Genomic DNA, 57,261 nt, shown 5'->3' with positions numbered 1-57,261 from the left:
AACGAAACATTAACGGTTACACAAACCATCCCTCTTGTAGGAGCCCCCAGAAAAATCCAGTTTGAAACTGGGGGAGAATTTGCTTATATTCTCGCAGGAGGCAGCTCCGTTTATGAAATTAATATTTCCTCGCAAACCATTACCAATACGTTCACGGTGTCACCCGCTGCGGACGATTTTGCCCTAGACCCTAACGGACAGTTTTTCTATACGACCAACTCTGTAATTTGGGTCGTTAATAAATATGACTTAAACACCGGACAGCTGATCGAAAGTTTAAGTAACTTTGAAACACCAAATTTAATTGTAACCCCGATAATAGGGAATTTTGCTTATCTGGAAAATGGTGAGCTAGGGCCGAATGCCGTTTCTGTGATAGATTTGACAATATTTAGCGAATCTTCACGAATTAACAGACTGTTTGACGGTTTAATTACAATTGTTTTTTCTGCTGATGGGACTCGTGCGTTTTTCCTTGAGCCCTATTTTGAGGCATCCCCAGAGAATCTCACTGTCGTAGATACAGCGCAGCATACTTTTATAACAACTGCCTCTCTCCCCGGCGTCTCTGATCTCGCCGTAACACCTGATAATCAGTACATTTATGCAGCACAGCCCGACGACAATACCGTGACCGTGTACCGCACGAGCGATTATACAGCTGTGACGGTGATCCCGGTTGGCGCGGGTCCGTCTGCGATTGCAATGTAGCGATTTCATAGATCGAGAGAAGCAGAGCTGGGATAAGACAATCGTTTATAAATAAATGAGCCGATCTGCTGGATGGCAGCCAGGATGATCAAAAACAGCAGTTCACTTATGGTGAAACTGAGCATCCACCAAACCCCGGCTCCTGTCAGCGCTCCCGCAAGCCCTTTTTTGAACAGGCTGTCATGCTGGAAAAGCTGCAGCAAGTTCGTCCGCATAAAATACAATAAATACAAAATCAGTAACACCGCGAGTCCCGTTGATACGGCAAGGGACGGCCTTGACGATTTCGAACACGCAGCCGAATATGATGACTTGGCATAATACAGAAGCCATCACGTGTGTTTGGCGGACGTTTTTATAGCTCCTGCACAATCTATGTTGCTGGAAGTCGCAGCAGCTTCGATGAGACTGTGTGAGTTTCTGAAAAGCTGCTGTCATGTTTTTCACGGATTGGGTGACATAGTGATATGATTTTCTCTTCTCATAAGGAACTGCTTTTTATGAGGTTTATCTTCAAATCTAATGAGCAATGATGGTAAGATAGAAGCAGTTGAAGTTTACAAGCTGAATGATTATACTATTCAAGTCAAAGTGGAATGATGAAAAGGACGTGTCAAAATGAAGCAAGAGACACCGATAACACTCCATGTGAAGTCTGTGATCGAGGATGACGGAAATGAGGAAGTCATCGAATTCCGTACTACCGGATTTTACTATGTAAAACAACAAAAAGTGTATCTATCTTATTATGAAGAACACGACCTAGGCAAAGTAAAAACGATTGTGAAGGTGAGCGAAGGCGAAGTCCTGATCATGAGGTCAGGCGCTGTTAAAATGAATCAGCGTTTCATAACGGGAGCTTCCACAATTACGAAATATAAAATGTCATTTGGTGAGCTTGAGCTGGAAACAAGCACAAAATCGATTCAATCTGATCTCGGTGAAGAAAAAGGCCGAATCAGCATCGCATATGACATGCATGTCGGAGACGAGCAGCAGCATTTACATAATATGACGATCACGTATGAGGGAGGAACTCACGCATGAATATTGCGGAACAAATGAAGGACGTGCTGAAGGAAGAAATCAAAGCGGCCGTTCTGAAAGCGGGCCTGGCGGAAGAAAGCCAGATTCCAAGCGTACTGTTAGAAACGCCGAAAGACAAAACACACGGTGATTATTCCACAAACATGGCGATGCAGCTGGCGAGAATCGCCAAAAAAGCGCCGCGCCAAATTGCCGAGGAGATCGTGGCGGCATTTGATAAAGGCAAGGCTTCCATTGAAAAGATGGATATTGCGGGGCCGGGCTTCATCAACTTTTACATGAACAACGGCTACTTAACAAAACTGATTCCGTCCGTGCTTGAAGCCGGTGAACATTACGGAGAGACAAACGTCGGACAAGGCGAAAAGATTCAGGTGGAATTCGTGTCCGCCAACCCGACGGGAGATCTTCACTTAGGCCATGCGCGCGGCGCGGCAGTAGGTGACGTGCTGTGCAGCGTGCTTTCTAAAGCGGGCTATGATGTGAGCCGCGAATACTATATTAATGATGCGGGCAATCAGATTAACAATCTGGCGCTCTCCGTTGAAGTCCGTTATTTTGAGGCGCTCGGTCTTGAAAAACCGATGCCGGAAGACGGCTACCGGGGCGAAGATATTATCGCTATCGGGAAAAAGCTTGCCGAAGATTTCGGTGACCGCTTCGTACATGAAGAGGAGAGCGAACGTCAGGCGTTTTTCCGTGAATACGGCTTAAAGTACGAGCTTGATAAACTCCGCTCCGACCTGGAGAATTTCCGCGTGCCGTTTGACGTATGGTATTCTGAAACATCACTGTACGAAAACGGAAAAATCGATCAGGCGCTTGAGGCGCTTCGCGAAAAGGGCCATGTATACGAAGAGGACGGCGCGACATGGTTCCGTTCCACAACGTTCGGTGACGACAAAGACCGTGTGCTGATCAAAAAAGACGGCTCATACACTTATCTGCTTCCGGACATCGCATACCATAAAGACAAGCTTGACCGCGGCTTCGACAAGCTCATCAATGTGTGGGGCGCGGATCACCACGGCTATATTCCACGTATGAAAGCGGCAATTGAAGCGCTCGGTTACAAAAAAGGCACATTGGAAGTTGAAATCATTCAGCTCGTTCATTTATATAAAAACGGCGAAAAAATGAAGATGAGCAAACGTACGGGGAAAGCCGTAACGATGCGTGACCTGATTGAAGAGGTCGGCCTTGACGCGGTCCGTTATTTCTTCGCGATGCGCAGCGCCGATACGCATATGGATTTTGACCTGGATCTTGCCGTATCTACATCAAACGAAAACCCTGTGTATTACGCGCAATACGCGCATGCCCGTATTTGCAGCATGCTACGCCAAGGGGAAGAGCAGGGACTTAAACCGGCGGCAGATCTTGATTTCAGCCATATTCAATCAGAAAAAGAATACGATCTGCTGAAAACGATCGGCGGATTCCCTGAAGCTGTGGCGGAGGCGGCGGAAAAACGCATCCCGCACCGGATCACCAACTACATTTATGATTTGGCATCCGCTCTTCACAGCTTCTACAATGCGGAAAAAGTCATCGATCCTGAAAATAAAGAGAAGAGCCGCGCGCGTCTGGCTTTAATGAAAGCGACGCAAATTACGCTGAACAACGCGCTTCAGCTGATCGGCGTATCGGCTCCGGAAAAAATGTAATCATCATGAAAGGACAAAGTCTTCGGGCTTTGTCTTTTTTTTGCATATAAAGCGTGTGATGTAATTCACAATCCTGTACACCGAGTTTTTGTATGATAAGACTGATATTGAATCAGTGAAAGGGGCAAGCCGAATGATCAATCGTCAACATATTCAATTATCATTGCAGTCATTAAGCTTAGTGGCAGGGTTTATGGTGTGGGTGCTGATTTCATCACTCATTTCCCAAATGACATCAGATATTCATTTAAGCAAAGGCGAGATTTCATTGGTGACGGCGATTCCCGTTATTCTCGGATCGCTTCTCCGCATTCCATTAGGGTATTTGACGAACAGGTATGGGGCGCGGCTGATGTTTATGATCAGCTTCATCCTGCTTTTGTTTCCTGTGTTTTGGATCAGTATCGCGGATTCTCTGTTTGATTTAATCGCGGGCGGCTTTTTCTTAGGGATCGGCGGAGCGGTATTCTCCATTGGAGTGACCTCCCTTCCGAAATATTATCCGAAAGAAAAGCACGGTGCCGTCAATGGAATTTACGGTGCCGGAAACATCGGCACCGCCATTACCACATTTGCGGCGCCGGTTATTGCTCAAGCTGCGGGATGGAAAGCAACCGTGCAGATGTATCTGGTTTTGCTGGCTGTATTCGCATTACTGCACGTTTTATTCGGCGACCGGCATGAAAAGAAGGTCAAAGTTTCCGTAAAAACTCAAATGAAAGCCGTTTACCGAAATCATGTGCTTTGGTTTTTGAGCCTGTTTTATTTTATTACGTTTGGCGCCTTTGTCGCCTTTACTATCTATCTTCCGAACTTTTTGGTTGAGCATTTTGGGCTGACCCCGGCGGATGCCGGTCTGCGGACGGCCGGCTTTATTGCGGTCTCTACGCTGCTCAGGCCTGCGGGAGGATTTCTTGCTGATAAAATGAACCCGCTCCGCATTTTGATGTTCGTTTTCGCGGGTCTTACGCTATCAGGCGTTATGCTGTCATTCTCGCCGGCGATCGGCCTTTATGCGTTTGGGTCATTAACGGTGGCGGTCTGCTCAGGTATTGGGAACGGAACGGTATTTAAACTGGTGCCTTTCTATTTTTCAAAGCAGGCGGGAATTGCCAACGGGATTGTGTCTGCTATGGGCGGACTGGGCGGCTTTTTCCCTCCGCTGATTCTGGCAAGTGTATTTCAGGCAACAGGCCAATATGCCATCGGCTTTATGGCGCTTTCGGAGGTTGCGTTGGCGAGCTTTGTCCTTGTGATCTGGATGTATTGGCAGGAAAAAATGAAAACACATACAGAGAGAAGCAGTCAGAGCCTCCATTCATAATGATCCATTCACAAGATTGTTAGTTTTTCCTGGATGAGTGCAAATCAAGTCACGTTACAATAAACATACGCAACGTGACTTTCTTCGAGGTGAGTTCATGAATATTCTCTCTGTCCGAAAATCTGATAAAGAACTTCTTTCCCGCGAACTCCATGAATTGCTGAAATCGATCAGCACGAAAAGGAAAATGAAAAAACACACGTATTTGTTTCAAGAAGGAATGGATGCAGAAGAGCTTTATCTGATCCAATCAGGACTTATTGAAATCGGCAAGCTGACATCTGACGGCAAAGACCTGACGCTTAGAATCTGCCAAAAAAACGATATTGTCGGGGAACTGACATTGTTTACAGAAGAGCCGAGATATATGCTCAGCGCAAAAGTGTTAGAGGGTGGCGAGGTGCTCGTCATTAATAAAAACAAGCTGGAAAAGGAATTAATCCAAAATGGTGATTTGACTTTTGAATTTATGAAATGGATGAGCACCCATCTCCGGAAAATTCAGTCCAAAATCAGGGATCTGCTTCTTCACGGCAAAAAAGGGGCGCTCTATTCTACTCTTATCCGCTTATCAAACAGCTACGGGGTGGAACGAAGCGACGGGATTCTGATCAACATTGTGCTGACAAATCAGGATTTGGCTAAGTTTTGCGCGGCGGCGAGAGAAAGCGTCAACCGCATGCTGGGAGACCTTCGCAAACAAGGGGTTATTTCGATAGACGAAGCCGGGAAAATTATTTTGCACAAGCGGGACTATTTACGATGTGAGATCGAGTGTGAAAACTGTCCGCTGGAGATCTGTAATATTGACTGAAAAAACAAGGACAGCCGCTGTCCTTGTTTTTTATTACGCCATATATGTACACATGACCGCGAAAAAGAAGCCGGCGTTTGCGATTTCAAGAATGCCGATTTTTTTCGCGGACCAATCTCTCCCGTGAAAATACCATGCCCGCAAACTGCTTGGGATAAAAGCAAAAAACGCCCAGCCTGCACCGAGAAGAGCCGATAATAAGGGAAGGAGCAGATGATATCCCCATGACCAGTATGCAAATGTTCTGTTTTTTCTCTCACGGATGACTGATTTCACATAAAAAGAACTTCCGATAAAAAATAAAGCAGATTGCAAGAATAGAAACCAAGCCCAGCCGTCAAGGGCTCCCGTTCCCAGCCAGCAGCTCGCAAGCCCGCCTGAACAAAAGAACAGGACACCCGCAGCATCGTTCGTCAGCGCTCGTTCGTTTTTTCGGCGGGCATAATGCATATGGATAAGAAACAGCGGCAGTAAAGAAACGCCCACCCAGATGAGATGGGGCTTATGAACGGCAGAAACGGTCAGAAAGCAGCAGGCCGGTACACCGTAGTACCATATCCACTTTTGATAGGGTTTGAGCTGTTTCTTTTTCAAGGCAAGTGAAACGGGATAAACCGTCAAATAAAGGAAAAGCCAGCCTAGAAAGAGCGGAATATGCCAGAAAACCGGGCCTCCCTTGACCATGCCGAGTAAAAATGGAATCAGCAGCATCGCCCATGCGCCGTGCTGCTTCGGAATCATCGCCTTCATCAAAATCCTCCTTTTTACTTCATTATAAATGCAGGCATCCTCCTGATAAGTGACATTCATCATACAAGCTGTGAACTATATTCCTGCCGTGCAGGCTCAATCGGGCTACACTAAAGCTATCCTTAGCACGGGAGGCTTTCCTATGAATCAGTGTGACTATTTATTATGTCTGAAACAACTTCCTATGTTTAATGAAGTGCCTCTGTCCATCGTCGCAGCCTTATTGAAAAACGGGACGTTTATCCGCGGCTCGTCTGATCAGTCTCCATCCTTTCTTCATTCACAATCCGTATATATCGTATTAAAAGGCAGTATCCGTTTTAAGGACAGCAGGCTCCCTGAAGGCTCGCAAACCGTTGCGCTGTGGGAAAAAGGCGCTGTGTTTCCGGTTGATGAAAAAGGCGGACTGTCTCTATCGCCTTTTATCTCAGTTAATGCTTCCCCGGACATTCTGGCACTCCATATTCCATATTCTATGTTCAAGCAAATGATGTCTTACCATCCGCGGCTGCAAATGAACTTTTTGGCGATGCTTCAGCAAAATGTCTTTTGTTCCTATCAATTGTTTTTACGGTATCTCCATACATCACAGGATGAAAGCGCAGAGCCCGGTTCTTAAATAGAGCCGGGTTTTTCTTTGAATCTAAGGCGGCTAAATGATTCAGGCGCCCTTCCTTCTTCTGTATGTGGACGTTTTGTGAAAAAAGCAGAGTGTGTGACATAGTTCACAAGGTAACATGATGTCTCTGTTTATAGTGTACATAGCATCACCTGACTCGGAAGGAGTGAACGATCATGAAGAAAAAGAAAATGAGTCCGTTGTTCAGGAGATTAAACTATTTTTCTCCTATCGAACATCATTCAAATAATCATAGCCAAACCACCCAAGAAGATCGTGATTGGGAGAATGTATACAGAAACAGATGGCAGTACGACAAAGTCGTTCGCTCCACCCACGGTGTCAACTGCACGGGGTCTTGCAGCTGGAATATTTACGTGAAAAACGGAATTGTCACGTGGGAAGGACAAAACTTGAATTATCCATCTACAGGTCCGGATATGCCTGATTTCGAGCCGAGAGGCTGTCCGCGGGGGGCCAGTTTTTCGTGGTACATCTACAGCCCGCTGCGTGTGAAATACCCATACGTGCGCGGTGTGCTGATCAATTTGTGGCGGGAAGCATTGCAGGCTCATCAAAATCCATTGGATGCCTGGAAATCAATCGTCGAACACCCTGAAAAAGCGAAGTCTTATAAACAGGCAAGAGGGAAAGGCGGTTTTGTGCGCGCTGAATGGCCGGAGGTGCTGAAGCTGATCTCGGCCTCTCTGCTGTATACAGTGATGAAATACGGGCCTGACCGGAATGTCGGTTTTTCCCCGATTCCGGCGATGTCCATGATCAGCCATGCGTCAGGCTCCCGGTTTATGTCTTTAATGGGCGGCCCAATGCTCAGTTTTTATGACTGGTATGCGGATCTTCCCCCGGCGTCCCCGCAAATTTGGGGTGACCAGACGGACGTTCCGGAAAGCAGTGATTGGTACAATTCCGGCTATATCATCACATGGGGCTCAAACGTTCCTTTGACGAGAACGCCTGATGCGCATTTTTTGGCGGAAGCCCGCTATAAAGGCGCCAAGGTCATTTCAGTCAGCCCGGATTTTGCGGAATCCTCCAAGTTCGCCGATGACTGGCTGAGTATCCGCCAAGGGACTGACGGGGCGCTTGCGATGGCAACGGGTCACGTCATTTTGCAGGAATTTTACGTGAATCAAGAGACAGAGCATTTTATCAAGTATGCAAAGCAATACACGGATTTTCCATTCCTCGTTACCCTGTCAAAAAAAAATGGCGTGTATACAGCGGGGCGGTTTCTGCATGCGAAGGACATCGGGCGGCAGACAAAGCATGATCAGTGGAAGCCCGCGGTCTGGAATGAACAGACAGGCGCGTTTGCCATACCGCAAGGAACAATGGGCTCCCGCTGGGACGGTCAGAAGAAATGGAACCTGCATATGATCGATGAAGACACCGGGGAACAGATCGAGCCCCGTCTCTCTGTACTTGGAATAGAGGACGAAATTGGCACGGTGCGCATTCCGTATTTTTCAAATGACGGAAACAAAGTGCTTGAGCGGGATCTTCCGATTAAAAAAGTAAACCTGAATGGCGAAGAGGTGTACGTCACGACCGTGTTTGACTTGATATTGGCCAACTACGGCGTGAACCGGGGCATCGGCAAACAAGCAGCTGTATCCTATGATGATCCTCGTCCGTTTACACCTGGCTGGCAGGAACGGATCACAGGAATTAAAAGAGAAGCCGTCATTCAGATTGCCAGGGAGTTTGCCCAAAATGCGATCGATACGGACGGCAGATCCATGATTATCGTCGGGGCGGGGATCAACCACTGGTTCAACTCCGACACGATCTACCGTGCGGTGTTAAATCTTGTTTTACTCGTAGGCGCGCAAGGCGTAAACGGCGGAGGCTGGGCTCATTATGTGGGACAGGAAAAGCTCCGTCCCGCTGAAGGATGGCAGACGATTGCAACTGCAAAGGACTGGGAAGGCGTGCCTAAGCAGCAAAACGGCACCTCATTTTTCTACTTTGAGACAGATCAGTGGCGTTATGAGGACCAGCCGATCAGCGATTTGGCTTCACCGATTGCTGCGTCATCCCGCTACAAGCATCACGCTGATTACAATGTGCTGGCTGCCAGATTAGGATGGCTGCCGTCTTATCCGACATTCAATCAAAACGGCATTGATTTGTACAAAGAAGCTGAAAAAGCGGGGGCGGCGGCACCAGAAGACGTCGGTGCGTACGTGGCCTCACAGCTTCAAGAGAAAAAGCTGAAATTCGCGATTGAAGATCCTGACAATGAAGTGAACTTCCCAAGGAATCTCTTCGTATGGCGGGCCAATCTGATCTCCAGCTCAGGAAAAGGGCACGAATATTTTCTCAAGCATCTGCTGGGGACGACAAACGGTTTGATGAATGACGACAGCGACAGCATCCGTCCTGAAGAAATCAAATGGCGGGAGCAGGCGCCGGAAGGAAAGCTTGACTTGTTAATCAATCTTGATTTTCGAATGGCGGGTACGGCGCTGTATTCCGATATCGTGCTGCCGGCGGCGACATGGTATGAAAAACACGATCTCAGCAGTACGGATATGCATCCGTTCATTCACCCTTTTGCTCCGGCCATCTCGGCACCGTGGGAATCGAGGTCAGACTGGGATATTTTCAAAGCCCTCTCAAAAGCGGTTTCCGATCTTGCGGAAGAAGTCGAGATGGAGCCGGTGAAAGAGGTTGTCGCGACGCCGCTCCTTCATGACACCATGCAGGAATTGGCCCAGCCGTTCGGCAAAATCAATGACTGGAGCAAAGGTGAATGTGAAGCGATTCCGGGAAAAACGATGCCGAATATCCAAGTCGTCGAACGGGATTACAAGCATATTTTTCATAAAATGACCGCGCTCGGTCCAAACGCTGCTTTAAAACCGAGCGGAACAAAAGGCATGAGCTGGTCGATAGCCGATGAATATGAATCACTCAAAAAGAGACTGGGAGAAACCGAAACGGACAGTGTTGCAAAGGGATGCCCGAATATAAGTGAAGCAAAGCAGGCGGCGGAAGCGATTTTAACCCTGTCGTCCACTTCAAATGGAAAAGTCGCCGTCAAAGCATGGGAGTCACTTGAAAACATCACAAATCTGAAGCTGAAAGACCTTGCGGAAGAGCGGGAGGAAGAATGCTTTACGTTCGAGCAAATTACAGCCCAGCCGAAAACGGTCATCACCTCTCCGGCCTTTACCGGCTCAGAAAAAGGGGGGCGCAGATACTCGCCGTTTACGACAAATGTGGAAAAATTAATCCCATGGCGGACACTGACGGGCAGACAATCCTACTATGTCGATCATGAACTGATGATGGAATTCGGTGAAACGATGGCGACATTTAAACCGATCCTTCAGCACCGTCCGTTTCTGAGCAAGCGGCCTGATCAGGAGGGGAGAGAAATCGTCCTCAACTATTTGACGCCGCATAATAAATGGTCCGTCCACAGCATGTATTTCGATTCCCTGCCGATGCTGACGCTGTTCCGCGGAGGGCCGACCGTGTGGATGAATAAAGATGACGCAGAGGACACGGATATCAAGGACAATGATTGGATTGAATGTTTCAACCGAAACGGTGTTGTCGTCGCGAGAGCTGTTTTGTCCCACCGGATTCCTAAAGGGATGGCGTTTATGCATCATGCTCAGGACCGCCACATCAACGTGCCCGGCACAAAGCTGACGAATAACCGGGGCGGCACCCATAATAGCCCGACAAGGATTCACGTCAAGCCGACACAGATGATCGGAGGCTACGCCCAGCTCAGCTACGGCTTTAATTATTACGGTCCGACAGGGAACCAGCGTGACCTGAATGTCGTCATCCGCAAGCTGAAGGAGGTCGATTGGCTTGAAGATTAAAGCGCAAATCGGTATGGTCATGAACTTGGATAAATGCATCGGCTGCCACACATGCAGCGTCACCTGCAAAAACACGTGGACAAACCGCTCCGGTGCGGAATATATGTACTTCAATAATGTAGAAACAAAGCCGGGCATCGGCTACCCGAAGCAATGGGAGGATCAGGACAAATATAAAGGCGGCTGGACTTTAAAAAAAGGAAAGCTCGGGCTGAAATCCGGCCCGAAAACGAATCGGCTGGCAGGCCTTTTCTATAATCCGAATCAGCCGACGATTGATGATTACTATGAACCTTGGAATTATGATTATGAAACATTAACAAACAGTCCGCAGAAAAAACACCAGCCGGTGGCGCGCCCGAAATCGTCACTGACGGGGGATTTCATGAATATCGAATGGGGCCCGAACTGGGAGGATGATCTCGCGGGCGGCCACATTACGGGGCTTGAAGATCCAAACGTGCAAAAAATGGAGGAATCGATCAAAACGGAATTCGATGAAGTCTTTATGATGTATCTGCCGCGTATTTGCGAGCACTGCATCAACCCGGCGTGCGTCTCATCCTGCCCGTCCGGCGCCATGTACAAACGCGAGGAAGACGGCATTGTGCTCGTGGATCAAAACGCCTGCCGTTCATGGAGATATTGCGTCTCATCCTGTCCTTATAAAAAAGTCTATTTTAACTGGAAAACAAACAAAGCGGAAAAATGCACACTCTGCTTTCCGCGTTTGGAGGCGGGACTGCCGACCATCTGCTCTGAGACGTGTGTTGGCAGAATCCGCTACCTCGGCGTCATGCTGTACGACGCGGACAAAGTGGAGGAAGCGGCATCTGTTGAAAATGAAAAGGATCTCTATCATTCCCAATTGGACGTTTTTCTCGATCCGAATGATCCTGAGGTTGCCAGACTGGCAAAAGAACAAGGCATCCCGGATGAATGGATAGAGGCCGCGCGAAAATCGCCGATCTATAAAATGATCATCGACTGGAAGATTGCGCTCCCGCTTCATCCTGAGTACCGCACGCTGCCGATGGTTTGGTACATACCGCCGCTCAGCCCGATTATGAATCTCTTTGAAGGAAAAGGCAGCCGGCAAACGGCGGAAGACATTTTTCCGGCTATCGACCAAATGAGAATCCCGATTGACTACTTGGCGCAGCTATTAACGGCGGGAGACACGGACCATATTCGGTCAACGTTAAAGAAAATGTCTGTCATGCGCCAGTATATGAGAGCAGTCCAGACGAATAAATCCATTGACCCGGCACTCATCTCCAGTGTCGGTCTGACAGAACGGCAAATTGAAGACATGTATCGGCTGCTGGCGATCGCCAAATATGACGACCGCTTTGTGATTCCGAGCAGCCATCGGGAAGAAGTGTCAGATTTATACGCTGAACAAGGGAGCTGCGGCTTATCATTTTCAGGCGGCCCCGGGTCTTGTTTCTAATTTTTGAAAAATGAGGTGTAACAAGATGAACACCATAGACCGGCAAATTACGTTCTCCGCTCTTTCCTGTCTTCTCTCTTATCCGGACGAAGACTGGAGAGCTGAGCTTCCTGATTGGAAGACTCTTCTCCTTGACATCAGCAGCCAGGAAATCCGGGAGAAGCTGCTGCGCTTTTTGAAGGCGGCAGCCGGATTTTCTCAGGAAGCGCTGATTGAACACTATGTCTATACGTTCGATTTCGGGAAAAAAACGAACATGTATGTCACCTACTTTAACTCAGGCGAGCAAAGGGAACGCGGCATTGAATTGCTGCATTTAAAGAACACATACCAGCAATCCGGTTTCCTCCCGACAGAGAAAGAACTGCCTGATTATCTGCCGCTTATGCTTGAATTTGCGGCGATTGCGGAAATTGAAGCCGCAAGAAGCGTATTTGAGAAATATCTGTCCAATGTGAGGGAGCTGGCGTCCCGCCTCGAAAAAAATGACAGCATATACGCCGGGCTGCTGCATGTCCTGCTTGCCGCGCTGGAAGATATCGGCGTACATGAAAGCAAAGAAGGGGCTGTTCAGGCATGAACGGGCAGATCCTCTGGGGCGTGATGCCATACATTGTATTGACGATCTTTATCGGCGGACATATTTACCGCTATCAGCATGACCAGTTTGGCTGGACGGCTAAATCAAGCGAGCTGTTGGAAAAGAAAAAACTTGCGGCGGGCAGCACCCTTTTTCATTGGGGCCTGCTGTGCGTCATCGGCGGCCATATCATGGGAATTCTGATTCCGGAAGCCGTGTACTCCGCCATTGACATTTCCGAGCATACGTATCACAAAATGGCGATTGGCGCGGGCCTGCCTGCAGGGGTCGCGGCGTGTATCGGCCTGTTCATCCTGACGTACAGAAGGCTGTTTGACAAAAGAATCCGCAACACCAGCTCGCCGGCGGATTTTCTCACGCTCATTCTGCTGCTGTTTATGATGCTGACGGGCGTTGCGGCCACGTTTCTCAACATTGATTCGAAAGGCTTTGATTACCGGACAACAGTGGGGCCGTGGTTCAGGGAGCTCATTTTGTTCAGGCCTGATGCCTCTTTGATGGAGAGTGTCCCGCTATGGTTTAAGTTTCATATCATCATTGGATACATCGTTTTTATCCTCTGGCCGTTTACGAGATTGGTTCACGTGTTCAGCCTGCCGCTCAAGTACTTGACTCGCAGCTATGTTGTATATCGAAAACGCTAAACACCTCCTTGCAAAAGGGGAATAATTTTTTCAACGGTTGCTGAAAACGCTCTTCTCCTTCATCACAGGAAGCCTCATCATAAGCCTTTCCGCTCGGGCGGGGAGGCTTTTTCATATGTTTACAGGCCGGAGAATAGAGGGTATAAAGAGATATCGGATCAGATTGGAGAGAGTCGGGATGCTGAAAAGGAGACTGGAATTTTGCTTTTTATATATGATGCTGATCGGAGCATATGTCATATGGTTTTTTCCGGTTTCCAGGCTTGAGTTTTACGGCGGATTGCTTTGCTATGCAAGCATTATCCTGTTCAGCATTTATTCGTTAATCTTAGAAAACCGCACCTCGCAGCACACGCTGTTATGGATCCACATTCTTATCTTTTTTCCGATCGCCGGGTACTTATTTTACCTATTCTCCGGCCAGCTTTATGAAAAAGGCAAGCTGTTCAGGTCAAAACGGACGTATAACCGGGAAAAGCTGAGAACGATATTTGATATGGAGCAAACTCCCGACCTGTCCGGATTGAAAGGAAATCAGAAGCGTTTCTTTCAATATTCAATCAAAGCTGCCCACATGAATATCAATACAAAAAGCAGGCTGAAGGTGCTCAAAAACGGGGATGAAACTTTTCCGGAGCTGTTTGAAGCGCTCCGGGGGGCAGCATCATTTATACATATTGAATATTACATGTTCAAATCAGACATGCTCGGGCACAAGATGATGGAGATTATGATGGAGAAAGCGCGTCAAGGCGTGGAAGTGCGGTTTTTGTTCGATGCGGCCGGCAGCCTGAAGCTGTCCGGAAAAGATATTAAAAAACTGAAACGCGCGGGCGTGAACATCGTCCCGTTCCTGCCGCTGAAATACGGCTTTTTCAACCAGAAATTCAATTTCAGAAATCACCGCAAGATCGTCGTCGTTGACGGGGAAATTGGTTTTGTCGGCGGGCTGAATGTCGGCAAGGAATATATCAGCAAAGACAAAAACGTCGGCTTTTGGCGCGACACCCATATGAAAGTCGAAGGAGAAATCGTTCAGACGCTCCACAGCATTTTTATGCTTGATTGGGAATACGTTTCTGATGAGGTGCTTATTGATCAGAAAGCATACAGCCGCCCGGTTCCGGCAGAAAGCGGCGGCGTCTATCAAGTCGTTCCGACAGGCCCCGATATGAAGGAGCGGATGAGCGATCTGTATTATGCCATGATCGCGGCGGCCGAATCGTCTGTATGGATCGCGACGCCTTATTTCGTGCCGAATGAGCCGATCCGCACGGCGTTAAAGGAGGCTGCCGCAAGAGGCGTCCAAGTGCGTGTTGTCATGGTGCCGGAAACCAATGACGGGTTTCTAACCCAGTATGCGACGAGGTCTTATTTCCCCGAGCTTCTTCGGGAAGGAATTGAAGTCTATTCCTATCAAAAGGGCTTTATGCATCAAAAGGTACTCATCACCGACGGAAACCTTGCTTCTGTCGGGACGGCGAATATGGACATGAGAAGCTTTCAGCTGAACTTTGAAGTCAATGTGTTTTTTACAGATCAAGAGGCGGTCAAAGATCTTGAAGCGCATTATCTGGAGGATATGAGAGAGTCTGAGAAAATCAGCCCCGTCCGTTTTTATAAGCGCGCATTATGGGAAAGAACGAAGGAATCCTTCGCACGGCTATTTTCAGGCGTTTTGTAAAAAACGCTTTAAAAACTCCTTGTGTATAGTATAATTGAGAAATATTATCATTGAGTGCGAGGCGCAAGGAGGACAGAATCGTGCTGCGACAATTTTTTTCTTATTATAAACCGTACAAAAAGCTGTTTTTTCTCGACTTCTTTTCTGCCATCGCAGGCGGGTTGATGGAGCTGAGTTTTCCTCTGATTGTCAATTACTTTATCGATACATTGCTCCCGGGGCGGGATTGGAGTCTGATTATTTTGACTTCTATCGCTTTGTTCGGGGTGTACGCTCTCAGCTCGGCACTTCAGTATGTTGTGACGTATTGGGGCCATATGCTCGGTATTAACATTGAAACCGATATGCGGAAAAAGCTTTTTGACCATCTGCAAAAGCTTTCGTTCAAATTTTACGATAACAACAAAACGGGCAGTTTAATGTCTAAGCTCACCAATGATTTGATGTATATCGGAGAAACGGCCCACCACGGACCCGAGGACCTGTTTATCGCGATCATGACGATTTTGGGCGCTTTCGGCGTCATGCTGTTCATTAACTGGCAGCTCGCGCTGTTGACCTTTATCATTATGCCGGTCGTCATTTGGCTTGCTTTGTATTTCAATAAAAAAATGACCTCCGCGTTTACAAAACTGAACAAAGATGTCGGTGATTTCAGCGCGAGGGTCGAAAATAACATCGGCGGCATCCGCCTTGTCCAGGCTTTCAGCAATGAAGCGTTTGAAAAGCAGCGGTTTGACGTGAACAACCAGCGGTTCCGCAAGACAAAACTGACGTCATATAAAATCATGGCCAAAAACGGTTCAATCAGTTACATGCTGACAAGATTCGTCACGCTGTTCGTCCTGTTGTGCGGCACATGGTTCGTCATTCGCGGATCATTATCCTACGGAGAATTCGTTGCTTTTGTGCTGCTGACGAACGTTCTGTTCCGTCCGATTGATAAGATCAACGCAATTATTGAGATGTATCCGAGAGGCATTGCCGGTTTTAAAAGCTTTATGGAAATACTGGAAACGGAGCCTGATATCAAGGATGCCCCGCACGCGAGACATGTACCCGGTTTAAAAGGGAATATCCGCTATGATCATGTGTCATTCGGCTATGAAGAAAACAATCCGGTGCTGTCCGGCATCAATTTATCCATTCATGCGGGGGAGACAGTCGCATTTGTCGGGCCTTCGGGAGCGGGGAAATCAACGCTGACAAGTCTGCTTCCGCGTTTTTATGAGCCGTCTGAAGGCGTCATATCCATCGACGGCATCGACATTAAGGACATGACGCTGTCATCTCTGCGGGGACAAATCGGCGTCGTCCAGCAGGATGTCTTTCTGTTTTCCGGCACATTACGGGAAAACATTGCTTACGGGCGGCTGGACGCGTCTGAGGAAGAGATCTGGCAGGCCGTCCGGCAGGCGCATTTAGAGGATTTGGTAAACGGGTATCCCGACGGTTTGAACACGGTGATCGGCGAGCGCGGCGTGAAGCTGTCAGGCGGGCAGAAACAGCGGCTTTCCATCGCCAGAATGTTTTTGAAAAACCCGTCGATCTTAATTTTGGATGAGGCTACATCAGCTCTCGACACAGAAACGGAAGCCGCCATTCAAAAGTCTCTGCAAAAACTGTCTGAAGGACGCACGACTCTTGTGATCGCCCATCGGCTGGCTACGATTAAGGATGCGGACCGGATCGTCGTCGTTACGAAAGAAGGCATTGCTGAACAAGGACACCATAAGGAACTGCTGGCATCCGGCGGCATGTACCAGAGACTTCATCAGGCGCAATTCGGCGAGCTGATTCATTAATAAAGAAAAAAGGAGAGACGAACGGGGCCGAGCGGCCTCCTGTCTCTCCTTTTTTTATGTATCCGTATTTAATGGGCTTATTTTTGCGCAGGTTCGATCATATGTTTGAAACGGTCAATAAGCTGAACCGCTTTCTTTCCTTCCACTACAATTAAATATTCTTGTTCTTTATGAGCCATTCTGAAAGTTTCCAGTTCGATGATATCTTTGATTTTGCACATCGTTTTTTTAGAGTAGATATACAGCTCGTGGCCTCCTGTGTGGCAAAGCTGATAAAGCTGAAGCATGTTTCTTAAAGTGAATTTCTTAGCGGCTATTTTCAAAGATGTAATGTTTTTCATGTGTTTTCTCCTCCGTCTGATGGTCTGTTATTTCGGAAATTCCCCAGATAATCGGGTGATAAACCTGGTTATGATTTCCACCTCAGCACGCCTCCCGCCAGGCGTTTGACTCCGCGGATGGCGCTTAATTCTTCGACGAGCCGAAGCAGCGCCCGGTCTTTCTCTTTTGCTTCAATCATAAAGTCGATGTCCGTATCCCATTGTCTGAACCGCTCCAGCACCGGCAGGATGAAATTCGCATCCACATAGTCGGCATGACTGCGGATAGCTGCTTCTGATTTTGGTGAGGAGAGGTGGACTTTCGGCCTTAAGCCGATCCGTTGCCATGTTTTAATCATCCGCGGGAGAATGTCATCCAAATCAGCGTCATCGGTCGGATTGGCGTAAAAATGGTGGTAATCAAACACAAATGGAATGCCTTCTTGTTCACATACACTGAGTGTTTCTTCAGACGTATACGTTTTATCATCGTTTTCCAAAGTCATCCGCTGTTTGATAATATCGGGGAGCTCTTTCAAGTTCATGCCGAAACGGCCAAGCGCGCTTTGTTTGTCGCCGTAAGCGCCCCCGACATGAATGTTAATGACGGCACGATCCGCGATGCCCATAGCGTCCAGCATGTCATAATGATAGGCCATATCCTTGACCGCATTTGCGGTAATCTCCTGTTTCGGGCTTGTGAAAAGGGTGAACTGGTTCGGATGAAAACTCGTTCTGAGATCATATTTTCTGACCAGCTCGCCGATCTCGCGGAACTCCTGGCGAAACGGCGTGACAAAATCCCACCGCACATCCGGATGGGTGGCGAGCGGCACAATCGAGCTTGAGAACCTGTACAGCGGGATGCCGTGTCCGATCACATAGTGGATGGTGCGCAGCGTATTGGTAAGATTTGCTTTCGTCACAGAAAGCAGGGCCTCTTTCCGTTCGCTTGCGGAAAGTGTTGTATAGCGCGCATACGTTAAGGTTTTTGCGGGGGATGCGTCCCAAAGACACGTGGCGTTTGAGACGAATCCGAATTTGAACAGCATAGGGTTTCTCCTTTATAAAAAATAAGATATGGCCTTACCCAGCCATTCTGCAGGAAGCTGTCTGACGGAGCGCTGTTTCACTTTTTCTAAGGTGAGGAGCTCGGATTTTTCGATGTCCTGCTTTATGGTTGAGAGCACTTCCTCAGTAAAGGTCTCATCATTAATGATGACATTCACTTCTTCATTCCAGAACAGGCTCCGTTTATCAAAATTCGGCGTGCCGATAATGCTGATACGGTCATCAATAATGAGGGCTTTGACATGATAAAAGCCTTGATAATACCGGTAGATGAGGCAGCCGGCCTTCAGAAGCTCGGGATAATAGGCAAAAGCTGTTTCCCGAACGAGCGGGTGGTCTGACTTCATTGGCACAATCAAAGTCACTTTGACGCCTTTTCGGCAGGCCGAAATAAGCGCTGCCTGAAGCTTTTTGCTCGGTACATAATAAGGCGTGCAGATAATGATGTTTTTCTCCGCTTTAAGGATGCAGCTTTCATAATGCGATTCAAGCGAAAAACCGTCAGACGCATATGTCCTATGAGTGATATTCCCTTCGGATAACGGCGGATAAACCTCGGGTGATTCCAGTGTTTTTCCGGTGCTTCGTTTCAGATCGTTTGCAAAAAGAGTCTGGAGATCCGCAGTGCCTTCGCCGGTCATCCGCAGGTGATAATCCTCCCAGTTTCCGAACTTCGCTTTTTTGCCGAGATACTCTTCCGCGATATTAAATCCGCCGACATAGCCGATTTTGCCGTCAATGACGGTCACTTTCCGGTGATTCCGTTTTTGCAGCCTGAAAAAAAGATACGGAAATCCCGGTTTGTTCAGAAAATGAACGTGAACGCCGGCTTTTTTCATTGTTTGAATGGAAGGTTTTTTCACTTGACGGCTGCCCGCCCAATCGAGCAGCAGATATACGGAGACGCCGGCCTGCGCCTTTTCTTTCAATAAATGAAACATATCATGGCAGACTTGGTCGTTCTTCATAATAAAAAACATCATATGAATAGAAGAGACGGCTTGGCGGATATCATCCGTCATTTGCTGCACAAGCTCGCCGCCGCAGTGAATGAGTCTGATATCACTCTTTTTCGGCGCGAAAACGGGTTCGTACGCCTGTTTTTTGTACGCCGCCCGGCCAAGCAGCATATCAAGCAGCATAAGTGCGATGAATATAATGAAAATGACAAGCAACACAAAAAAGACCTTCATACCGACGCCTCCTTTCCGAAGTATCGGTAGTGTGCCCCGAGAATCCGAATTTAATTATTGACTGAACACTCATTCATTATTTATGATAAAGTAAAGATATGACAATGAAGAGGGGAATCAGAACAAAGGGGGAGACAAGATGAACGCTTTTCTCATGGTAAACGCGCTGCTGTTCTTAGCTGTAACCGCTTACGCCGTTTATTTATTCGTTTACCTGAGCAGAACGAGGATAGCTTATATTAAGCTCGGCCAGAGGGAAGAATTTGATAAACGCCTGAAAGAACGCTTGCAGAAGATATGGGTGAATGTGTTCGGACAGAAAAAATTGCTGAAAGATAAAAAAAGCGGAATCATCCACGTTCTGTTTTTTTACGGTTTTATACTCGTTCAGTTCGGCGCTATTGATTTTATTCTGAAAGGGCTGCTTCCTGACCGGCATTTGCCGTTCGGCCCGCTTTATCCGGCATTTACCTTTTTTCAGGAAATTGTCACGTTTCTTATTTTAGTTGCCGTGGTCTGGGCGTTTTACCGGCGCTACATTGAAAAACTCGTCAGACTGAAACGAGGGTTTAAGGCGGGGCTTGTCCTCCTGTTTATCGGCGGACTGATGGTGACGGTGCTTCTCGGGAACGCCATGAACCTTTTATGGCACGATCATTCTCTGTCTTGGACTGAACCGATCGCTTCCTCGATTGCGTTTGTGCTCGGCGGTCTTTCAGCGCCGGTGGCAGCCGCCGTGTTTTATGTTTCATGGTGGCTTCATCTGTTGTTCCTGCTCAGCTTTTTAGTGTACGTGCCGCAATCAAAGCATGCGCACTTAATTGCGGGTCCGGCGAATGTGTTCCTCAGCAGGCTTGATTCAAAAGGAAAGCTGGAAAAAATCGATTTCACCGATGAGACAAAAGAAAGCTACGGCGTCGGAAAGATTGAAGACTTCCGCCGCTCTCAGCTTGTTGATCTTTATGCCTGCGTCGAGTGCGGACGCTGTACAAATATGTGTCCGGCCTCCGGTACGGGCAAAATGCTATCGCCGATGGATCTCATTTTAAAGCTCAGAGACCACCTGACGGAAAAAGGCGCTGCCGTGACGTCAAAATCTCCGTGGGTGCCCGCGCCCGTTTTTCAGCACACGAAAGCGAATCAGCTCGCAGCTGCTTCCTCAGGGGGAGGATCGCGTGAAGCGGCGGCAGCCATTGACTACAACCCGAGCTTAATCGGCGAGGTTATCACGGAAGAGGAGATCTGGGCGTGCACCACATGCCGCAATTGTGAAGATCAATGCCCGGTCATGAATGAACACGTTGATAAAATTATCGACCTGCGCCGCTATCTCGTGCTTACGGAAGGGAAGATGGACAGCGACGCGCAGCGGGCGATGACAAGCATTGAAAGACAGGGAAACCCGTGGGGCTTAAACCGGAAAGAGCGGGAAAACTGGCGGGAGCAGACCGATACGGAGATTCTGACGGTGAAAGAAATGAAAAAACAAGATAAAGAGTTCGAATACTTGTTTTGGGTCGGTTCAATGGGTTCCTATGACAACAGGAGCCAAAAGATTGCCGTCTCATTTGCAAAGCTGCTCAATGAAGCGGGCGTATCCTTTGCGATTCTCGGCAATAAAGAAAAAAACTCAGGCGATACACCGCGCCGTTTGGGCAATGAGTTTCTGTTCCAAGAGCTGGCGGAACACAACATCGGCGAATTTGAAAAACACGGGATCAAAAAAATCGTCACGATTGATCCGCACGCCTATAATATGTTCAAAAATGAATATCCGGATTTCGGATTCCGGGCCGAAGTCTATCATCATACTGAATTATTAGCCGAGCTAGTGTCGCAGGGGAAATTAAAACCGCTTCACCCGGTGAATGAAACGATTACTTTCCATGACTCATGCTATTTAGGCAGATACAATGAGGTGTATGAGCCGCCGAGAGCGATTTTAAAAGCTATTCCGGGTGTTCAATTGAAAGAAATGGAGCGAAGCCGTGAAAACGGAATGTGCTGCGGCGCCGGGGGAGGACTCATGTGGATGGAAGAAGAAACGGGAGCGAGAATCAACACGGCCCGGACCGAGCAGGCGCTTTCAGTCAGCCCGACGGTCATCAGCTCCGGCTGCCCTTACTGCCTGACCATGCTCGGTGACGGTACGAAAGCGAAAGAAGCCGAAGACGAGATCGGCACTTATGATGTCAGTGAATTGCTCGCCATGTCTGTATTCGGCGCGGAAAAACAAGAGTCTTTATAGAGAAAAGCAGGCCGCCCGCGCATATGCCGGCGGCTTTGTTTTCGCGCATCGGCCGAATTATGAAGGAACGGCTCTAAAATTTCTTAAATTACACTGTTAAGGGTAGCATATTCTGTTTTAATTTGTTTATAATGAGAGGTATGGTTTGTGAACAAAACAATACAAAATCGTTCTTATTATAGGATAGAAACAGATACATATAAGTAATAGAAAGGGAGTGTCCGACCTTGAGTATCAAACAATATTCTCAGGAACAGCTGAAGCAGATGGCTTTAGTTGAAATCGCTCACGAAATTTTCTCAGAACATAAAAAACCGGTTCCGTTCCAGGAGCTGCTGAATGAAATTATCTCCTTGCTCGGTGTTACGAAAGAGGAACTGGGTGACCGTATCGCCCAATTTTATACCGACCTCAACATTGACGGCCGCTTCATTGCTCTGTCAGACCAGACATGGGGGCTTCGCAGCTGGTATCCGTACGATCAGCTGGACGAAGAAACACAGCCGACTGTAAAAGCGAAAAAGAAAAAAGCGAAAAAAGCCGTTGAGGAAGATCTTGATCTTGACGAATTCGAGGAAGTTGATGAAGACGACATCGATCTCGATGAAATGGAAGAAGATATTGACCTTGACGCAGACAGCTTTGACGACGAAGATATCGATGAAGAAGATGACGACGAGCTTGAGATCGAAGACGATATGATTGAAGAAGATGAGGAAGAATATGATGATGAAGACGAGGATCGCAAAGACTGATCCCATATCAGCAAAACGATCTTGACTTTCATTGTCGAACTATGTAGTATGTATTTTGGGCTCTTCAAAAAGAAGAGAATTCATAAGAGTGCTACGCTCCCTTTCAAGAAATTGAAAGGGAGCTTTCTTATTTTCATCTCCCAAATTCTTTTACACATCATTTGTTTTTAGTGAAATGATTTTCTATAAAACGGCACATTTTAAAGAATGTAGCGCAGACCGAAGAGAGGAGCAAACGAAATGACGAAATACATTTTTGTAACCGGGGGAGTTGTATCTTCACTCGGAAAAGGAATTGTGGCAGCATCACTGGGCCGCCTTTTGAAAAACAGAGGCATGAGCGTCACTATCCAAAAATTTGACCCTTATATCAACGTTGACCCGGGAACGATGAGCCCGTATCAGCACGGTGAGGTATTCGTTACCGATGACGGTGCTGAGACTGACCTTGACTTAGGGCATTATGAGCGTTTCATTGACATTAATCTGAACAGATTCAGCAACGTGACGACCGGTAAAATCTACTCTGCCGTCTTGAAAAAAGAACGCCGCGGGGACTACCTCGGGGGAACGGTGCAGGTCATTCCGCATATCACAAATGAACTGAAAGACCGCGTTTACCGTGCCGGCAAAGAAACAAACGCGGATGTTGTCATTACTGAAATCGGCGGAACAGTCGGAGACATCGAATCTCTTCCGTTCCTGGAAGCCATCCGTCAAATGAAAAGCGACATCGGCCACGAAAACGTGATGTACATCCACTGTACGCTTGTGCCGTACATCAAAGCGGCGGGCGAGCTGAAAACAAAACCGACGCAGCACAGCGTAAAAGAGCTGAGAAGCCTAGGCATTCAGCCTAATATCATCGTCGTGCGCACAGAGATGCCGATTTCTCAAGATATGAAAGATAAAATCGCACTGTTCTGCGATATTGACACGAAAGCGGTTATCGAATGTGAAGATGCGGACAACCTTTACTCCATCCCGCTTAACCTTCAGGAGCAGGGACTCGATAAGCTTGTCTGCGATCATATGAAATTAGAGTGCAAAGAACCAGATATGACGGAATGGAAAGACCTTGTCACGAAAGTGAAAAACTTGTCTAAAACCATTACAATCAGTCTCGTCGGAAAATATGTCGAGCTTCAGGACGCTTACATTTCAGTCGTTGAATCACTCCGCCACGCGGGCTATGCGTTTGACGCCGATGTGAAGATCAAATGGATTAACGCTGAAGAAGTGACAGAAAGCAATATTCAAGAGCTGACAAGCGGCACAGACGGAATCATCGTGCCGGGCGGTTTCGGAGACCGCGGCGTAGAAGGAAAAATCATCGCCGCCAAGTATGCGCGTGAACAAAAAATTCCGTTCTTCGGCATCTGCCTCGGTATGCAGATTGCATCCATTGAATATGCCCGAAACGTATTAGGTCTGGAAGGGGCTCACTCTGCGGAGATCGATCCGTCTACTCCTTATCCGATCATCGACCTTCTTCCTGAACAAAAAGATGTCGAGGATCTTGGAGGAACGCTTCGTCTCGGACTGTACCCTTGTAAGCTTCAGGAAGACACGAAAGCTTTCGAAGCCTATGCGGATGAAGTGGTATACGAGCGCCACCGCCACCGTTATGAATTCAACAACGAATACAGACAGCAAATGGAAGAGAACGGTTTTGTGTTCTCAGGCACAAGCCCTGACGGCCGCCTTGTGGAAATCATCGAGCTGAAAGACCATCCTTGGTATGTCGCTTGCCAATTCCACCCTGAGTTCAAATCAAGACCGACAAGACCTCAGCCTTTATTCAAAGACTTTATCGGCGCTTCCGTACAAGCTGCAGAAGAGAAGTAATAAAAAAAAGACTTGCCTCCGTTAAGCGGCAAGTCTTTTTTCTGAATTAGGCATATTCCTGCATCATTTCCTTTAACGTAAAGGACAGTGCGTGATAGATATACAGGCCTGTCATTAATGAAGGAAACCCGTATCTTGTTCCGTCTTCATCGGGCAGAAGCGGCATTTTTAATTTGCTGTCAATATGAACATCGCAAAATTCCTCAATCCCGGTTTGGTCCTTGATGACGGGAGATACGCAGACGAGGCCGACGCCTTTTTCATAAAGCTTTTGAGCCAGCGCCTGTTCCTCAGCCGTGCCCGGACTCGAACAGAACATCAGCACTCTGTCGCTTTCTGTAATCGAATCAGCTGTATCCGGAAACGCTTTGACGGCAGGCATCGGTTCGGAGCCGAGTTCCGCCTCGCACAAAATGCCCTGCATCTCATTTGCGCCGTATAAATAAATGGAATGGCCGCTGACGGCTGCCTGCGCCAGCAGCCGCGCGCCGTCTTCTATTGCTTCGGATTCCTTATCCTGAATGCGGGAAAAAATGCCTGCAAGCTGCGTCGTAAAGATCTTTAACATGAGTGAAACCTCCTTTACACATACAAGAACAGTATACAACAAAAGAGAAAATGCTCAGAAAATGTCGGAAAGTAGACTATTATAATTAAAGGAAATGTGAAAATCAAACAGAATACATAAACAACTGCTTACTTTTGACGAAAATGATAATATTGGGGTGTAAAATGATGAATGAAAAGATTTTAATCGTAGATGACCAATACGGTATACGTATATTGCTCAATGAAGTGTTTCATAAAGAAGGGTACCAGACGTTTCAGGCTGCCAACGGCATTCAGGCGCTGGACATCGTAACGAAGGAACGGCCCGATCTCGTGCTTTTAGATATGAAAATCCCCGGCATGGACGGAATCGAAATTCTCAAACGAATGAAAATGATCGACGAATCCATCCGCGTTATTATTATGACCGCTTACGGAGAACTCGATATGATTAAGGAATCAAAAGAGCTCGGCGCGCTGACCCATTTTGCCAAACCTTTTGACATTGATGAGATCAGAGACGCAGTGAAAAAATATTTACCTCTAAAATCGAATTAATAAAATTAGAAACAATTATGTCATTGTGTTGCCGATTTGTCGAAAAGTTGGTATCCTAGAGATGGAGAAAAAGCGATCTGTTGTTTTACATATGACAGGTTTTTATGGTCATGCTATAGGGTGGAAAGCTTTTTTCGAGAAGAAGCAAATCAGGCTACATAAGGAGGACTTTCGACATGCCTTTAGTTTCAATGACGGAAATGTTGAATACAGCTAAAGAAAAAGGATATGCTGTTGGACAATTTAACTTAAATAACCTTGAGTTCACTCAAGCTATTTTACAAGCAGCACAAGAGGAAAAATCCCCGGTTATTCTTGGTGTTTCAGAAGGCGCGGGACGCTACATGGGCGGCTTCAAAACAGTGGTTGCCATGGTTAAAGCTCTTATGGAAGAATACAAAGTGACAGTACCTGTTGCCATTCACTTAGACCACGGTTCAAGCTTTGAATCTTGTGCGAAAGCGATTCATGCGGGTTTCACTTCTGTAATGATCGACGCATCTCACCATCCGTTTGAGGAAAACGTAGCAACTACAGCTAAAGTGGTTGAGCTTGCTCATTTCCACGGCGTTTCAGTTGAAGCTGAGCTCGGAACTGTCGGCGGACAGGAAGATGACGTTATCGCTGAAGGCGTAATCTATGCTGACCCTAAAGAGTGTCAAGAACTTGTAGAGCGCACTGGCATCGACTGCCTTGCACCTGCATTGGGTTCTGTTCACGGTCCTTACAAAGGCGAACCGAACCTTGGTTTCAAAGAAATGGAAGACATCGGCAAAACAACCGGCCTTCCGTTAGTACTTCATGGCGGTACAGGAATTCCGACTGCCGACATTAAAAAATCAATCTCACTTGGTACGGCTAAAATCAACGTAAACACTGAGAACCAAATTTCTTCTGCAAAAGCTGTCCGCGAAACATTGGCAGCTAAGCCGAACGAATACGATCCTCGTAAATATCTTGGACCTGCTCGTGAAGCGATCAAAGAAACGGTTATCGGCAAAATGCGTGAGTTCGGTTCTTCAAACCAAGCTTAATCCAAATGTAACACCCATAACCGCCTGACAGCTTTGACAGGCGGTTTTATGTCTTACCTTTAGAAAGCGCAATCATGTTTTACAGTTCTGAAAATTTATTACTGGGGAGGCTTTCCTTATGTTATTTTTCATTGATACAGCAAACATTGACGAGATTAAAGAAGCTTATGAACTTGGCGTTCTTGCCGGAGTTACGACAAACCCTAGTTTAGTGGCAAAAGAAGCTGACGTGTCTTTCCATGACAGACTGCGTGAGATTACGGAAGTCGTGAAAGGATCTGTAAGCGCGGAAGTCATTTCCCTGAACGCTGAAGAAATGATTGAAGAAGGTAAAGAACTTGCGAAAATCGCGCCGAATATCACGGTAAAAATTCCGATGACGTCTGAAGGATTAAAAGCCGTAAAAGCGCTGAGCGACCTGAACATTAAAACAAACGTGACGCTCATCTTCAGCGCCAACCAGGCGCTTTTGGCCGCCAGAGCCGGAGCGACTTATGTTTCTCCGTTCTTAGGCCGTCTGGATGATATCGGTCATAACGGTCTTGAACTGATTTCAGAAATAAGACAGATTTTTGACCTTCATGACATTGATACACAAATCATCGCAGCTTCCATCCGTCATGCGCAGCACGTGACTGAAGCCGCTTTACGCGGTGCCCATATCGGTACGATGCCGCTGAAAGTTATTCACCAGCTGACAAAGCACCCGTTAACGGATAAAGGCATCGAGCAATTCTTGGCAGACTGGAATAAATAAGGGCGAAAAGGGCGGCAAACCGGTTGCATCCGTTTGCCGCACCCTTATGTTTTCCTGTTTGACGGCGGGCCTTCAATATCAAAGTTCCCCGGAATGTAAACCCGGCGGGTCTCTGTGCATCCTATGTTAAAAATGCCCCGCAAAGCTTCGCTATTTTCTTCCTGTTATTTTATAATGTCCTTGTATTCTTTCTCTTCGAATTGGCTACATTTTGGACAAGAGCTTTATTTGCAGAGACAGAATAAAATGCCATTTTATTTACGCTCCGCAGCTATCTTCTTATGGAAGGAGACTATCATGGAAAAGTTGAATATTGCCGGCGGCGACCCGTTGAACGGAACCGTACATATCAGCGGCGCGAAAAACAGCGCCGTCGCATTGATACCCGCAACCATTCTGGCAAATTCCGAAGTAACGATTGAAGGGCTTCCGGAGATCTCAGATATTGAAACGCTGCGTGACCTGCTGAAAGAAATCGGCGGAAACGTCCATTTTGAAAAAGGAGAAATGGTCGTTGATCCTTCACCGATGATCAGCATGCCGCTTCCTAACGGCAAAGTGAAAAAACTCCGGGCTTCCTATTATTTAATGGGTGCGATGCTCGGGCGTTTCAAGCAGGCGGTCATCGGACTGCCGGGCGGATGCCATCTCGGGCCGCGGCCGATAGACCAGCACATAAAAGGGTTTGAGGCGCTTGGGGCAGAAGTCACCAATGAACAAGGCGCGATTTATCTGCGAGCCGAAAGGCTGAGAGGCGCACGGATTTATTTAGATGTCGTCAGCGTGGGAGCGACGATCAATATCATGCTTGCCGCTGTACTGGCTGAAGGAAAAACCGTGATAGAAAACGCCGCCAAGGAACCTGAGATTATTGATGTTGCCACATTGCTCACCAGCATGGGCGCAAAGATAAAAGGCGCCGGAACCAATGTGATCAGAATCGATGGCGTGAAAGAGCTGCACGGATGCAGGCATACCATCATCCCGGACAGAATTGAGGCGGGCACCTTTATGATCGCCGGCGCCGCGATGGGGAAAGAAGTCATTATTGATAATGTCATACCGACTCACCTGGAGTCTTTAACGGCAAAGCTCAGGGAAATGGGTTTTCACATTGAGACGAGTGATGATCAGCTGCTCATGCTCGGCGGGCAGAAGCAGATAAAACCGGTCGACGTGAAAACGCTTGTTTACCCGGGATTCCCGACTGACCTTCAGCAGCCGATGACATCTCTGTTAACGAGAGCGAGCGGCACGAGCGTCGTGACTGATACCATCTACTCGGCCAGATTTAAACATATTGATGAACTGAGACGGATGGGCGCCAACATGAAAGTGGAAGGCAGATCGGCTATTATCACCGGTCCGGCCGAGCTTCAGGGCGCAAAAGTAAAGGCGAGCGATCTGCGGGCGGGCGCTTGTCTGGTCGTAGCAGGGCTGATGGCTGACGGCGTAACCGAAATTACCGGTCTTGAGCATTTGGACCGCGGCTACAGCAATCTTGAGAAAAAACTCGAAGGTCTGGGCGCCACAATCTGGCGGCAAGGGCTGACGGACGAAGAAATAGAACAGCTGCAAAATTCATAGAAATGCGGACTTTTGAGAGGAGATCGTGTTGAAATGGAAAGAAGCTTATCAATGGAATTGGTTCGAGTTACTGAAGCGGCGGCTTTAGCATCTGCCAGATGGATGGGCCGCGGGAAAAAGGATGAAGCCGATGATGCGGCGACAAGCGCAATGCGTGACGTGTTTGACACGGTGCCGATGAAAGGCACGGTCGTGATCGGGGAAGGCGAGATGGACGAAGCGCCGATGCTTTACATCGGCGAAAAGCTCGGAAACGGATACGGCCCCCGCGTCGATGTCGCCGTCGATCCTCTTGAAGGCACAAACATCGTAGCCAGCGGCGGCTGGAATGCACTGACGGTGATCGCGGTCGCTGATCATGGAACACTGCTGAATGCTCCTGATATGTATATGGAAAAAATCGCGGTCGGACCTGAAGCGGTAGGCTGCATCGATATCGAAGCTCCTGTCATTGATAACTTAAAAGCTGTTGCGAAAGCGAAAAACAAAGACATTGAAGATGTCGTGGCGACCATTTTAAATCGTGACAGACATGAAAGAATCATCTCTGAATTGCGTGAGGCGGGCGCCAGGATCAAACTGATCAATGACGGTGATGTCGCGGGCGCCATCAATACGGCCTTTGACCATACGGGCGTAGACATTCTTTTCGGTTCAGGCGGGGCTCCTGAAGGCGTGCTGTCTGCCGTTGCGTTAAAAGCGCTCGGCGGAGAAATCATCGGCAGGCTTCGTCCGCAAAGTGCAGAAGAGCAAGCCCGCTGTGAGCGGATGGGCCTTGATGTGTCCAAAGTGCTCCGTTTGGAGGACCTTGTGAGAGGTGACGACGCCATTTTTGCCGCAACGGGCGTAACGGACGGAGAGCTTTTGAAAGGCGTTCAGTTCAAAGGCTCCGTCGGCACGACCGAAAGTCTGGTCATCCGGGCGAAATCAGGAACGGTCCGATTCGTTGACGGAAGGCACAGCCTGAAGAAGAAACCAAATCTTGTCATCCGGCCATAAATAGAGAAAAGCGGGACGGGAAGTCCCGCTTTTCTTTTGCAAAAAAGAGTCAACCCTATCATTTATATGTCAAAGCATTATTTAAGTTGAATAATTTTTTAAAATGAGGTAAAAATAAAGAGTGCTGCGATTTTTCTGTGTAATTCCTTCTTTTGAGTACTGGGAAATTTTCAAATTCTACCGCATACAGACGATATAAATATTGATCTTCTCAAGTTTTTGTCCTCGCTTCCTTCAAAACTCATTAAGACATTCCTTTTTTAAAAAAAGCGCCGATCATGGGTGGAAGTGTTACCGATAGAAGTTCCTGAACGTTTTATAAAAGAATGTGCTTTGGCGGAATCATGCAAAGCAGCCGATTTTGAATGAAAACAGCAATACATTGACTATGAAAAGCGTGGTGTTTTTATGAAAGACGTATCTATTTCCTCTTTGGAAAATATGAAATTAAAAGAACTATACGAACTGGCAAGACATTATAAAATCTCCTACTACAGCAAACTGACCAAAAAAGAATTAATCTTTGCGATACTGAAAGCCAACGCCGAGCAGGAGGATCTTCTGTTTATGGAAGGCGTGCTCGAAATCATCCAATCGGAAGGATTCGGCTTCCTCAGACCGATTAATTACTCGCCAAGCTCAGAAGACATCTACATTTCTGCTTCCCAGATCCGCCGCTTTGATTTAAGAAACGGTGACAAAGTATCCGGCAAGGTGCGCCCGCCGAAAGAAAACGAACGCTATTACGGACTTTTGCACGTTGAAGCGGTAAATGGTGATGATCCGGAATCTGCGAAAGAGCGCGTCCATTTTCCTGCGCTGACTCCGCTTTACCCGGATCGCCAAATGGTGCTCGAGACGAAACCGAATTATCTCTCAACACGAATTCTCGATATGATGGCTCCCGTCGGATTCGGCCAGCGCGGTCTGATCGTAGCGCCGCCGAAAGCCGGTAAAACTATGCTGTTAAAAGAAATCGCTAACAGCATTACGACAAATCAGCCTGACGCTGAATTGATCGTTCTCTTAATTGACGAAAGACCGGAAGAAGTAACGGATATTGAACGTTCCGTAGCGGGCGATGTCGTCAGCTCGACGTTCGATGAAGTGCCGGAAAATCACATCAAGGTAGCTGAGCTTGTGCTGGAACGGGCGATGCGTCTCGTTGAACACAAAAAAGACGTTATCATCCTGATGGACAGCATTACCCGTTTGGCGCGTGCCTACAACCTTGTCATCCCGCCTAGCGGACGTACGCTTTCCGGCGGTATTGACCCGGCTGCATTCCATCGTCCGAAGCGCTTTTTCGGAGCCGCGAGAAACATTGAAGAGGGCGGCAGCCTGACCATTTTGGCGACGGCGCTCGTAGACACGGGCTCCCGGATGGATGACGTCATCTATGAAGAATTTAAAGGAACGGGCAACATGGAGCTTCACCTTGACCGTTCTCTTGCGGAAAGACGGATTTTCCCGGCGATCGATATCCGCCGCTCAGGCACACGGAAGGAAGAACTGCTCGTGCCGAAAGAGCATCTTGACCGTTTATGGGCGATCCGCAAATCGATGTCTGATTCTCCGGACTTCGCAGAGAAGTTTATGAGAAAAATGAAAAAAACGAAAACGAATCAGGAATTCTTCGATCTGATCAACCAAGAATGGAAGCAGGCAAACCTTTCATCATCAGCCCGCCGCTGATAAAAAATGTATTTGCAAATGCAGTAAATGACTGATATAATTCTCTCATATGCGTTCCGGATTCAATCCGGAATAATAACTCTGTTTCCACACGGGATTCAGGGCGGAAGGAGATGGATACAATGAAAGCAGGAATTCATCCTAATTTCAAAAAAGCAACAGTTAAATGCGCTTGCGGAAATGAATTTGAAACAGGCTCAGTAAAAGAAGAGGTACGCGTTGAGATTTGCTCTGAATGCCACCCATTCTACACTGGACGTCAAAAATTCGCTTCTGCTGATGGTCGTGTTGATCGCTTTAACAAAAAATACGGTCTTAAGTAATAATAGATTTTACAGGCAGGCAAGAATTGCTTCTTGCCTGTTTTTTATGTCTATAAACAGGAAAAAAGGGGAGCGGATAGCCTATGTACATAATGAAGCAAAGCGGATGGCTTGAGCTGATATGCGGCAGCATGTTCTCTGGAAAGTCAGAAGAGCTGATCCGCAGAGTGAAAAGGGCGACATATGCGAAGCAGGAAGTCAAGGTGTTCAAACCTGCCATTGATAATCGCTACAGTGAGGAAGCCGTCGTTTCTCACAATGGCACATCCATGACAAGCCACGTCATCTCGTCCTCGGCTGAAATATGGGATCATATCAGTGAAAGCACGGACGTCATCGCGGTAGATGAAGTGCAGTTTTTCGGCGAATCAATCATTGATGATTTATCCATGCTTGCTGATAAAGGCTATCGTGTCATCGCGGCCGGACTTGATATGGATTTCCGGGGAGAGCCGTTCGGCGTTGTGCCGGACCTGATGGCGGTTGCCGAATCGGTAACGAAACTGCAGGCGGTCTGCTCTGTCTGCGGGTCACCGGCAAGCCGTACGCAGCGTTTAATTGACGGGAAGCCCGCTTCCTATGATGATCCGGTCATTTTAGTCGGCGCGTCGGAGTCATACGAAGCGAGATGCAGACATCATCACGAAGTCCCGAAAAAACAGACTGATAAATAACCCTTTTCATGAAAACATCGGAAAAAAATCCGGTGTTTTTTTATCGTTTTTTCAAAAATTGTAGTTAAATAATTTAAAAAAGAGTATGAAAAAATTAAGTAATTTTCATCTCTTGAATTTTCATTTTTACAGGCATAAAATGACTAAGTAATGTAAATAGTTATGAGACATTGTTCGAATAATTGTCAAAAAAAGATATAGCAGATCGCGATCGCACTAGCCAAAACGGGTAATTACTTAACTTTGTTAACTATTTGAAGAAAGAAGGAGATTTTCTTGAATAATATTAAAGTAACGAAGGAAGGCAACTTAGAAACTACTTTAAGAGGAAAAGAAGTTCTATCTATCCCTGCTTTAAATAAAGGTGTTGCGTTTTCAGCAGAGGAAAGAAAAAGCCTTGGATTAGACGGGCTGCTTCCTCCGACAATTCTGTCTCTTGATGAGCAGGCAAAACGCGCATACGAGCAGTTTCAGGCTCAGCCGGACCGCCTTCGCCAAAACGTGTATTTGAACGATTTGCAAAACCGTAACGAAGTTCTTTTCTTTAAATTGCTTCAAAACCATCTTCGTGAAATGCTGCCGGTTGTTTACACACCGACTGTCGGTGAAGCGATTCAAGAATACAGCCATGAGTACAGAAGACCTCAAGGAATTTACCTTTCTATCGACAATGTGGAAGGAATTGAAGAAGCATTTGAAAATCTTCATGCCACTGCGGGCGATATTGATCTGATCGTTGCGACAGATTCAGAAAGCATCCTCGGAATCGGTGACTGGGGCGTAGGCGGTATCAACATCGCCATCGGTAAATTAGCCGTATACACAGCTGCTGCCGGTATTGACCCAAGCCGTGTTATTCCTGTTGTTCTTGACGTCGGTACAAACAACGAGAAACTTCTGAACGATCCTTTATACATCGGTAACCGCCATGAACGTATCCAAGGCGAACGTTACGAAGCTTTCATTGACGCTTATGTAAAAGCTGCGCTTAAATATTTCCCTAAAGCTCTTCTTCACTGGGAAGACCTTGGAAACAAAAACGCGCGCAATATCATGAAGAAATACAATCACGAAATTCTTACATTCAACGATGACATTCAAGGAACTGGTGCGATTACGCTTGCAGGTGTTCTTGCGGCTATGAAGAAAACAGGCGCGTCTATTAAAGATCAGCGTGTGGTTGTCTTCGGTGCGGGATCTGCCGGAATCGGAATCGCTGACCAAATCCGCGACACTATGGTGCTTGCCGGTCTTTCTGAAGAAGAAGCCAACAAAGCGTTCTACACAATGGACTACAGAGGCTTGCTGATTGAAGGCATGGAAAACATTCTTGATTTCCAACAGCCGTACCTGCGTACAGCTGAAGAAATTAAAGATTGGAAACGCGATGAAAATGGACAAATTCCTTTCATTGAAGTCATCCGTCAAGCGAAACCGACTATCTTAATCGGTACATCAGGCCAAAGCGGCGCATTCAGTGAAGAAATCGTGAAAGAAATGGCTAAACACGTTGAGCGTCCGGTCATCATGCCGATGTCTAACCCGACACCGCTTGCTGAAGCCGTTCCTAGCGATCTTTTCAAATGGACTGACGGTAAAGTGCTTGTGGCGACAGGAAGCCCGTTTGACAATGTCGAGTACAATGGCGTTTCTCATGAAATCGGACAATCTAACAACGCATTCGCGTTCCCTGGACTTGGTCTTGGTTCAATCGTTGTAGAAGCGAAAGTGATTACTCCTGCAATGTTTGCGGCAACTGCTGACGCAATCGCAGAAAGCGTTGATTTTGAAACACCGGGTGCAGGCCTTCTGCCGAGCATGAGCGACTTACAAGAAGTTTCAATTAAAGTTGCGATCGCCGTAGCGGAAACTGCAATTAAAGAAGGCGTGGCAAACCGCATTCCTGAAAATGTGGAACAAGCCGTTCTTGATGCAATGTGGAAACCGCAATATAAACAAGTTGTAGCTAAATAATTTGTACGATTAATTTTACAGTCCGAGGGAAAGCTTTTATCTAAAGGCTAAAGTATACGGACATTAAGGATTTGGAGGAGAACATTTTGAGCTTCTTAGATATTCTAATCCTCCTGGCACCGATCTTTTTCGTGATCGTGCTGGGTTGGTTCGCAGGTCGCTTCGGAAGTTATGACGCGAAGTCAGCAAAAGGGGTAAGCACCTTAGTTACGAAGTACGCGCTTCCGGCGCATTTTATCGCCAGCATTTTAACCACTTCAAGAAGTGCGTTTTTAACACAGATTCCTTTGATGATCGCTTTGATCATCGGGATCGTCGGATTCTATATCGTCATTTTGCTGGTATGCAAATTTATCTTTAAGTATGATTTAACGAATTCATCTGTCTTTTCTTTAAACTCAGCACAGCCGACATTTGCGTTTATGGGTATTCCTGTACTCGGAAGCTTGTTCGGCGCAAACGAAGTAGCGATTCCTATCGCCGTTACGGGTATCGTGGTTAACGCCATGCTTGATCCGCTTGCGATCATTATCGCTACTGTCGGTGAGTCATCTAAGAAACAGGACAATGAAAATGAAAGCTTCTGGAAAATGACTGGTAAGTCTATTCTTCACGGTCTTTCCGAACCGCTTGCGGCTGCACCGCTTATCAGTATCATTCTTGTGCTTTTCGGTGTAAGTCTTCCTGAGCTGGGCGACAAAATGCTTGAACAGCTCGGCAGCACAACATCAGGTGTTGCGCTCTTCGCCGTCGGTGTAACTGTCGGTATCCGCAACATTAAGCTCAGTCTGCCGGCTTTCGGTATCGCTTTGTTAAAAGTTGCCGTTCAGCCTGCACTGATGTACCTGATCGCTCTTGCAGTCGGACTTCCGGCTGACCAGATCACAAAAGCGGTATTGCTTGTTGCATTCCCTGGATCTGCGGTAGCGGCGATGATTGCCACACGTTTCGAAAAACAAGAGGAAGAAACTGCGTCTGCGTTCGTAATCAGTGCGATTTTATCTTTGATCTCACTGCCGATCATCATTGCGCTGACCGCATAATAAAAAGCTCCCTGTTTCAGGGAGCTTTTTTGATTAGAATTGAAATTTAAAAGGTGAAAATCTGGTTTTTTTTCTGGATTTCTTATGTTCTGAAGAAGCGGCTGTTTCTGAGAGGGGAGCTGTCTGGGCAAGTTCCTGGATGCGGGAGGCCAATGTCTGCAATTCGGCATTGAGGTCGTCGATTTCCCGCCTGTGCTGAAGAAGCTGATATGAGACCCCTTCATCCGCTTTTTGTTTCAGCTGGCGTTCCAGCTCTTCTATTCTTGAAAGCAGATGGTTCCCGTCCTGTTTCTCTTTCGTGAGAACATCCAGTTTGCGCTCCAGCTCCGCCAGCCTTTGTTCGGTGCCGCCATTGATTTTCGAGCGCTGCAAAATAAAGCCCGTCCGTTTTTTCGGCTGCCGGGGCACTTGAACGTCCAGAAGAGCAGTGCCTTCAGAAATTTGCTGCTTGACCGATTTCAGCACATCAAGATCCTCAGACGTAAAAGAATAATGTCCGAGCTCGTTCCGTTCAGCCGGAAGATTCAGCTGCTTGACCCACCTTTGCACCGTTTTTGCGGAGACGCCGAGTTCTTTCGCGGCCATGTTTGTATTCATGATCACATACCTCCTTTTTTGCTAGGTATTCGACCATGAGGCGGCGTTCCCTTCACATTAGACAAAACAAGAAGGAATTCGCCAAAGAAAGCGGCATTTCTTCAAAAAACGTTACGCTTCATACAATTCAAGCGGAAGCTTGTCGGGATCGAAGAAAAAGGTAAAGCGTTTCCCCGTCAGCGGATCGGTTCTGATCGGTTCTGTTTCGATGCCTTTTTCCTTTAATTCCCGGACTGCTGCTTCAAGATCGTTTACAGTGAAGGCAAGATGCCGGAGACCGGCGGCTTCAGGGCGGGTCGGCCGTTCGGGCGGATCGGGGAAGGAAAACAATTCAATCACATACGCGCCGTCCAGCGCCAGATCGAGTTTATAAGACCCGCGCTCCTTTCGGTATGTTTCTTTCATAATGCCGAAACCGAGTATCTCGGTGTAAAAAGCTTTCGACTTTTCATAATCAGAGCATATGATTGCTATATGGTGGATGGATTTCAGCATATCCGCTCCTCCTTTTTTGCTTCAGTATAACAGAGGCGAATTGCTTTTGACTGGCGATAAACCCTATACTATAATGAGAATGTTACGCACAGGAAAACAGAGGTGAAGACCGTGTTAGACCGTTTACAGTCAATTGAACAACGATACGAAAAATTAAATGAGCTTTTAAGTGATCCGGAAGTGGTCAACGATCCGAAAAAGCTTAGAGAATATTCGAAAGAGCAATCTGATATACAAGAAACCGTTGAAGTCTATAGACAATACAGAGACGCATCAGAACAGCTTGCCGATGCAAAAGCGATGCTTGAGGATAAGCTTGATGCCGATATGAGAGAAATGGTGAAGGAAGAAATCTCCGAATTGCAGAGAGAGACTGAAACCTTATCAGAGCGTTTGAAAGTGCTCCTCATCCCGAAAGACCCGAACGATGACAAAAACGTCATCATGGAGATCCGCGGCGCAGCGGGCGGAGAAGAAGCCGCGCTGTTTGCGGGGAATCTCTACAGAATGTACTCCCGTTATGCCGAAGTCCAAGGCTGGAAGACCGAAGTCATGGAAGCAAGCGTGACCGGAACGGGCGGTTACAAGGAAATTATCTTTATGATTACGGGAAAAGGCGCGTACTCCAAGCTGAAATATGAAAATGGGGCGCACCGCGTGCAGCGTGTGCCGGAAACGGAATCAGGCGGCCGCATTCATACGTCTACGGCGACGGTGGCGTGTCTTCCTGAAGCGGAAGAAGTAGAAGTGGACATCCACGAAAAAGATATCCGCGTTGATACATTCGCATCAAGCGGACCGGGCGGACAAAGCGTAAACACGACAATGTCGGCCGTACGTTTAACGCATTTGCCGACAGGTGTCGTCGTATCCTGCCAGGATGAAAAATCACAAATCAAAAACAAAGAAAAAGCGATGAAGGTGCTCCGCGCCAGAGTCTATGACAAATTCCAGCAGGAAGCTCAGGCTGAATACGATCAAAACCGTAAATCAGCCGTCGGCTCAGGCGACCGTTCCGAACGTATCCGCACATACAATTTCCCGCAAAACCGTGTGACGGATCACCGCATCGGCCTGACGATTCAAAAGCTGGATCAAATCCTGGAAGGCAAGCTTGATGAAGTGGTTGAAGCACTAATCGTAGAAGACCAGTCAAGCAAGCTCCAGCAGGCGGAAAATTAAGATGAAGACCGTTTTTGAAGCCCTAAGCTGGGCTTCTTCTTATTTAACTGAAGCGGGAAGAGAAAAAAACGCGGCCGAGCTGCTGCTGTTAAATGATACCGGAATGGATCGGAGCAAGCTTCTCGCAAATCTGCAGGAGCCAGTCGGCGAGGACGAGCTTTACCGATTCAGACGGCATGTGGAAATGCATAAAGAAGGCGTTCCGATTCAATATATTATCGGGAAAGAACAGTTTTACGGCAGGGAATTTTTTGTGAATGACGATGTTCTCATTCCGCGTCCGGAAACGGAAGAAGTCGTCTTTCATCTGCTGGACAAACAGAAGCGGGTGTTTTCCGAGGGAGAACGCCTGAACGTCATTGATATCGGTACGGGGAGCGGAGCCATTGCGGTGACGCTTGCGCTTGAATGCGGACATTTTTCAGTAGCGGCTTCGGATATTTCAAAAGAAGCGCTTCAGGTGGCGGAAAGAAATGCGCAAAACCTCGGAGCGGACGTGCGCTTTTTGCAGGGAGACCTGTTAACTCCTTTTATTTCGTCAGGAAAAAAAGCAGACATTATTGTTTCCAATCCGCCGTATATTTCTGAAGAAGAGATGGCTGATTTATCGGATATCGTCCGTTTCCATGAGCCGCTTCATGCCCTTACAGACGGCGGTGACGGTTTGAAATTCTACAAGCGGTTTATGGAGGACCTGCCTCTTGTCATGAAGGATAAGGCGCTTGTCGTCTTTGAAATCGGATATAATCAGGGAAAAGCCGTGGAAGACCTGTTCCGTCATTCCTTTCCGAATGCGGAAGTGGAAGTCGTAAAGGACATAAACGGAAAAGACAGAACCGTTTCGGCGGTCATCAAATCATGAAAAAAGCCTGCCGGTGACGCACACGGCGGGCTTTTGTTACAATGGAAAGAAAATGAAAGGGGATCCGCCTTGAAAAAAGCGTTTGCCTTCGGATGTATACTGGCCGCCGCAGCTTATGCGGCAGGATTTGTTCTGCCGTTTGACTTTGATGTCATATTCGGTGCCGTTACGGCCGTTCTTATCATCACAGCGATCATTGTTTCCGGGCTGGCTGTAAGCGGAGCGGAGCAGCGGGCCAACTATCATTCTGAAACAAAAGAAGGACGGCACGCCCGTGTGAAGATGGCCGCCGTTTTCTTTTGCGCCGCTCTGCCTTCAGCCGTCTGTCTGCTGATTACGCTTCTGTAGCCGGGCTTTGTCTTTGCAGCAATACGGAATCCCACACCCAATAGACGATGGCTGTTAAAACCGCAAAGATATAAAAGGCTGAATTAGAAAACAAAGATTGGCCTGACGGCTGCAAAAGGCCGAAGATGAGCCCGTTTGCGACGAATGACGCCCCTAAATAATAAAGAAAATACACCGGGTGAAATCTCTTCGGCTTTTTATTCAGAAAGTATTGAAGCGGCAGCGCGAAAATTAAATAAGGAAACAAAAAATAAAACGCCATCGAAATGAAAGCCGCAATAATGAATTGATGAACGTACAAAATTGAATAAATGACAGACATACATGCCGCCGACAGCAGCACGGTGTAATTATATTTCATCTGAAAACCCTCCTATCAAAATAATATCGTACCATATTCTGAGTCTGTCAATGCAGATTATCAGCTTGCTAGATTTTTTTCTTCCCGCCGGTTTAAACCTTTTCCGTCATGTCCATAATGAGACTAGACAAAAAAGCACGGAGAGGAACGGTGGGGACCGATGAAACAGACAATGATGATTTGCATATATATTTTTCTTTTATTATCAGGAGCGCTTGCGGGTTTGACAAAAGAAGAAACGGCATGGGCATCAGCGAATGAGCCCGTTGTCATACCGGATGAAGCGATCCGGCTTAGGATTTTGGCCAACAGTGATAACGATGAGGATCAAAAGCTCAAGCGCCAGATCAGAGATGCTGTAAACAAGGAAATCACGGGCTGGGTGAAAGATATCACTTCCATTGAAGAAGCGCGCCGCCTCATTCGTTCGAAGCTCCCTGAAATTAAAGAAATCGCCAAACAAACGATGAAAGAAAAGGGTGCACATCAATCCGTATCCGTTGCATTCAATAAAATCTCGTTTCCGACAAAGCTTTACGGCAATATGGTCTATCCGGCCGGAAAATATGAAGCGATTTTAATTACACTCGGTAATGGTGAAGGCGCCAACTGGTGGTGTGTCTTGTTTCCGCCGCTGTGCTTCCTTGATTTCTCAAACGGTGAAGCAGTGAAAGACCAGGAAGACGGCGGACAGAAGCACGAAGAAACGAAGAAACAGACAGAAAAAGTGATGGATGACGTAAAAGCAAAGGCTGATAAAGCGAAGAAAGAAAATAAGGATGACGATAAAACCGAAGTGAAGTTTTTCCTCGTCGATTGGATTTCAGATCTGTTTTCCTGAAGGAAAAAGGCATAAATCCGGATTCGATTCATAGATTGGAAGAAAGAGTTGATCGAAACGGAGGGAAATATATGTTTTATCAGCTGAGAGTGGCAAGAGATCAAGATACGGAAGCGCTGGAGGCTTTTTTGAAAAAGGCCGATACGGCACATGCTGAAATCGATCAGCAGATCAGCCGATTTATCATGCTGGAGGACAGTGAAAAAAAGATTGCCGCCTGTCTCGGGATCGAAAAATTCAGCGGCGGAAAAGGGCTTCTTCGTTCACTCGTCATGTCGGACAGGCTGAACCAAAGCCATATCGTGACGCTGTTTCAAAGTATGGATGTGCTGTGTAAAAAACATGAAATTCAAGATGTCTACTTAGTCGCCAACCAGCCCTCATCTGCTGAATTTCTGACTGTGATGGGATTTGAAACATGCGCCGATGTGCCTGATGAACTGTATACGTCCGAGCATTTCCGCAATTCGTTATGCACAGAGGGTTCGTTTTTAATGGTGAAAACCACCGCCTAACCTTACTTATACACAAAGTTATCCACTTATTGAAAAGTGTTGTCCACAGTTTGTGGATAACACTTGTTTTATTTAAGGACATCTTTTATACTTTCAAAAGGAATACACGAGAGAAAATAAAGTTTTACCGCTTTAAAATAAGGAGTTTGGTTATACATGAAAACAAGAAGATGGTTTGTGGATTCTTCTGCAGAATTATCCACAACTGATCCCCAGATTACACAAGCAGCGGAATTGCTCCGGCAGAATGAAGTTGTGGCTTTTCCGACAGAAACCGTTTACGGACTTGGCGCTAATGCTGAAAATACGGAAGCCGTAACGAAAATATATGAGGCGAAAGGAAGACCGAGCGATAATCCGCTGATCGTGCATATATCTGACATCGGCCAGCTTGATCGTTTTATCAGCCATGTTCCCGAGACGGCGAAAAAGCTCATGAAGCTTTTTTGGCCGGGGGCGCTGACTCTTGTCTTGCCGTGTAAGCCCGGGGTGCTGTCACCCCGTGTCACCGCGGGGCTTGAGACGGTAGCTGTCAGAATGCCGGATCATCCGGTGGCGTTAGCCCTGATCAGCTCGGCCGGACTGCCGATCGCAGCCCCGAGCGCGAATTTATCAGGAAAACCGAGCCCGACGAAGGCTGAGCACGTGGCTCATGATTTAAACGGCCGCATTGCCGGTATTGTGGACGGCGGCGCGACGGGAATCGGAGTAGAATCAACCGTTCTTTCCTGTGCGGGGAAACAGCCTGTGCTGCTTCGCCCGGGCGGTGTGACAAAAGAGCAGATTGAATCCGCCGCCGGTCCGGTCCTTGTGGATAAAGGACTGACCGAAGAAGATGAGGTTCCTATTTCTCCTGGTATGAAATATACACATTACGCGCCTTCTGCACCGCTGGCTGTTGCTGACGGCGGCGCCCGGAGAATTCAAGAGCTGGCGGACGAATATAAAAGCCGGGGAAAACGAATCGGCATCCTGACAACAGAAGAGAACGCCGATAGTTACCAGGCTGATTTCATTAAGGTCTGCGGCCGGCGCGCCGACCTTGAAACAGTGGCATCCGCCTTATACGATGCGCTCCGCAGCTTTGATGAAGCGGAAGTGGATATGATTATTTCTGAATCTTTTCCGGATACCGGAGTGGGGCTCGCCGTTATGAACAGGCTGATGAAAGCCGCAGGCGGCACCGTTATCCATTAACTTGTTCTACCCCTTATCGGACATGCATAAGCTAAACAAGCGGGCACGTCCAAGGGGGTTTTTTATTTCATGTCGAATCTATTCATCGGGGAGCTTGTCTCCTTAAGCATCATGGCATTTGCTTTGGGGACGGATGCTTTTTCCGTCGGGCTCGGAATGGGCATGATTCAGATGAGGAAAAAACAGATTTTTCATATAGGGGTTGTCATCGGACTGTTTCATGTCATGATGCCGCTGGCAGGAATGGCGGCCGGGCATCTGCTGTCCGGTTTTCTGGGGATGCTCGCTGTTTACATCGGCGGGTCTCTTCTTTTCATTTTAGGGGTGCAAATGATCATCGCCGCGTTTAAACAATCAGACGGGCCGCTCATATCTCCGGCAGGCTCGGGACTGTTATTATTCGCGGTCGGTGTCAGTCTTGACAGCTTTTCTGTCGGGCTCAGCCTCGGAATGAACGGTTCCAATCCGATTCTGGCCGTTGTGCTGTTCGGAGCCTTCAGCACCGTTTTAACATGGGCGGGTCTTTTGGCGGGAAGAAAGGTGCAGTCGTGGCTCGGCTCTTACAGCGAAGCGCTCGGCGGAGCCATTTTGATCGGATTCGGGCTGAAACTGCTTTTACCGATATAAGATACGTAAAAAAAGAAACGAAGATGCCGTTTCTTTTTTCTTCATTTATAATAGGCAGTAAGAGGTGACGGATATGAAAATAATCTTTGTTTGTACAGGCAATACGTGCCGCAGTCCCATGGCTGAGGCTCTTTTTAAATCCATTGCAGTAACGAAAGGGCTGGACGTCAGCGCAAGCTCTGCCGGAGTATTCGCGTCTCCGCACGGAAAAGCGTCGGCACATGCCGTGGAAGCGCTGTTTGAAAAACGGATCGCTCTCAATCACACTTCATCTCCCTTATCGGAAGAACATATCGAGACGGCCGATCTGGTGCTGGCGATGACCGAACAGCATAAACAGCTGATCGAAAGCAGATATCAAAACAGTCAGGGCAAAGTATTTACCATTAAAGAATACGTAACGGGGACAAACGGAGATATCTCTGACCCGTTCGGCGGTTCGCTTGATGTTTATAAACAGACGCGGGACGAACTGGAGGAGCTGCTGACCCTTTTAGCTGATCAATTACTTGACGGCAAAAGCAAGTAACCTGTCAGAAAATCTGCAAACAGGTCATTTGCAAAACGAATGTGAAAGAGTAGAATGAAATCAACGGATTTCGTAAAAAAAGGACAAGCACACTGGGCTGTCTTCGCCCAGCCACACCTAGGAGGTAAATTGAATGAAAGTAGCTATTGCGTCAGATCACGGCGGCGTCCATATCCGCGAAGAAATAAAAAGTCTTTTAGATGAATTGCAGATTGAATACATTGATATGGGCTGTGAATGCGGCGGCGGCTCGGTCGATTATTCAGACTACGCTTTTCCGGTAGCGGAAAAAGTGGTGAGCGGCGAAGTTGACAGGGGAATTTTAATTTGCGGCACAGGCATCGGCATGAGCATTTCCGCTAACAAGGTAAAAGGAATACGCTGTGCGCTTGCGCATGACACTTTCAGCGCAAAAGCGACGCGAGAACACAATGATACGAATGTTCTTGCGATGGGAGAACGCGTTATCGGCCCGGGTCTGGCGCGCGAAATCGCAAAAATCTGGCTGACGACTGAATTTACGGGCGGCCGCCACGAACGGCGGATCGGCAAAATCGCAGATTACGAAGAAAAAAATCTGTAAGAGGTGCTGGACAATGGAAGAGATGAAGCAAAAATGGACGGACATGCTGACTGAGTTTCAAGAGCAGGCCGGACTGACGGACGGCAGTCTGCTGGTGATCGGATGCAGTACGAGTGAGGCCGCCGGAAGCCGGATCGGCACCGCCGGAAGCGGGGACTGGGCTGAATTGATTTACGGCGGACTTGCCCGGTTCAAGGAAAAAACGGGTGTGCATCTTGCTTTTCAATGCTGCGAGCATTTAAACAGGGCGCTTGTCATTGAAGCGGAAACGGCCGAGCGGTTCAGGCTTCCCATTGTTTCAGCCGTCCCCGTCCCCAAAGCGGGCGGAGCGATGGCTTCTTATGCATACCGGCAGATGCAATCTCCCGTGCTCGCTGAATCGATTCAGGCCGACGCCGGAATTGACATCGGAGATACGTTCATCGGTATGCATTTAAAACCCGTCGCCGTCCCTGTCCGGGTATCAAGCCGTGAGCTCGGAGAAGCGCATGTGACGATGGCCCGGACAAGGCCGAAGCTGATCGGCGGAATTCGCGCTGTTTATGAATGCGAATGATGAAAATACTTTTCCTATATAACGTTCGTGTTTTCTAATTAAATATTGTGATTTTTTTAAATAAGCTGTTACATTCACCTGAAAAACCATGTACAATAAGGGTGGTAAAATAAAGAACAGGAAACGGATAGGAGAGGATTTCGCTGATGAAACATTTACCTGTACAAGATAAACAAGTGTTTAACGCCATCAGAGATGAGCGTAAGCGTCAACAGACTAAGATCGAATTAATTGCTTCTGAAAACTTCGTGACGGAAGCGGTAATGGAAGCGCAAGGCTCTGTTTTAACAAACAAATACGCTGAAGGCTATCCCGGCAAACGCTACTACGGGGGCTGTGAGCACGTTGATGTCGTTGAGGACATCGCCCGCGACCGCGCGAAAGAGATTTTCGGAGCTGAGCATGTAAACGTTCAGCCGCACTCAGGCGCTCAGGCGAACATGGCTGTTTACTTCACGATTCTAGAGCACGGCGACACGGTGCTCGGCATGAACCTCTCCCACGGCGGCCACTTAACACACGGAAGCCCGGTTAATTTCAGCGGCGTTCAATACAACTTTGTTGAATACGGTGTCGATAAAGACACGCAATATATAGATTATGAAGACGTGCGTGAAAAAGCGCTGGCGCATAAGCCGAAACTGATCGTTGCCGGAGCGAGCGCATACCCCCGCACGATCGACTTTAAAAAATTCCGTGACATCGCTGATGAAGTCGGCGCTTACTTCATGGTCGACATGGCGCATATCGCGGGTCTTGTCGCGGCCGGCCTTCATCCGAACCCGGTTCCTTACGCTGACTTTGTAACGACAACGACTCACAAAACACTTCGCGGACCGCGCGGAGGAATGATCCTTTGCCGTGAAGAGTTCGGCAAAAAAATTGATAAATCCATTTTCCCGGGCATCCAAGGCGGACCGCTTATGCATGTTATCGCGGCAAAAGCCGTTTCTTTCGGGGAAGTGCTTGAAGATGATTTCAAAACATATGCGCAAAACGTCATCTCGAACGCGAAGCGCCTTGCTGAATCTCTGAACAAAGAAGGCATTCAGCTCGTATCAGGCGGAACGGATAACCACCTTGTGCTTGTTGACCTCCGTTCTCTCGGTCTGACCGGAAAAGTCGCTGAACATGTTCTTGATGAAATCGGCATTACATCTAATAAAAACGCGATCCCTTACGATCCGGAAAAACCGTTCGTCACAAGCGGAATCCGTCTCGGTACGGCAGCTGTGACAAGCCGCGGATTTGACGGTGACGCGCTTGAAGAAGTCGGCGCCATCATCGGCCTCGCGCTGAAAAATCATGAAGACGAAGCAAAACTTGAAGAAGCGAGACAGCGTGTGTCTGCCTTGACTGAGAAGTTTCCTTTATATAAAGAACTGGACTATTAATAAGGAAGAAACCCGCCGGAACCCTGATCCGGCGGGTTTTTTTATGATTTTCTTGAAACTGTTTGTCTTTTTCTGTAGAATCAATAGAAGTGTGAAAAAGTCACTCGGACAACAAAAAGGAGCTGAACACAGTATGGGAAAGGTTTACGTATTTGATCATCCTTTAATCCAGCATAAGCTGACATATATTCGGAATGAAGATACAGGCACAAAGGATTTCAGAGACCTTGTGGACGAAGTTGCATCACTGATGGCGTTTGAAATTACACGTGATCTTCCGCTTAAAGAAGTGGAAGTGAAAACACCTGTTCAAACAGCGACATCCAAAGTGATTTCAGGGAAAAAACTCGGTATTGTGCCGATCCTGAGAGCGGGTCTCGGAATGGTGGACGGCATGCTGAAATTAATCCCGGCGGCTAAAGTGGGACATGTCGGATTATACCGTGATCCGGAAACCTTAAAACCGGTGGAATACTATGTCAAGCTTCCTTCTGATGTAGAAGAGCGTGAATTTATTGTCGTGGACCCGATGCTTGCAACGGGAGGCTCTGCGGTTGAAGCGATAAACAGCCTGAAAAAGCGCGGCGCGAGAAACATTCGTTTTATGTGTCTTGTAGCGGCCCCCGAAGGCGTGGAAGAGCTGCAGAAACATCATTCTGACGTTGATATTTATATCGCGGCCCTTGATGAAAAACTGAATGAAAAAGGCTATATCGTTCCGGGTCTCGGTGACGCGGGTGACAGACTGTACGGAACAAAATAAATCAGAAAACCTCATTCAGAGGTTTTCTTTTTTTTATCCAGATTTTTGCTGAATGGGGAGAGTTCATACAGTTATAGGTGAATTTGTGAACATTCTGTGTATGCTTTCGGTATAAAAAGTTTTTTAACTTTAAACAGATTGACACATGTTAGGGGCTATTGTATGCTAAACGAGGGTATTATGAGAAGGTTTTCATTCCTTTCATTTCTAGTATCCATCCTCATTTTAAATCCTCCCAAAAAAACCCGTTACATGAGGATTTATCTAAGCGAATGAAACAGCATCCCGCACCAGGAGGATGAGTGGTTTTTTCGAACAGGCCGTTTTTTTGCGGGACAAAAAAGGCCTTCTGCAAGGGTTAACCGCATGTATTGCCGTATCCAGGAATTATATTACATTTTCATCAGGAGACAGATAGTTGATGGACGATCCCAATCTTACATTCAGCAGACAACGGAGATATGTATTTGTGATCTTAGCAATCTATTTGCTGGGATATGGTCTTACGGCGTATAAAACTGTTTTTTTAGGCCTCTTTTTGGGAACTGTTTTCAGTTTGTTTAATCTATGGCTCTTGACCAGAAGAATGAATGCTTTTGACAAGGCCGTGGCGAAAGGAAAGTCCATACGATCACTCGGGAGCGCAGCGCGTTGGTGCAATGCGATACTTGCGATGGCTATCGCCTTTAAATATCCCGACAAAGTCAGTGTGGCAAGTGTGATTATTGGATTAATGACAATTTATCCCGTCATTATGATAGATTCCATTATTCAGCTCAAACGTTCATCAATGGAAGAGAGGTGAAAACCCATTGAATCACGATTACAGAACTATTGATTTGTTTGGTCTTACTTTTAATCTGACAAACATTCTGATGATTACTGTGGCAAGTGTGATTGTGCTGCTGATTGCGATTCTTACTACGAGAACGCTGTCCATCCGTCCGGGAAAAGCCCAGAACTTCATGGAATGGATTGTTGATTTTGTCCGCAATATTATAGGCAGTACAATGGATTTAAAGACAGGGGCTAACTTCTTGGCGCTTGGTGTAACCTTGCTGATGTACATATTTGTATCAAATATGCTGGGGCTGCCGTTTTCTGTAACGGTCGGACACGAGCTTTGGTGGAAATCACCGACGGCTGATCCGGCTATTACCCTGACTCTGGCCGTTATGGTAGTGTCATTGACGCACTATTACGGCGTGAAGATGAAAGGCTTGAAGGAATATTCTAAGGATTATCTCAGACCGGTTCCGCTTATGTTCCCGATGAAGATCATTGAGGAGTTTGCGAATACGCTGACACTCGGACTTCGTCTTTACGGTAACATTTTCGCCGGGGAAATTCTTCTGGGCCTTCTTGCAAATCTGGCGACGAATTTCTACTCAAACAGTTTCTTTCTCGGTTTGGTCGGCACAGTCGGAGCCATTATTCCGATGCTTGCATGGCAGGCATTCAGCTTGTTCATCGGTACCATCCAGGCATTTATCTTTACGATGCTGACGATGGTGTACATGTCACACAAAATCAGTCATGATCATTAAAATCATATATCCATTCGGATAACATTTTAAAGGAGGAACTTTTTCATGAATTTAATAGCAGCTGCGATTGCAATCGGTTTAGGTGCACTTGGTGCAGGTATTGGTAACGGTTTGATTGTTTCACGTACGGTAGAGGGAATTGCCCGTCAGCCGGAAGCAGGAAAAGAACTTAGAACTCTTATGTTCATGGGTATCGCATTAGTTGAGGCCCTTCCAATTATCGCTGTCGTTATCGCGTTCTTAGCGTTCTTTGGCTAAGCAAAAAAGCCTTATATGAACTAAAAATGGCGAAGATCACTCTAAGAGAACCTTCGCCATTGCTTTATGTCTGATAAGCAGGCCGGCTTGAAACGGCTTTTTATCAGCAGAGAAAACCTGCAGAAGGGAGTTGCCGTAGTAGATGTCTCAATTACCTCTTGAATTAGGACTTTCGTTTAACGGCGGAGATATCCTATTCCAATTGTTAGCTATGTTAGTTTTATTAGCGCTTCTCAAGAAATTCGCTCTTGGACCGCTATTAAATATAATGAAACAGCGTGAAGATCATATCGCCGGCGAAATTACGTCCGCTGAAGAAAGAAATAAAGAAGCGCAGAAGCTGATTGAAGAGCAGCGCGTTCTTTTAAAAGAAGCGAAACAGGAATCACAATCACTCATTGAAAATGCGAAAAAGCTGGGTGAAAAGCAGAAGGAAGACATTATCCAGGCTGCGCGCGCCGAGTCTGAAAGATTAAAAGAAGCGGCGAGAACCGAAATTGTCAAAGAAAAAGAACAAGCGGTTTCCGCACTTCGCGAGCAAGTCGCATCACTTTCTGTCTTAATCGCATCGAAAGTGATTGAAAAAGAGCTTGATGAACAAGCCCAGGAAAAACTGATTCAGGACTATCTTAAAGAGGTAGGAGAAAGCCGATGAGTGGATCTGCTGTCTCTAAACGATACGCGTCAGCGCTTTTCGACATTGCCGTTGAGACTTCTCAAATCAATGAAATCGAAGAAGAGCTTACCGTACTAAAAGAAGTTTTCCGAAACGAAGCCGGATTACAGGAAGTGTTAAGCCATCCGAAGGTATCGGCTGCTAAGAAAAAAGAGCTGATTCAGCAATCATTCGGCGCACTGTCTGAGTCTGTGCTGCATACGATTTTTCTTCTGATTGACCGCCGCCGGTCTTCGATTGTGCCTGATCTCACAGACGAGTTTATTAAACTTGCAAACCAGGCCCGTCAGACAGAGGATGCGGTTGTTTATTCAGTAAAACCGCTGTCAGAGGCGGAAATGTTATCATTATCTCAAGTATTTGCAAAAAAAGCCGGAATCGCTTCGCTCAGAATCAGAAATGAAGTGCAGACGGATTTAATAGGCGGCATTAAAGTCCGCATTGGAAACCGGATTTATGACGGAAGCGTGAGCGGAAAGCTTGAGCGCATGGAACGTCAACTTGCCGGAGGAAATCGATAGAAGGGGTGAAACCTAAGTGAGCATCAAAGCTGAAGAGATTAGCACGCTGATAAAGCAGCAAATTCAAAATTACCAATCTGAAATTGAAGTTCATGACGTAGGTACAGTCATCCAAGTCGGAGACGGTATTGCGCGTGTGCACGGCCTTGACAATTGTATGGCCGGTGAACTTGTTGAGTTTTCAAACGGCGTTTTGGGTATGGCTCAAAACCTTGAAGAATCCAATGTAGGTATCGTTATCTTAGGACCTTACAGAGATATCCGTGAAGGCGATGAGGTCAAAAGAACGGGCCGCATCATGGAAGTGCCTGTAGGCGAAGAATTAATCGGACGTATCGTCAACCCGCTCGGACAGCCGGTAGACGGACTGGGTCCGATCCTGACAAGCAAAACCCGTCCGATTGAAAGCCAGGCTCCAGGCGTAATGGACCGTAAATCGGTACATGAGCCGCTGCAAACGGGTATTAAAGCGATCGACGCGTTAATTCCGATCGGCCGCGGACAGCGTGAGCTGATTATCGGGGACCGCCAGACAGGTAAAACATCTGTTGCGATTGATACAATCTTAAACCAAAAAGACCAAGACATGATCTGTGTGTACGTAGCGATCGGTCAAAAAGAATCTACAGTACGCGGCGTAGTGGAAACACTTCGTAAGCACGGCGCGCTTGATTACACGATTGTCGTGACGGCGTCCGCTTCACAGCCGGCTCCGCTTCTTTACCTTGCACCGTATGCAGGGGTGACAATGGGTGAAGAATTCATGTACAACGGCAAGCACGTTCTCGTCGTATATGATGATTTATCCAAACAAGCGGCCGCTTACCGTGAGCTGTCATTGCTTCTTCGCCGTCCTCCGGGCCGTGAAGCATTCCCAGGGGATGTATTCTATCTTCACTCCCGTCTGCTTGAGCGCGCAGCCAAGCTGAGTGACGCAAAAGGCGCAGGATCAATTACGGCGCTGCCGTTCGTCGAAACACAAGCCGGAGATATCTCCGCTTATATCCCGACAAACGTCATTTCCATTACTGACGGACAGATTTTCCTTCAATCCGACCTATTCTTCTCAGGCGTACGTCCTGCGATCAATGCCGGATTATCCGTATCCCGTGTCGGCGGATCAGCCCAAATCAAAGCGATGAAAAAGGTAGCGGGAACATTGCGTCTTGACCTTGCTTCATACCGTGAACTTGAAGCATTCGCCCAATTCGGATCTGATCTTGACCAGGCGACTCAGGCGAAACTGAACCGCGGTGCGCGTACAGTTGAAGTGCTGAAGCAAGACTTGAATAAGCCGCTTCCGGTTGAAAAACAGGTAGCCATTCTTTATGCGCTGACAAAAGGATATCTTGATGATATTCCGGTTGCGGATATCAGACGTTTTGAAGAAGAGTACTACATGTACCTTGATCAAAACCATAAAGATCTGCTTGACGGCATTGCGAAAACAGGAAACCTTCCTGCTGATGAAGACTTCAAAGCTGCAATCGAAGGCTTCAAACGCACATTTGCACCAAGCAACTAACCCTTAGAAGATGAGAGAAAAAGGTTCTCTTTTTCTCTCTTTTTACGCAAATGAAGAATAAAGGTGGTGAAATCTTTGGCCTCATTACGCGATATTAAGTCAAGGATCACGTCAACGAAAAAAACAAGCCAGATCACAAAAGCCATGCAGATGGTATCCGCTGCGAAGCTGAACCGTGCGGAAACCAACGCGAAGTCATTTGCTCCGTATATGGATAAGATCCAGGAGGTTGTGTTTAACGTCGGAAAAGGCGCGAAAAACGCGAAACACCCGATGCTTGTCTCAAGAGAAGTGAAAAAGACGGCGTATCTCGTCATTACGTCTGACCGCGGGCTTGCGGGTGCGTTTAACAGTTCGGTTCTGCGAAACGCTTACCGCACCATTCAAGAACGCCATCAGTCTAAAGATGAATACACGGTGATTGCAATCGGCAGAGTCGGCCGCGATTTCTTCAAAAAACGGGAAATGCCGATTTTGTCTGAGTTAGTGGGGCTTGGCGACGAGGTCACTTTTGCTCAGATTAAAGATTTGACCCGTCAGACGGTTCAAATGTTTATCGACGGCGCTTTTGATGAATTGCATTTGGTGTATAACCATTTCGTCAGTGCGATTTCACAGGAAGTGACGGAGAAAAAAGTGCTGCCTTTAACGGATTTCGGAACGAGCGGCGGGAAGCGCACGGCTTCTTACGAGTTCGAACCGGATGAAGAAGAGGTGCTCGAAGTGCTGCTTCCTCAATATGCGGAAAGCTTAATTTACGGTGCGCTTCTTGATAGTAAAGCAAGTGAACACGCTGCGAGAATGACAGCAATGAAAAATGCGACTGATAATGCGAAAGAACTCATTGATTCACTTTCGCTTTCATATAACCGCGCGCGTCAAGCGGCGATTACACAAGAAATTACCGAAATTGTCGGCGGTGCAGCCGCTTTAGAATAGAAAGATTTTGTCAGGAGGGATAGCGATGAAGAAAGGACGCGTAAGTCAGGTGCTTGGACCGGTTGTCGACGTACGTTTCGAGGACGGCCACTTGCCTGCGATTTATAATGCGATTAAAGTTTCACAGCCAGCTTCAGGCGAAAATGAAGTAAGCATCGATCTAACGCTAGAGGTTGCTCTTCATTTAGGCGATGATACAGTCCGTACAATTGCCATGGCATCTACGGACGGAATTCAGCGCGGAATGGAAGCCGTTGATACAGGTGCTCCGATTTCCGTTCCTGTCGGTGATGTTACTCTCGGCCGCGTATTTAACGTACTGGGAGATAAAATTGATTTAAATGAACCGCTGCCTGCGGATGCTCAAAAGGACCCGATCCACAGATCAGCTCCTTCATTCGATCAGCTTTCAACTGAGGTTGAAATACTTGAAACGGGAATTAAAGTTGTTGACCTGCTTGCTCCTTACATCAAGGGCGGTAAAATCGGATTGTTCGGCGGTGCCGGCGTAGGTAAAACCGTATTAATCCAGGAATTAATCAACAACATCGCGCAAGAGCACGGCGGTATTTCCGTATTCGCCGGTGTAGGAGAGCGTACTCGTGAAGGGAACGACCTTTTCTACGAAATGAGCGATTCAGGCGTTATCAAGAAAACAGCCATGGTCTTCGGACAAATGAACGAGCCGCCGGGCGCACGTATGCGTGTAGCACTGACGGGTCTTACAATGGCTGAGCATTTCCGTGATAAACAAGGACAGGACGTACTGTTCTTTATCGATAACATTTTCCGTTTCACACAAGCGGGTTCAGAGGTTTCCGCGCTTCTCGGCCGTATGCCTTCTGCGGTTGGTTATCAGCCGACGCTTGCGACAGAAATGGGTCAGCTTCAAGAGCGTATTACGTCTACAAACGTTGGTTCAGTTACATCTATCCAGGCAATCTACGTGCCTGCCGATGACTACACTGACCCGGCTCCGGCGACAACATTCGCTCACTTGGATGCAACGACTAACCTTGAGCGTAAATTAACTGAAATGGGTATCTACCCTGCGGTTGATCCGCTGGCTTCCACTTCCCGCGCGCTTGCTCCGGAAATTGTCGGAGAAGAGCATTATGCGGTGGCGCGTGAAGTCCAGTCAACGCTTCAGCGTTACAAAGAACTTCAGGATATTATTGCGATTCTCGGTATGGACGAATTGGGCGAAGAAGATAAGCTTGTCGTTCACCGCGCACGCCGTATCCAGTTCTTCCTTTCTCAAAACTTCCACGTAGCTGAGCAGTTTACGGGACAAAAGGGTTCTTACGTGCCTGTTAAAGAAACGGTAAGAGGCTTTAAAGAAATCCTTTCCGGTAAATATGACCATCTTCCGGAAGATGCATTCCGTCTTGTGGGACGCATTGAAGAAGTTATTGAGAATGCAAAAGAGATGGGTGTAGAAGTTTAATCTGGTCCTAGGAGGGTAAAAGCATGAAGACCGTTAAAGTCAATATCGTTACTCCCGACGGCCCAGTATATGATGCTGATATTGAAATGGTGAGTGTAAGAGCCGAGAGCGGTGATCTCGGTATCTTGCCGGGCCATATTCCGACCGTGGCTCCGCTTAAAATCGGCGCTGTCCGCCTTAAAAAAGACGGACAGACCGATTTGGCGGCTGTCAGCGGCGGATTTTTAGAAGTCCGTCCTGATCAGGTCACTATCCTTGCACAAGCCGCTGAAACAGCGGACAGCATTGATAAAGAGCGCGCCCTTGCTGCGAAAAAGCGGGCGGAAGACCGTTTAAACAAACGATCAGATGATACTGACATTCGTCGGGCTGAGCTTGCGTTACAGCGGGCTGTAAACAGATTGGATGTTGCAGGAAACTAAAAAAGAATCCTTCTCGGCTATCTGAGAAGGATTCTTTTTCTATATTAACGCATAAGAGATTCATAGACGCCGATAAGCGGATGATCCTCTTCTTTTTGCAGATATAAATGCTCACAGCAGTTGTCGGTGTGCCACGTTTTGTTTCCTCTTCGCACACCTGTCGTATAGGCGCCGTCCGTGTACGGATAAGGTTTGACGATCCATTCGGCATCGTCATGGTGTCTGATGGCGCAATCGATGACATACACGCTGAGCATTTTCTCAAATTCGTCAATCGGCAGGTTCCAATCCGCCAGCAGCAGCTCTTTAATGCTGCGGAAGTAAAGGGTTTCCAATTCCTGCAGGCTGCCGTGTGAATAATCAAGAGAAATGTTGAAAAACTGACATAATTCTTTCAGTTCCTCTGTTTGAGACTGTCTATAATCATAGTAGAATGCAATCGCTTCCCACTCATGGTCAAATACGGGCAGTGTTTCCCCATACTGCTTTTCCGGATGAAAAAAGGAATGATTCATATTCCCATCTCCTTTCCAAAAAAGTATACCATGCCGGAGAACGGACATTTAAGCGGGGATTGCCCCTAATTTTGGATAAAAATTCTGCTGTAAAAATGATCATCTTTCTCTCTTCTTCTTATATAATAAGAGAGGATATGAGGGGCGGAAAAAATGAAAGGAGATGGAATTTGTGAATGTATTGGGGCAGCAGGCCGCAATCAGCATCCTGATTCACTTGGTATGCATTGCGGTGACATGGTGGGCGCTTCAGGCCGTCAACTTTGATCCGCTGATCCGAAAAGGAAAAATAGTGCAGGCACGGCTGCTGATTATTCTTCTTACCATTGCGATCGGAACGGCAGTCGCCAACTTCTTTTTAGATTATCTTACCTATTCGAAGCAGCTTCCATACTTGTTTTAAGAAGTTTCGTCAGTTGTAATGAAGGGAATCGCTGGGGGAGAAACCAATTTTTCTTCACCCGCTTGGCGAGTTTTGACGAAGTTTTCCATGTATCGCTTTCCCCGGCTCCGGCAAAAATGGGAGTAAGGGGGAGAGATCGATATGAAGAAAAAAAGAGCAGGCCGTATCATCTTGTTTTTTGTTTTTTTAAGCGCCTTAATTGCGGTATTTCATTCCATTCATGCGAGTGAGCTGTCTCCGCTTGCCCAGATTGCCGAAGGAATGGAGCGGCAGGATGTCACTGTTGATGAGTGGACGCTTCATGCGAAAGAAAATCTGAACCTGTCACTGAGTGAATTTGATGACAAGGTGAAAGAACTGAAGGCGCAAAATCCGCAGTATCATTGGGAAACCGCCGAGGAAGATAAAATCGTAAAGGCCGTCGGCACATATTCTGACAAAAAAAATCACACAACTTTTAAACTGCAGCTCGTCACTACCCTCAAAAACCAGAACCCAACTTCGTATTTATTATATGAGCAAATGAGCCCGGAGCAACCGGAAAACTGGAATGATACATATGAACAGTTTGAACGGCAGGCACATGACATATTTCAAAATAAAGTATTTATTTTTACTTGTCTAAAGGGTCATTTAAATGATAATATGAGTATTGTTTTGCAAAAAAAAGCAGAACAGCTCATGAAAGAATTTGAAGCAAGTCCAGTTGAACATGTAGTTGAGCCTCATTTCGTTTCTGTTTCTGCATTTACATATAAGTGGACAGATTACATCATGACATCGAAACATAAGATGAATGTGCAAATTGCGCTTAGAAGTGCGGGAATGGGCGAAAAACATACCGTTACGGTTGGCACACCAATCGTGACAACTGAATATTAATATAGAGAATATAGGGACGCGGAGGGGAATACCTTGGAAAAAATCATCGTCCGCGGCGGTCAGAAGTTAAACGGCACAGTGAAAGTTGAAGGAGCAAAAAATGCCGTTTTACCTGTTATCGCTGCATCTTTATTAGCAAGTGAAGAAAAAAGCGTAATATGTGATGTACCTACGCTCTCCGATGTATATACAATTAATGAAGTGTTGCGTCATTTAGGAGCAGATGTGCATTTTGAGAATAATGAAGTTACCGTAAACGCTTCTTACGCTTTAGAAACAGAAGCACCTTTTGAATATGTGCGTAAAATGCGCGCGTCAGTGCTTGTTATGGGCCCTCTGTTAGCCCGTACGGGTCATTCAAGAGTAGCGCTTCCTGGCGGCTGCGCAATCGGCTCAAGACCGATTGACCAGCATTTAAAAGGTTTTGAAGCAATGGGTGCAAAAATCAAAGTAGGCAACGGCTTTATTGAAGCAGAAGTGGAAGGCCGTCTGCAGGGCGCAAAAATCTATTTAGATTTCCCAAGTGTGGGTGCGACAGAAAACTTGATTATGGCAGCTGCATTAGCTGAAGGAACAACAACGCTTGAAAACGTGGCAAAAGAGCCTGAAATCGTTGACTTAGCGAACTATATCAATGCGATGGGCGGAAAAATCCGCGGAGCCGGCACAGGCACCATTAAAATTGAAGGTGTCGAGAAGCTTCGCGGCGTAAGACACAACATCATTCCTGACCGTATTGAAGCGGGTACTTTTATGGTGGCCGCGGCTATCACGGAAGGAAATGTATTAGTAAAAGGTGCGGTTCCTGAGCATCTTACGTCTTTAATTGCGAAGATGGAAGAAATGGGCGTCAAAATTACGGATGAAGGAGAAGGCCTTCGTGTCATCGGTCCTGCACAGCTGAAGCCGATCGACATCAAAACGATGCCTCACCCAGGATTCCCGACTGACATGCAGTCACAAATGATGGCGCTGCTTCTCCGTGCGAGCGGAACAAGCATGATTACTGAAACTGTGTTTGAAAACCGTTTTATGCATGCTGAAGAATTCCGCCGGATGAATGGCGACATTAAAATTGAAGGACGTTCTGTGATCATTAACGGTCCCGTACAGCTGCAAGGCGCAGAAGTTGCCGCTACGGACCTGCGTGCGGGCGCGGCGCTGATTCTTGCGGGATTAGTGGCTGAAGGTCATACACGCGTCACGGAACTGAAGCATTTGGATCGCGGTTATGTGGATTTCCATAAAAAACTTGAGGCTCTCGGCGCTGACATCGAGCGTGTTGTCGATGAAACGGCCGCTGAACAAGAAAGTAAAGAAGCCGTTACTGACTTAAACGCATAATGGTTACAAAAACAGTATGTCAATCTGGCATACTGTTTTTTTATATGGTTTATCATCATTATTATGCTCTGAATTCCAAAAAAGAATACGTTTTTCGCGTAAATAATCGAATAAAAGAATCTGTCCAAAAGGAAGTCATATTAGCTTGTCCCTGCCCATAAGATGAAGTAGAGTCGAATCCCAAGCAGGAGGCAGCTGATATATGAAACCCATTGTATTTCTACTATCCGGGCTGTGTGTACTTATTCTTCTTGTTCCCACCATTCTCGTCCTTCCGTTTCAGGCCGAAAAAGGAGCAGCCGTAAACAGGGAGCCCGGACAC

59 protein-coding genes and 2 pseudogenes (2 of these 61 running past the window's edge) are annotated in these 57,261 nt (G+C 47.1%); 51 read left to right on the top strand and 10 right to left on the bottom strand.

Annotated features, from left to right (window positions below; all coding sequences use genetic code 11):
* A protein-coding gene (locus ACW5MY_RS17825; protein WP_289394003.1) for a YncE family protein crosses the window boundary here: on the top strand, positions 1-711 show its 3' portion. Its footprint begins 684 nt before the window's first position; only the last 711 of its 1,395 coding nucleotides appear in the window; its start codon lies beyond the left edge, outside the window; its stop codon occupies positions 709-711.
* 5 nt (positions 712-716) lie between these two features.
* Here ACW5MY_RS17825 and ACW5MY_RS17820 read toward each other — a convergent pair.
* Positions 717-1,176, bottom strand: a pseudogene (locus ACW5MY_RS17820) (bacteriocin biosynthesis protein AlbG); the annotation flags it as partial.
* Between the two features lie 153 nt (positions 1,177-1,329).
* Here ACW5MY_RS17820 and ACW5MY_RS17815 point away from each other — a divergent pair.
* The 4 genes from ACW5MY_RS17815 (at position 1,330) to ACW5MY_RS17800 (ending at position 5,563) form a co-directional block, all read left to right on the top strand.
* Positions 1,330-1,758: a YwiB family protein gene (locus tag ACW5MY_RS17815; RefSeq protein WP_013353951.1), complete on the top strand. Its 429-nt coding sequence runs from the start codon at positions 1,330-1,332 to the stop codon at positions 1,756-1,758.
* Positions 1,755-3,425 carry an arginine--tRNA ligase gene (argS, locus tag ACW5MY_RS17810; protein ID WP_013353950.1) on the top strand — a complete coding sequence of 557 codons (1,671 nt, stop codon included), beginning with the start codon at positions 1,755-1,757 and terminating at the stop codon, positions 3,423-3,425. The genes ACW5MY_RS17815 and argS overlap by 4 nt, the downstream gene beginning before the upstream one ends.
* Before the next feature lie 133 nt (positions 3,426-3,558).
* Positions 3,559-4,749, top strand: coding sequence for a nitrate transporter NarK (gene narK / locus ACW5MY_RS17805; protein WP_013353949.1), 1,191 nt, complete (start codon positions 3,559-3,561; stop codon positions 4,747-4,749).
* A 97-nt stretch (positions 4,750-4,846) separates the two neighbouring features.
* Complete coding sequence (locus tag ACW5MY_RS17800; protein WP_014471163.1) at positions 4,847-5,563, top strand: Crp/Fnr family transcriptional regulator; 717 nt, start codon at positions 4,847-4,849, stop codon at positions 5,561-5,563.
* A 33-nt stretch (positions 5,564-5,596) separates the two neighbouring features.
* Here ACW5MY_RS17800 and ACW5MY_RS17795 read toward each other — a convergent pair whose 3' ends face one another.
* A complete protein-coding gene (locus ACW5MY_RS17795) occupies positions 5,597-6,313 on the bottom strand; it encodes a YwiC-like family protein (protein ID WP_013353947.1) in 717 nt (238 codons plus the stop codon).
* Between the two features lie 142 nt (positions 6,314-6,455).
* On the opposite strand from ACW5MY_RS17795, the gene ACW5MY_RS17790 reads away from it, so the two are divergent.
* The 7 genes from ACW5MY_RS17790 to ACW5MY_RS17760 all read left to right on the top strand — a co-directional run bounded on the left by ACW5MY_RS17790 (position 6,456) and on the right by ACW5MY_RS17760 (position 16,982).
* Complete coding sequence (locus ACW5MY_RS17790; RefSeq protein WP_014471162.1) at positions 6,456-6,932, top strand: cyclic nucleotide-binding domain-containing protein; 477 nt, start codon at positions 6,456-6,458, stop codon at positions 6,930-6,932.
* 176 nt (positions 6,933-7,108) lie between these two features.
* Positions 7,109-10,795: a nitrate reductase subunit alpha gene (locus ACW5MY_RS17785; RefSeq protein WP_289394001.1), complete on the top strand. Its 3,687-nt coding sequence runs from the start codon at positions 7,109-7,111 to the stop codon at positions 10,793-10,795.
* Entirely contained in the window at positions 10,785-12,248 is a 1,464-nt protein-coding gene (gene narH, locus ACW5MY_RS17780) for a nitrate reductase subunit beta (RefSeq protein WP_013353944.1), read from the top strand. The genes ACW5MY_RS17785 and narH overlap by 11 nt, the downstream gene beginning before the upstream one ends.
* A gap of 25 nt (positions 12,249-12,273) precedes the next feature.
* Complete coding sequence (narJ, locus tag ACW5MY_RS17775; RefSeq protein ID WP_013353943.1) at positions 12,274-12,828, top strand: nitrate reductase molybdenum cofactor assembly chaperone; 555 nt, start codon at positions 12,274-12,276, stop codon at positions 12,826-12,828.
* A complete protein-coding gene (narI, locus tag ACW5MY_RS17770; RefSeq protein WP_013353942.1) occupies positions 12,825-13,493 on the top strand; it encodes a respiratory nitrate reductase subunit gamma in 669 nt (222 codons plus the stop codon). The genes narJ and narI overlap by 4 nt, the downstream gene beginning before the upstream one ends.
* Positions 13,494-13,671: 178 nt before the next feature.
* The gene (gene cls, locus ACW5MY_RS17765) at positions 13,672-15,177 is read left to right on the top strand and encodes a cardiolipin synthase (RefSeq protein WP_061573621.1); all 1,506 of its coding nucleotides are present in this window, start codon (positions 13,672-13,674) and stop codon (positions 15,175-15,177) included.
* An 80-nt stretch (positions 15,178-15,257) separates the two neighbouring features.
* Positions 15,258-16,982, top strand: coding sequence for an ABC transporter ATP-binding protein (locus tag ACW5MY_RS17760; protein ID WP_013353940.1), 1,725 nt, complete (start codon positions 15,258-15,260; stop codon positions 16,980-16,982).
* Between the two features lie 77 nt (positions 16,983-17,059).
* Here ACW5MY_RS17760 and ACW5MY_RS17755 read toward each other — a convergent pair whose 3' ends face one another.
* From ACW5MY_RS17755 to cls (ACW5MY_RS17745), 3 genes are all read right to left on the bottom strand, one after another.
* Positions 17,060-17,323: a hypothetical protein gene (locus tag ACW5MY_RS17755; protein ID WP_289393999.1), complete on the bottom strand. Its 264-nt coding sequence runs from the start codon at positions 17,321-17,323 to the stop codon at positions 17,060-17,062.
* Between the two features lie 68 nt (positions 17,324-17,391).
* Positions 17,392-18,354 (bottom strand): UV DNA damage repair endonuclease UvsE, encoded by a 963-nt coding sequence (gene uvsE / locus ACW5MY_RS17750; protein WP_013353938.1) that lies wholly within the window; start codon positions 18,352-18,354, stop codon positions 17,392-17,394.
* A gap of 12 nt (positions 18,355-18,366) precedes the next feature.
* Positions 18,367-19,566 carry a cardiolipin synthase gene (gene cls, locus ACW5MY_RS17745; RefSeq protein WP_013353937.1) on the bottom strand — a complete coding sequence of 400 codons (1,200 nt, stop codon included), beginning with the start codon at positions 19,564-19,566 and terminating at the stop codon, positions 18,367-18,369.
* Between the two features lie 139 nt (positions 19,567-19,705).
* Between cls (ACW5MY_RS17745) and ACW5MY_RS17740 the strand changes: the two genes are divergently transcribed.
* The 3 genes from ACW5MY_RS17740 to pyrG all read left to right on the top strand — a co-directional run bounded on the left by ACW5MY_RS17740 (position 19,706) and on the right by pyrG (position 24,417).
* Positions 19,706-21,814, top strand: a complete 2,109-nt coding sequence (locus tag ACW5MY_RS17740) for a (Fe-S)-binding protein (protein WP_013353936.1) — start codon at positions 19,706-19,708, stop codon at positions 21,812-21,814.
* 227 nt (positions 21,815-22,041) lie between these two features.
* Positions 22,042-22,569, top strand: a complete 528-nt coding sequence (gene rpoE / locus ACW5MY_RS17735; protein WP_013353935.1) for a DNA-directed RNA polymerase subunit delta — start codon at positions 22,042-22,044, stop codon at positions 22,567-22,569.
* Positions 22,570-22,809: 240 nt separating this feature from the next.
* Positions 22,810-24,417: a glutamine hydrolyzing CTP synthase gene (gene pyrG / locus ACW5MY_RS17730; protein ID WP_013353934.1), complete on the top strand. Its 1,608-nt coding sequence runs from the start codon at positions 22,810-22,812 to the stop codon at positions 24,415-24,417.
* Positions 24,418-24,463: 46 nt separating this feature from the next.
* Here pyrG and ACW5MY_RS17725 read toward each other — a convergent pair whose 3' ends face one another.
* Positions 24,464-24,985, bottom strand: coding sequence for a DUF2529 domain-containing protein (locus ACW5MY_RS17725; protein ID WP_013353933.1), 522 nt, complete (start codon positions 24,983-24,985; stop codon positions 24,464-24,466).
* 164 nt (positions 24,986-25,149) lie between these two features.
* Between ACW5MY_RS17725 and spo0F the strand changes: the two genes are divergently transcribed.
* From spo0F to ACW5MY_RS17670, 11 genes and pseudogenes are all read left to right on the top strand, one after another.
* The gene (gene spo0F, locus ACW5MY_RS17720; RefSeq protein ID WP_012118670.1) at positions 25,150-25,524 is read left to right on the top strand and encodes a sporulation initiation phosphotransferase Spo0F; all 375 of its coding nucleotides are present in this window, start codon (positions 25,150-25,152) and stop codon (positions 25,522-25,524) included.
* Positions 25,525-25,700: 176 nt separating this feature from the next.
* Positions 25,701-26,558 carry a class II fructose-bisphosphate aldolase gene (locus ACW5MY_RS17715; protein WP_013353932.1) on the top strand — a complete coding sequence of 286 codons (858 nt, stop codon included), beginning with the start codon at positions 25,701-25,703 and terminating at the stop codon, positions 26,556-26,558.
* Between the two features lie 118 nt (positions 26,559-26,676).
* The gene (gene fsa / locus ACW5MY_RS17710) at positions 26,677-27,315 is read left to right on the top strand and encodes a fructose-6-phosphate aldolase (RefSeq protein ID WP_013353931.1); all 639 of its coding nucleotides are present in this window, start codon (positions 26,677-26,679) and stop codon (positions 27,313-27,315) included.
* A gap of 297 nt (positions 27,316-27,612) precedes the next feature.
* Positions 27,613-28,902 (top strand): UDP-N-acetylglucosamine 1-carboxyvinyltransferase, encoded by a 1,290-nt coding sequence (locus ACW5MY_RS17705; RefSeq protein WP_013353930.1) that lies wholly within the window; start codon positions 27,613-27,615, stop codon positions 28,900-28,902.
* A gap of 33 nt (positions 28,903-28,935) precedes the next feature.
* Positions 28,936-29,901, top strand: coding sequence for a class II fructose-bisphosphatase (gene glpX / locus ACW5MY_RS17700; RefSeq protein ID WP_014471158.1), 966 nt, complete (start codon positions 28,936-28,938; stop codon positions 29,899-29,901).
* Positions 29,902-30,102: 201 nt separating this feature from the next.
* Positions 30,103-30,270: pseudogene (locus tag ACW5MY_RS17695) on the top strand (hypothetical protein).
* Positions 30,271-30,309: 39 nt separating this feature from the next.
* The gene (gene rho, locus ACW5MY_RS17690; protein WP_003151107.1) at positions 30,310-31,596 is read left to right on the top strand and encodes a transcription termination factor Rho; all 1,287 of its coding nucleotides are present in this window, start codon (positions 30,310-30,312) and stop codon (positions 31,594-31,596) included.
* Positions 31,597-31,718: 122 nt separating this feature from the next.
* Complete coding sequence (gene rpmE / locus ACW5MY_RS17685) at positions 31,719-31,919, top strand: 50S ribosomal protein L31 (RefSeq protein ID WP_003151132.1); 201 nt, start codon at positions 31,719-31,721, stop codon at positions 31,917-31,919.
* An 83-nt stretch (positions 31,920-32,002) separates the two neighbouring features.
* Complete coding sequence (locus ACW5MY_RS17680) at positions 32,003-32,593, top strand: thymidine kinase (protein ID WP_014471156.1); 591 nt, start codon at positions 32,003-32,005, stop codon at positions 32,591-32,593.
* Between the two features lie 276 nt (positions 32,594-32,869).
* Positions 32,870-34,567, top strand: coding sequence for an oxaloacetate-decarboxylating malate dehydrogenase (malS, locus tag ACW5MY_RS17675; RefSeq protein WP_289393996.1), 1,698 nt, complete (start codon positions 32,870-32,872; stop codon positions 34,565-34,567).
* A gap of 86 nt (positions 34,568-34,653) precedes the next feature.
* On the top strand, positions 34,654-35,610 hold the full coding sequence (locus ACW5MY_RS17670) for an AEC family transporter (protein WP_013353926.1): 957 nt from the start codon (positions 34,654-34,656) through the stop codon (positions 35,608-35,610).
* Positions 35,611-35,643: 33 nt separating this feature from the next.
* Here ACW5MY_RS17670 and racA read toward each other — a convergent pair whose 3' ends face one another.
* Both racA and gloA2 read right to left on the bottom strand, forming a co-directional pair.
* Entirely contained in the window at positions 35,644-36,207 is a 564-nt protein-coding gene (racA, locus tag ACW5MY_RS17665) for a chromosome-anchoring protein RacA (protein ID WP_013353925.1), read from the bottom strand.
* Between the two features lie 111 nt (positions 36,208-36,318).
* Positions 36,319-36,702 carry an SMU1112c/YaeR family gloxylase I-like metalloprotein gene (gene gloA2, locus ACW5MY_RS17660; RefSeq protein ID WP_014471155.1) on the bottom strand — a complete coding sequence of 128 codons (384 nt, stop codon included), beginning with the start codon at positions 36,700-36,702 and terminating at the stop codon, positions 36,319-36,321.
* 111 nt (positions 36,703-36,813) lie between these two features.
* Here gloA2 and prfA point away from each other — a divergent pair, with 111 nt between their 5' ends.
* From prfA to ACW5MY_RS17645, 3 genes are all read left to right on the top strand, one after another.
* Entirely contained in the window at positions 36,814-37,884 is a 1,071-nt protein-coding gene (gene prfA / locus ACW5MY_RS17655; protein ID WP_014471154.1) for a peptide chain release factor 1, read from the top strand.
* 1 nt (position 37,885) lies between these two features.
* Positions 37,886-38,746, top strand: a complete 861-nt coding sequence (prmC, locus tag ACW5MY_RS17650; RefSeq protein WP_045512670.1) for a peptide chain release factor N(5)-glutamine methyltransferase — start codon at positions 37,886-37,888, stop codon at positions 38,744-38,746.
* A 69-nt stretch (positions 38,747-38,815) separates the two neighbouring features.
* A complete protein-coding gene (locus ACW5MY_RS17645) occupies positions 38,816-39,094 on the top strand; it encodes a DUF5316 family protein (RefSeq protein WP_289393994.1) in 279 nt (92 codons plus the stop codon).
* Here the strand turns inward: ACW5MY_RS17645 and ACW5MY_RS17640 are convergent.
* A complete protein-coding gene (locus ACW5MY_RS17640) occupies positions 39,081-39,455 on the bottom strand; it encodes a UPF0715 family protein (RefSeq protein WP_013353920.1) in 375 nt (124 codons plus the stop codon). The two genes, ACW5MY_RS17645 and ACW5MY_RS17640, sit on opposite strands and share 14 nt — an antisense overlap.
* Positions 39,456-39,615: 160 nt before the next feature.
* On the opposite strand from ACW5MY_RS17640, the gene spoIIR reads away from it, so the two are divergent.
* The 18 genes from spoIIR (at position 39,616) to ACW5MY_RS17550 (ending at position 53,795) form a co-directional block, all read left to right on the top strand.
* On the top strand, positions 39,616-40,296 hold the full coding sequence (spoIIR, locus tag ACW5MY_RS17635) for a stage II sporulation protein R (protein WP_462061635.1): 681 nt from the start codon (positions 39,616-39,618) through the stop codon (positions 40,294-40,296).
* A 71-nt stretch (positions 40,297-40,367) separates the two neighbouring features.
* A complete protein-coding gene (locus ACW5MY_RS17630) occupies positions 40,368-40,811 on the top strand; it encodes a GNAT family N-acetyltransferase (protein WP_013353918.1) in 444 nt (147 codons plus the stop codon).
* A 156-nt stretch (positions 40,812-40,967) separates the two neighbouring features.
* Positions 40,968-42,008: an L-threonylcarbamoyladenylate synthase gene (locus ACW5MY_RS17625; protein WP_088613600.1), complete on the top strand. Its 1,041-nt coding sequence runs from the start codon at positions 40,968-40,970 to the stop codon at positions 42,006-42,008.
* Between the two features lie 69 nt (positions 42,009-42,077).
* Positions 42,078-42,635: a manganese efflux pump MntP gene (locus ACW5MY_RS17620; protein WP_013353916.1), complete on the top strand. Its 558-nt coding sequence runs from the start codon at positions 42,078-42,080 to the stop codon at positions 42,633-42,635.
* A 73-nt stretch (positions 42,636-42,708) separates the two neighbouring features.
* Complete coding sequence (locus ACW5MY_RS17615; RefSeq protein ID WP_013353915.1) at positions 42,709-43,164, top strand: low molecular weight protein arginine phosphatase; 456 nt, start codon at positions 42,709-42,711, stop codon at positions 43,162-43,164.
* A 133-nt stretch (positions 43,165-43,297) separates the two neighbouring features.
* Positions 43,298-43,747, top strand: a complete 450-nt coding sequence (gene rpiB, locus ACW5MY_RS17610) for a ribose 5-phosphate isomerase B (RefSeq protein WP_013353914.1) — start codon at positions 43,298-43,300, stop codon at positions 43,745-43,747.
* 13 nt (positions 43,748-43,760) lie between these two features.
* The gene (locus tag ACW5MY_RS17605) at positions 43,761-44,303 is read left to right on the top strand and encodes a TIGR01440 family protein (RefSeq protein ID WP_013353913.1); all 543 of its coding nucleotides are present in this window, start codon (positions 43,761-43,763) and stop codon (positions 44,301-44,303) included.
* A gap of 146 nt (positions 44,304-44,449) precedes the next feature.
* On the top strand, positions 44,450-45,697 hold the full coding sequence (glyA, locus tag ACW5MY_RS17600; protein ID WP_013353912.1) for a serine hydroxymethyltransferase: 1,248 nt from the start codon (positions 44,450-44,452) through the stop codon (positions 45,695-45,697).
* 133 nt (positions 45,698-45,830) lie between these two features.
* The gene (gene upp, locus ACW5MY_RS17595) at positions 45,831-46,460 is read left to right on the top strand and encodes a uracil phosphoribosyltransferase (RefSeq protein ID WP_014471148.1); all 630 of its coding nucleotides are present in this window, start codon (positions 45,831-45,833) and stop codon (positions 46,458-46,460) included.
* 421 nt (positions 46,461-46,881) lie between these two features.
* A complete protein-coding gene (atpI, locus tag ACW5MY_RS17590) occupies positions 46,882-47,265 on the top strand; it encodes an ATP synthase subunit I (protein WP_013353910.1) in 384 nt (127 codons plus the stop codon).
* Between the two features lie 7 nt (positions 47,266-47,272).
* Entirely contained in the window at positions 47,273-48,007 is a 735-nt protein-coding gene (atpB, locus tag ACW5MY_RS17585) for a F0F1 ATP synthase subunit A (protein ID WP_003151158.1), read from the top strand.
* Positions 48,008-48,052: 45 nt separating this feature from the next.
* Positions 48,053-48,265: a F0F1 ATP synthase subunit C gene (gene atpE / locus ACW5MY_RS17580; RefSeq protein ID WP_003151167.1), complete on the top strand. Its 213-nt coding sequence runs from the start codon at positions 48,053-48,055 to the stop codon at positions 48,263-48,265.
* Between the two features lie 142 nt (positions 48,266-48,407).
* The gene (gene atpF / locus ACW5MY_RS17575) at positions 48,408-48,920 is read left to right on the top strand and encodes a F0F1 ATP synthase subunit B (RefSeq protein ID WP_013353909.1); all 513 of its coding nucleotides are present in this window, start codon (positions 48,408-48,410) and stop codon (positions 48,918-48,920) included.
* Positions 48,917-49,462, top strand: coding sequence for a F0F1 ATP synthase subunit delta (locus ACW5MY_RS17570; RefSeq protein WP_003151169.1), 546 nt, complete (start codon positions 48,917-48,919; stop codon positions 49,460-49,462). The genes atpF and ACW5MY_RS17570 overlap by 4 nt, the downstream gene beginning before the upstream one ends.
* Positions 49,463-49,478: 16 nt before the next feature.
* The gene (gene atpA / locus ACW5MY_RS17565) at positions 49,479-50,987 is read left to right on the top strand and encodes a F0F1 ATP synthase subunit alpha (protein WP_003151170.1); all 1,509 of its coding nucleotides are present in this window, start codon (positions 49,479-49,481) and stop codon (positions 50,985-50,987) included.
* 75 nt (positions 50,988-51,062) lie between these two features.
* Entirely contained in the window at positions 51,063-51,926 is an 864-nt protein-coding gene (gene atpG, locus ACW5MY_RS17560) for an ATP synthase F1 subunit gamma (protein WP_003151172.1), read from the top strand.
* Between the two features lie 25 nt (positions 51,927-51,951).
* The gene (gene atpD / locus ACW5MY_RS17555) at positions 51,952-53,373 is read left to right on the top strand and encodes a F0F1 ATP synthase subunit beta (protein WP_013353908.1); all 1,422 of its coding nucleotides are present in this window, start codon (positions 51,952-51,954) and stop codon (positions 53,371-53,373) included.
* Positions 53,374-53,396: 23 nt separating this feature from the next.
* Complete coding sequence (locus ACW5MY_RS17550) at positions 53,397-53,795, top strand: F0F1 ATP synthase subunit epsilon (protein ID WP_013353907.1); 399 nt, start codon at positions 53,397-53,399, stop codon at positions 53,793-53,795.
* 44 nt (positions 53,796-53,839) lie between these two features.
* On the opposite strand, the gene ACW5MY_RS17545 is transcribed toward ACW5MY_RS17550, so the two are convergent.
* A complete protein-coding gene (locus ACW5MY_RS17545; RefSeq protein WP_013353906.1) occupies positions 53,840-54,310 on the bottom strand; it encodes a hypothetical protein in 471 nt (156 codons plus the stop codon).
* Positions 54,311-54,482: 172 nt separating this feature from the next.
* Here ACW5MY_RS17545 and ACW5MY_RS17540 point away from each other — a divergent pair, with 172 nt between their 5' ends.
* From ACW5MY_RS17540 to spoIID, 4 genes are all read left to right on the top strand, one after another.
* Positions 54,483-54,713 carry a DUF1146 family protein gene (locus ACW5MY_RS17540; RefSeq protein ID WP_013353905.1) on the top strand — a complete coding sequence of 77 codons (231 nt, stop codon included), beginning with the start codon at positions 54,483-54,485 and terminating at the stop codon, positions 54,711-54,713.
* A gap of 141 nt (positions 54,714-54,854) precedes the next feature.
* Positions 54,855-55,595 (top strand): YwmB family TATA-box binding protein, encoded by a 741-nt coding sequence (locus tag ACW5MY_RS17535; RefSeq protein WP_013353904.1) that lies wholly within the window; start codon positions 54,855-54,857, stop codon positions 55,593-55,595.
* Between the two features lie 33 nt (positions 55,596-55,628).
* On the top strand, positions 55,629-56,939 hold the full coding sequence (gene murA, locus ACW5MY_RS17530; protein WP_013353903.1) for a UDP-N-acetylglucosamine 1-carboxyvinyltransferase: 1,311 nt from the start codon (positions 55,629-55,631) through the stop codon (positions 56,937-56,939).
* Between the two features lie 202 nt (positions 56,940-57,141).
* Positions 57,142-57,261, top strand: the beginning of a protein-coding gene (spoIID, locus tag ACW5MY_RS17525) for a stage II sporulation protein D (RefSeq protein WP_013353902.1). It continues 915 nt past the right edge of the window; only the first 120 of its 1,035 coding nucleotides appear in the window; the start codon lies at positions 57,142-57,144; the stop codon falls past the right edge of the window.

This window comes from Bacillus sp. Bwzl_19 (genome assembly GCF_054900515.1).
The sequence above is the reverse complement of the archived record's forward strand: the minus strand, read 5'-3'. Positions and strand labels throughout refer to the sequence as shown.

Excerpts from the sequence above, each read along its gene's own strand:
- ACW5MY_RS17815 (WP_013353951.1), top strand. The coding sequence starts at position 1,330 with ATGAAGCAAGAGACACCGATAACACTCCATGTGAAGTCTGTGATCGAG.
- argS (WP_013353950.1), top strand. The coding sequence starts at position 1,755 with ATGAATATTGCGGAACAAATGAAGGACGTGCTGAAGGAAGAAATCAAA.
- narK (WP_013353949.1), top strand. The coding sequence starts at position 3,559 with ATGATCAATCGTCAACATATTCAATTATCATTGCAGTCATTAAGCTTA.
- ACW5MY_RS17800 (WP_014471163.1), top strand. The coding sequence starts at position 4,847 with ATGAATATTCTCTCTGTCCGAAAATCTGATAAAGAACTTCTTTCCCGC.
- ACW5MY_RS17795 (WP_013353947.1), bottom strand. The coding sequence starts at position 6,313 with ATGAAGGCGATGATTCCGAAGCAGCACGGCGCATGGGCGATGCTGCTG.
- ACW5MY_RS17790 (WP_014471162.1), top strand. The coding sequence starts at position 6,456 with ATGAATCAGTGTGACTATTTATTATGTCTGAAACAACTTCCTATGTTT.
- ACW5MY_RS17785 (WP_289394001.1), top strand. The coding sequence starts at position 7,109 with ATGAAGAAAAAGAAAATGAGTCCGTTGTTCAGGAGATTAAACTATTTT.
- narJ (WP_013353943.1), top strand. The coding sequence starts at position 12,274 with ATGAACACCATAGACCGGCAAATTACGTTCTCCGCTCTTTCCTGTCTT.
- narI (WP_013353942.1), top strand. The coding sequence starts at position 12,825 with ATGAACGGGCAGATCCTCTGGGGCGTGATGCCATACATTGTATTGACG.
- cls (WP_061573621.1), top strand. The coding sequence starts at position 13,672 with ATGCTGAAAAGGAGACTGGAATTTTGCTTTTTATATATGATGCTGATC.
- ACW5MY_RS17755 (WP_289393999.1), bottom strand. The coding sequence starts at position 17,323 with ATGAAAAACATTACATCTTTGAAAATAGCCGCTAAGAAATTCACTTTA.
- uvsE (WP_013353938.1), bottom strand. The coding sequence starts at position 18,354 with ATGCTGTTCAAATTCGGATTCGTCTCAAACGCCACGTGTCTTTGGGAC.
- cls (WP_013353937.1), bottom strand. The coding sequence starts at position 19,566 with ATGAAGGTCTTTTTTGTGTTGCTTGTCATTTTCATTATATTCATCGCA.
- ACW5MY_RS17740 (WP_013353936.1), top strand. The coding sequence starts at position 19,706 with ATGAACGCTTTTCTCATGGTAAACGCGCTGCTGTTCTTAGCTGTAACC.
- pyrG (WP_013353934.1), top strand. The coding sequence starts at position 22,810 with ATGACGAAATACATTTTTGTAACCGGGGGAGTTGTATCTTCACTCGGA.
- ACW5MY_RS17725 (WP_013353933.1), bottom strand. The coding sequence starts at position 24,985 with ATGTTAAAGATCTTTACGACGCAGCTTGCAGGCATTTTTTCCCGCATT.
- spo0F (WP_012118670.1), top strand. The coding sequence starts at position 25,150 with ATGATGAATGAAAAGATTTTAATCGTAGATGACCAATACGGTATACGT.
- ACW5MY_RS17715 (WP_013353932.1), top strand. The coding sequence starts at position 25,701 with ATGCCTTTAGTTTCAATGACGGAAATGTTGAATACAGCTAAAGAAAAA.
- fsa (WP_013353931.1), top strand. The coding sequence starts at position 26,677 with ATGTTATTTTTCATTGATACAGCAAACATTGACGAGATTAAAGAAGCT.
- ACW5MY_RS17705 (WP_013353930.1), top strand. The coding sequence starts at position 27,613 with ATGGAAAAGTTGAATATTGCCGGCGGCGACCCGTTGAACGGAACCGTA.
- glpX (WP_014471158.1), top strand. The coding sequence starts at position 28,936 with ATGGAAAGAAGCTTATCAATGGAATTGGTTCGAGTTACTGAAGCGGCG.
- rho (WP_003151107.1), top strand. The coding sequence starts at position 30,310 with ATGAAAGACGTATCTATTTCCTCTTTGGAAAATATGAAATTAAAAGAA.
- rpmE (WP_003151132.1), top strand. The coding sequence starts at position 31,719 with ATGAAAGCAGGAATTCATCCTAATTTCAAAAAAGCAACAGTTAAATGC.
- ACW5MY_RS17680 (WP_014471156.1), top strand. The coding sequence starts at position 32,003 with ATGTACATAATGAAGCAAAGCGGATGGCTTGAGCTGATATGCGGCAGC.
- racA (WP_013353925.1), bottom strand. The coding sequence starts at position 36,207 with ATGAATACAAACATGGCCGCGAAAGAACTCGGCGTCTCCGCAAAAACG.
- gloA2 (WP_014471155.1), bottom strand. The coding sequence starts at position 36,702 with ATGCTGAAATCCATCCACCATATAGCAATCATATGCTCTGATTATGAA.
- prmC (WP_045512670.1), top strand. The coding sequence starts at position 37,886 with ATGAAGACCGTTTTTGAAGCCCTAAGCTGGGCTTCTTCTTATTTAACT.
- ACW5MY_RS17640 (WP_013353920.1), bottom strand. The coding sequence starts at position 39,455 with ATGAAATATAATTACACCGTGCTGCTGTCGGCGGCATGTATGTCTGTC.
- spoIIR (WP_462061635.1), top strand. The coding sequence starts at position 39,616 with ATGAAACAGACAATGATGATTTGCATATATATTTTTCTTTTATTATCA.
- ACW5MY_RS17630 (WP_013353918.1), top strand. The coding sequence starts at position 40,368 with ATGTTTTATCAGCTGAGAGTGGCAAGAGATCAAGATACGGAAGCGCTG.
- ACW5MY_RS17625 (WP_088613600.1), top strand. The coding sequence starts at position 40,968 with ATGAAAACAAGAAGATGGTTTGTGGATTCTTCTGCAGAATTATCCACA.
- ACW5MY_RS17620 (WP_013353916.1), top strand. The coding sequence starts at position 42,078 with ATGTCGAATCTATTCATCGGGGAGCTTGTCTCCTTAAGCATCATGGCA.
- ACW5MY_RS17615 (WP_013353915.1), top strand. The coding sequence starts at position 42,709 with ATGAAAATAATCTTTGTTTGTACAGGCAATACGTGCCGCAGTCCCATG.
- rpiB (WP_013353914.1), top strand. The coding sequence starts at position 43,298 with ATGAAAGTAGCTATTGCGTCAGATCACGGCGGCGTCCATATCCGCGAA.
- ACW5MY_RS17605 (WP_013353913.1), top strand. The coding sequence starts at position 43,761 with ATGGAAGAGATGAAGCAAAAATGGACGGACATGCTGACTGAGTTTCAA.
- glyA (WP_013353912.1), top strand. The coding sequence starts at position 44,450 with ATGAAACATTTACCTGTACAAGATAAACAAGTGTTTAACGCCATCAGA.
- upp (WP_014471148.1), top strand. The coding sequence starts at position 45,831 with ATGGGAAAGGTTTACGTATTTGATCATCCTTTAATCCAGCATAAGCTG.
- atpI (WP_013353910.1), top strand. The coding sequence starts at position 46,882 with ATGGACGATCCCAATCTTACATTCAGCAGACAACGGAGATATGTATTT.
- atpE (WP_003151167.1), top strand. The coding sequence starts at position 48,053 with ATGAATTTAATAGCAGCTGCGATTGCAATCGGTTTAGGTGCACTTGGT.
- atpF (WP_013353909.1), top strand. The coding sequence starts at position 48,408 with ATGTCTCAATTACCTCTTGAATTAGGACTTTCGTTTAACGGCGGAGAT.
- ACW5MY_RS17570 (WP_003151169.1), top strand. The coding sequence starts at position 48,917 with ATGAGTGGATCTGCTGTCTCTAAACGATACGCGTCAGCGCTTTTCGAC.
- atpD (WP_013353908.1), top strand. The coding sequence starts at position 51,952 with ATGAAGAAAGGACGCGTAAGTCAGGTGCTTGGACCGGTTGTCGACGTA.
- ACW5MY_RS17550 (WP_013353907.1), top strand. The coding sequence starts at position 53,397 with ATGAAGACCGTTAAAGTCAATATCGTTACTCCCGACGGCCCAGTATAT.
- ACW5MY_RS17545 (WP_013353906.1), bottom strand. The coding sequence starts at position 54,310 with ATGAATCATTCCTTTTTTCATCCGGAAAAGCAGTATGGGGAAACACTG.
- ACW5MY_RS17535 (WP_013353904.1), top strand. The coding sequence starts at position 54,855 with ATGAAGAAAAAAAGAGCAGGCCGTATCATCTTGTTTTTTGTTTTTTTA.